The sequence below is a fragment of the Litoribrevibacter albus genome, assembly GCF_030159995.1.
Taxonomy (GTDB): Bacteria; Pseudomonadota; Gammaproteobacteria; order Pseudomonadales; family Litoribrevibacteraceae; genus Litoribrevibacter; species Litoribrevibacter albus.
Genome location: NZ_BSNM01000026.1, coordinates 1 through 57671 on the forward strand (window position 1 = coordinate 1; position 57671 = coordinate 57671).

The window sequence follows — 57671 nt, forward strand, 5'->3', positions numbered from 1 at the left end:
AACCGGTCCGCGCCGATGGTAGTGTGGGGTCTCCCCATGTGAGAGTAGGTCATCGTCAAGCGCCTTATACTAAAAGCCCTGATGCTAACGCATCGGGGCTTTTTTATTGCGCGGAAAAAATGCGCTAAGAAACAGTTCCTTGCTGACTGGATGCTGAAAAGCCCAGCCTCTAATCCCTAATCCCCGATAAGTTCCAAAACCTATAAGGCAAACTCATTGGGCCAAAGGTAAACAGGGTATTCCTAACAAGACGCGACCTTAAAATCAAAAATCAGGATCAGTAGCTTAGGCAATCTGTCTTTGATGTGTGAGCTTTAAAAGAAAAGGGAGGAGGTCGCTAGAAATTAAGTATGGGTTAATTAAATCGACGAGTGCGTAAGGTAGCAGGTTGAGAACCTGAACAGCATTCATGTTATTGGTATAACTGCGCATTAATAAACTTAGGATCAAAGCCATAGCTCATCTGCTTATTTATTATGAGCAAAGGTACTCCTCTTCCTTTGATTCGTTCAAAAGCTGATAAAGCTTCAGGGCTTGTTTCGATATCTAGCTCTACATATTCTATTTTGTGTTCAGACATATATTGTTTCGCGTGTATGCAAGCAGGGCAGTATGTTTGAGTGAAAATGAATACTTTATTTTGCTGCTGAGTATGGTTGTCTGGAATTTCTTGATTGTTTTGGGCAAAGATTGGGCCTGCTGAACTAATCATGGTTAATAGAAAGGCTAACCGAAGCATGACTCTGTACCGATTTAAGAGATATTAGTTCTTTAGTTGGCGTCATCGGGATTTTGTTCCACAAAGCAGTCTTACTGCTTTATAATCGCTTGTTACACTTTAGTCGAGATGACTATCAGAAGTTTTCTATCGTCAACCAATATAACAACAGTGAGTTTGTGATGAGTAATGATCGAGTAATTATTTTCGATACCACTTTGCGTGATGGAGAGCAAAGTCCGGGCGCTTCAATGACGAAGTCAGAAAAGCTGAGTATCGCGAAATCACTGGAGAAAATGAAGGTTGATGTGATCGAGGCGGGGTTTGCGATTGCTAGCCCTGGCGACTTTGAGTCGGTGAAAGCTATTGCTGATTCAGTGAAGGACAGTACGATTTGTAGCTTGTCCAGAGCCCTTGATAAAGATATCGATAGAGCAGCTGAGGCGTTAAAAGGCGCTAATTCAGGTCGTATTCATACGTTTATTGCGACGTCGCCTATTCATATGGAGCATAAACTTCGTATGCAACCGGATCAGGTGGTTGAGCAAGCTGTACATGCCGTGAAGCGTGCTCGTAATCATGTTGCCGATGTTGAGTTTTCGTGTGAAGACGCAGGTCGTTCTGAAATTGACTTCTTATGTCGAATTATTGAAGCGGCGATTGATGCTGGTGCGTCGACAATTAATATCCCAGACACTGTGGGCTATGCCATTCCAGAACAGTTTGGTCAGACCATTAAAACTCTGATCGAGCGTATTCCGAATTCCGATAAAGCCATTTTTTCTGTGCATTGTCATAATGATTTGGGCTTGGCTGTTGCTAACTCCTTGTCTGCTGTACAGAACGGTGCGCGCCAAGTCGAGTGTACGATCAATGGCTTGGGTGAGCGTGCTGGTAATGCGTCTCTTGAAGAAATCGTAATGGCGATCCGCACTCGTAAAGATCTGTTTAATATCGAGACGGCGGTTGATCCTCAGTTTATTGTTCCTACGTCGAAGTTAGTTTCTTCTGTCACTGGTTTTGCGGTACAGCCTAACAAGGCGATTGTTGGTGCGAATGCCTTCGCTCATGAGTCTGGTATTCACCAGGATGGTGTTTTGAAGCACCGTGAAACCTATGAAATTATGTCCGCTCAGGATGTGGGCTGGAACACTAACCGTATGGTGCTCGGTAAGCATTCTGGTCGTAATGCGTTTAAGACTCGTCTTGAAGAGCTTGGTCATACCTTTGAAACAGAAACTGAATTGAACCATGCCTTCGCTAATTTCAAGGATCTAGCGGATAAGAAGCATGAGATCTACGATGAAGATCTTCATCTTTTGGTGAGTGATAATGCCGCCAAGCACTTTGAAGATAAGTATGAGTTAGTAAGCCTTAAAGTTACTTCGTGCACGGGTGAAATCCCTGAAGCTGAAGTTGTTATTTCTATTGATGGTAAAGAGGCTAAAGGCGTGGCTCAGGGCAGTGGTCCTGTTGATGCAAGCTTTAAAGCCATCGAATCTATTGTTGCCTCTGGTTCTGAATTGCAGTTATATTCTGTTAATGCCATTACTTCTGGTACGGACTCTCAAGGTGAGGTAACGGTTCGTTTGGATCACAGTGGTAAAATTGTGAATGGTCTTGGTGCTGATACCGACATTGTCATTGCATCTGCAAAAGCGTATTTACATGCTTTGAATCTGCTTGGTGCCAAGGTCGTAAGAGAGCATCCTCAAACGGCTGAAGGCGTTTAATCGCTTATGGATCAGCAGGTTCAGGAAGCCTATTTAAGTGCTATGGGGGTATCTTTATGGTATCCCCGCTTTACGTTGCCTAATGCTCCTGAGCTTGATTGGCCTGTCGATGCGATCGAACAGACTCCCGCCTCTGAACCATCTGCTGTTCTACAGCAGGCAGCATCGTTAGATACGGTTCAATCACAATCATCGAGTAGTTCTCTTTCTCAAATTAAGTCTTTGATCGGTGATGAAGAGGAAACCGGCACTGCGCCTTTGCCTTCCGATAAGTCGTCAAAAGTTGAGCCCTCTCCGTCGAATAGTAAACCTGCTACTGCAACTGAGGTTGTCCCTCCTTTTGGTTTCCTATTTTTTAGATATGCTTTGGGCGTCTCGGTAGTGGTGTCTGTGCGTGATAATGAGCCTCTCTCGTCAGTAGAACTTAGGTTTTTAGAGGCGGTGATTGGATACCTAGGGGTGCCTACCACTCCAGAATTTAATCACAGAGTTTCCTGGCCTTTGGTAAAACAGTCGCCACAATTCAGCACTCGTGAGTTTTTTGAAGACAGTATGAAAGCCTTGTTTAATAAACAGGCAGTAGGATTTGGTGTTAATACGTATCTGTTATTTGGACAACGTCTTTCTCAAGAACTTTCCGGGTTATTAAAAACGCTATCTTCTGACGATCAATCTGTTCAGGTGGTCTCATCGCCTGAATTGCCAGAATTATTAACCTCTGCTGATGCTAAGCGTGCGTTATGGAAACAACTTCTTCCGATAAAGGCCTAAATGGCTCCATTCTTGTTCGTGATGCTTCTGTAGAAGACATATCAGACGTTCTGGTGGTCGAAGCCAGTGGCTATGATTTCCCTTGGTCTGAAGCCATCTTCAGGGATTGTTTTAAAGATTCTTATACCTTCTTGGTGTTGCTCTGTGATGATCGGATCGTCGCTTATGCCATTATTTCGGATATTGTGGGCGAAGCGCATCTTTTAAATATCTGTGTTCATCGAGACTTCAATCGCAGAGGTTTAGGTGCACATCTTCTGCATGAAGTGATTAAGCGTGCCCGAACTCAAAAGTGTTACTCGATTTTGTTGGAGGTACGAGAGAGTAATCTCGCTGCTAAGCTGATGTATGAAAAGTTTGGTTTTTCGATGATTGGCGTGCGGAAAAATTATTATCCTGCGGCAGATGGTCGAGAGGACGCGTTGATGTACCAACTGGATGTGCCTGACCTGTCTGTGGATGAGCAGGTTTAATTGTTTGTCAGTATAAGAGTTTCTCTCTATGTACCTCTCTGTTTCTGATTTTCCATTTCTTCTTAATCTACTCCTACTTGGCTTAATTTTATTACAGCTCGTTATCGCATTGAGAAGCATCGATTGGGCGGCATTATTTGTCTATCGCCATAGGCAGCATCTGGTGCTTGGGGCTTGGGTTATTTCCTTTTCTTTATGGCAGTTGAGAGGGTGGTTTGACGACAGTGCTGCAATTCATATTTTAGGGATTAATCTCATGACGCTGGTATTGGGTTGGGCTTTTTCAACCTTGATTGTCATCGTTAATACGTTATTGCTTGTTGCTGTCGGTGTGAATGAATGGGATTTCTGGGTGTTGAATACCTTTTATTGGGGATGCCTACCTATACTTGTTTCGCTATTGTGTTACCGACTGGTGGTGTATTGGTTAGAAAATCCCTTTGCCTATATCTTCCTTTGTGGGTTCTTCGGAGCTGTGGCGACATTAATTATTCCGGCCGGTTTATTATGGCTGAGTCTGTTTTTGGTTGGCTCACCGGTCAGAGAGATAGTACTTACTTACCTGGAGTACTCCCCTGTTATTTGTATTCCTGAAGGTGTTCTTAATGGCATGTTATTGGTGAGCTTTGTTATCTTTTTACCTGATTGGGTGAAAACCTACGATGAGTTGCGATACGAGAGAAATTCAAAAACGCGTTACAAATAGTGCTTCTAGGCGTCAATAGATATTAAGGTGTCGTATTTTATTAATGTTTCAAAATGTAACCAACCTATAATTGTCCCTGAGCATTGGCGCTAGAGTGTGAAGCACTCAAGTGTCTGTCACATAGAACCTTAGTTTCCATCCTCGCTTAGGTTCCTTAAGCCGACGTAGTTTACGTCGGCTTTTTTTATGGGCATGCTGTCTAAGTTCGAGCTGTAATCTATAAGAACAATAATCGCTTCGGATTTGAAATTAGCTTAGGAGAAAGCTATATGAAACTCGCTTATAAAGTTCATGGACTGGTTGTTGTCTCATTGTTAACTGCGTGCAGTAACAGTGACGATAGTCGTAGTGTTTCGTCGTTGGATGATCGGTTATCATCCGTTATTCAATCTAATGCCTTAACGGGCGATCCTTCTGCAGGGCGCGATCTGGTTTCTATTAATGAGCCGATTGCACAGTTAGGGATGAAGTTGTTTTATTCCAAATCACTTGGTGGTGATCAGGATGCAGCATGTGTCAGTTGTCACCATCCTGCGTTAGGCGGTGGCGATGATTTGTCTTTGCCGATAGGTGTTGGCGCAGATGTGCATGACCTTTTGGGGCCAGGGCGTACACATGGCGGTGGTGATGTTGAGCCTACCGTTCCTCGTAATGCTCCTACGACCTTTAATATCGCGTTATGGGATGAAGTTTTGTTTCATGACGGTCGTGTCGAAAGTTTGGGTAAAACAGCAGGAAAGAATGGCGCTGATGGCATTGGGATTCGTACGCCCGATAGTGCTTTTGGCAGTTCCGATCCAGAAGCAGGCCCTAGTTTAACGGCTGCTCAGGCTCGTTTTCCTGTGACGTCTGCTGCGGAAATGCGCTCTGATTATGAGTTGGGTGGTACGAATGCTCAATTACGTGCTCGGTTACAGGCGCGTTTAAGAGATGAGGCGCCCAGTGCTGGTGAGATTGATGTTGATGGAGCAGATGAGGATGGCTTAAACAACTGGGTGTCGGCGTTTGAAGAGGTATATGCCGCCACGGTGCCTTCCGCTGATATCATTACGTTTGATCGTGTTACGGAAGCAATCGCTGCCTACGAGATATCTCAGGTCTTTGTTGATACGCCATGGAAGTCTTATGTAGAAGGTAATAAGTCGGCTTTATCTGATTCTCAGAAGCGTGGTGCATTGGTTTTCTTTACCTCAATTGCTGATGGTGGAGCAGGTTGTTCTTCATGTCATTCTGGTGACTTCTTTACTGATGAAGCCTTCCATAATTTAGCGATGCCTCAGATAGGAGAAGGCAAGGGCAATGGTGTGAGTGGTCGTGATGATTTTGGCCGTATGCGAGAAACCTCTTTGGTTTCTGATCAATACGCGTTCCGCACGCCTACCTTATTGAATATCGAGCATACCGGGCCTTATGGGCATTCAGGGGCGTATGAGACGCTTGAGGATGTAATTCGACATCATTTAAATCCTTCAGATGCTATTGATGATTACTTTGCCGCTGGCGGTCAGTGCAGTAATTTGTCTCAGTTGGAAGGGGCCAGTTGCGAAGATATCAGTGGCGATGTTGCAGAGTCGAATACGCGGTTGGCGCTTGATAAGCTAGAGACCGATATGACCGCTGGATTGTCCTCACTTATTGAAACAGAACTATCGGATCAGACGGTAATGGATTTGGTCAGCTTCATGACAGCGTTGACCGACCCTTGCTTGGAAGATGCGATGTGTCTGAGTCAATGGATTCCTGAATCTTCCGACAATACCATTGATGGTAACCAGATAAACGGTGAGGATGAAAACGCTTCGCCATTGGTTGTTAACTAACGTCCGTTTTGTATATGCACACCACTTGGTCTAAGTGGTGTGTTCTTCGTCATTCTATTCTTTCGTTCAGTTATCCCAAGACATGGCAAGATGCTATATAATTGCCCGAATTTTAAATTGTTGTGGATAGTTTAGATGTCTAAATTTGCTGCTGAAGTGGATTCTCGCAGAACATTTGCGATTATTTCTCACCCGGATGCGGGTAAAACCACCATTACCGAAAAGCTGTTGTTATTCGGAAACGCCATTCAGGTTGCGGGAACTGTAAAAGGTAAGAAAGGCACCCGTATGGCAACCTCTGACTGGATGGCAATGGAGCAGCAGCGTGGTATTTCCATTACAACTTCCGTGATGCAGTTTCCATACAACGGTCGTACCGTAAACCTACTGGATACACCGGGGCACGAAGACTTCTCTGAAGATACCTATCGAGTTCTTACTGCCGTTGACTCTGCCTTGATGGTCATTGATGGTGCGAAAGGGGTTGAGGACCGAACCATTAAATTGATGGAAGTGTGTCGTCTGAGAGACACGCCGATCTTTACCTTCGTAAATAAGATGGATCGTGAAGTTCGTGATCAGATTGAAGTCATGGACGAGATCGAAGACATCCTGAAGATTCAGTGTGCTCCGATTACCTGGCCGATCGGCATGGGGAAAGCATTCAAAGGTATCTATAATTTATACACGGATACCATTCATGTGTTTGAGCCTGGAAAAGGGTTAACCATTCCGGATGATGTTCGTGTAGAAGGTTTGGAATCGGACGAAGCGAAAACTTTGTTGGGCGATCTATACGATGATTTCGTTGAAGAAATCGAGTTAGTGCGTGGTGCCAGTCATGAGTTTGATTTGGACGCGTATCAACAAGGATTGATGACGCCGGTATTCTTTGGTACCGCACTGTCGAACTTTGGCGTTCGAGAAATGTTGAATGACTTTGTTGAGTGGGCCCCGAAACCTTTGTCGCGAAACACCGAGACACGTGAGGTTGATCCTCATGAAGAGGGGCTGTCTGGATTTATCTTTAAAATTCAGGCAAATATGGATCCAAAGCATCGCGACCGTATTGCCTTCATGCGAATCTGCTCTGGGCGTTATACCCGAGGCATGAAGATGAAACATGTGCGTATCGGGAAGGATGTAAAAATTGCGGATGCGGTTACTTTCTTGGCCGGAGATCGCTCCAATGTGGAAGAAGCTGTATCGGGTGACATCATTGGTTTGCATAATCATGGCACTATTCAGATTGGTGATACTTTTACTGAAGGTGAAGATCTGAAGTTTTCTGGTATTCCGCACTTTGCTCCAGAGCTGTTCCGTCGTGTTCGTTTGGCAGATCCGTTGAAGATGAAACAACTTCAAAAAGGTCTTCAGCAGTTGTGTGAAGAAGGGGCGACTCAGCTGTTTATGCCAACCAAAAACAACGATCTGATTGTTGGTGCGGTTGGTGTGCTTCAGTTTGATGTGGTAGCGCAGCGTTTGAAGGACGAGTATAAGGTCGAGTGTATTTACGAGCCGGTGAATGTGTTCACTGCGCGTTGGATTGATTGCGATGATGATCGCAAGCTTGAAGAGTTTAAGCGTAAAGCCGGCGATAACTTGTCGGTTGATGGCGGTGGGCATTTGACTTATCTGGCGTCTACTCGTGTGAACTTGGCGATGATGGAAGAGCGTTGGCCTGATATCAGCTTTAGGTCTACTCGGGAGCATTAATCGAGTCGAGGTAACCATGAGGTATTTCGATACGCATTGCCATTTGGACTTTGAGGTGTTTGATTCCTCTTTGGAATCGCTTTTGGTGGCGTGTCGGAGCTCCGGGATTGATAGGTTTGTGATTCCGGGAACCCGAGTATCCTCGATACCCAAGATTCGATCTATCCAGAAACAAAATGAAGGGGTGTATGTGGCGTTTGGCATACACCCTTTTTTTGTGGATGACGATTCCCTTTCGGACTTGCCTGAACTTGAACGCAATTTAATTTCCGCTGAATGTGACCCTTCGTTAGTTGCAGTGGGCGAAATTGGTCTCGATCGATTCTGTGATGCGGACTACGAACTTCAGTGTCGGGTATTCGAGGCTCAATTAGCTCTGGCCTTAAAGTTGGGCTTGCCTGTTATTCTTCACAACCGAAAAAGCGATCAACGTATTCTTGATGCTTTAACGAGATACCCAGTGAAGGGTGGTGTTGTACACGGGTTTTCAGGCAGTTATGAGACGGCAATGCGCTTTATTGATCGCGGCTTTAAAATCGGTATTGGCGGAGTGGTGACTTGGGAGAATGCTCGAAAAGTGCGAGATATGGTGGTTCGATTACCATTAGACGCGATAGTTTTGGAAACAGATGCGCCGGATATGTCACCCCAGTGGGCAAAGGGGCAGGTGAACTCGCCAAGCGAGCTTCCAGCAATTGCTCGGTATCTATCAGAGCTAAAGAAGATAGATTTAGCGATGCTTTGCGAGCAGCTGTATCGGAATAGTTGTGAGCTATTTTTTGACTGAAAGAACCTGACACGCCGTGCGTGGCAGGTGTTTTCTTATATTTGATCGGCTGCTTCAGACAGTTTTTCAACAATGGTGTCGCAGTACTTGGTTACCAGGAATGGAACAGTATTGGTGTTGTAGTTCTTGAAGGATGGCTCAATGAACCGCCATTTGCGATCAATGCTTCGAATGAGGTTTGAAATTTCTGGGTTGCCTTTGTGCATCTGACTGATACTTGCTAATTGTTCGGAGAATTTTCCAGCAAGCACGTCTGGTGTATCCATTTTCTCCTCGCCTTCAACATATAAACCAGCACCGCCAGTGGCAACAGAACGACGAACATAATCAGAGGTCATTTGTTGTAATAAAGTGGCTGCTTTTAATAGATCGTATTTCTTTGAATTGCCAGAAACTTCTATTTCTTTATCAATGATCTTATTCAGGGTTTTAAGAAGATTGAAACGTGCTTCATGAAGATCTGTAATGGCGTACTGGGATGTAAAACCTTCGGAAGCGATTTCATTCTTGCCTGCAAAAACGATGTAGTCTTTTGAAATGGCTAGTGACTCTTTGATTGCTTCGGCACTTTCTGGTGCATTGCTTTCTGACAGTTCTTTGCGTAAGCCGTTTAAATGAGAAATGTCTTGCTCTAATTTTTCTTGAATCAATGAATCGCCTTCATGCAGGGTTAATTGGTGAAAGCGTGTAGAAACCTGATAAGCGGCAAGTTGCATTTCTGTTGATGTTATCAAAGCCTGCTCATCGGCGATGGCAAAGGAGGCATTTGAAACAACAAAGCTAAGGAATAGGCTTAGTTTTGCAAAAAGGGAGATGTGTGAAGGGCGTGTTGTTGTTTTTCTCATCTCTTAACCTTTGGGTCTTTTATTATTAGAGTTTGGATTCGTACCTTTATATAGAAAGCTGAGAAGGGTTACAACCTTTGGGGCTTACATTAATTGTTTTTTGTTGTATACTCGCCGGCTCAGTTTCCCACACTGAAAGAGTCCGCTTTAAAGTTTGCAGATGCATGCCTATTTATGTAGAATGCCCTGCTTTTTAGAAACTGCCCAATCTAGGCTGGTAAGAATGAAAACTTTTAGCGCAAAACCAGAAACAGTTAAACGCGACTGGTATGTCGTAGATGCTCAAGGCAAAACCTTGGGTCGTTTGGCCACTGAAGTAGCAAGTCGTCTTCGTGGTAAACATAAGCCTGAATATACACCTCACGTTGATACCGGTGACTATATTGTTATCGTAAACGCTGAGAAAGTTGCTGTAACAGGTAACAAGGCTGCAGATAAAATGTACTACCGTCATACTGGTTATCCAGGTGGTATGCGTTCTGCTAACTTCAACGAAATGATCGAACGCAAGCCAGAAATGGTAATCGAGAAAGCGGTTAAGGGTATGCTTCCTAAAAACCCGCTTGGTCGTGCGATGTTTTCTAAGTTGAAAGTATACGCTGGTGCTGAACACCCACATGCTGCACAGCAGCCTCAAGAACTGGATATTTAACGGAAGTCTACTATGTCTGTAACACAATACTACGGCACAGGTCGTCGCAAAAGCTCTACTGCACGTGTCTTCCTAAGACCAGGTAGTGGTTCTATTACTGTAAATAGCCGCTCTCTAGATGAGTATTTCGGTCGTGAAACAGCTCGTATGGTTGTTCGTCAGCCTCTTGAGTTGACTGAAAGCCTAGAGAAGTTTGACGTGATTGTTACCGTTAAAGGCGGTGGTGGTTCTGGCCAAGCTGGTGCTATCCGTCACGGTATTACTCGTGCTCTTATGGCATATGACGAAACGCTTCGTCCATCACTACGTGCAGCGGGTTATGTTACTCGTGATGCTCGTATTGTTGAGCGTAAGAAAGTTGGTCTACGTAAAGCACGTAAGCGTCCACAGTTCTCGAAGCGTTAATTCGTTTCTTGGTGGAAAAAGGCACTTCTTTGGAAGTGCCTTTTTTTTGCCTGTTAATTCCTCTTTAATTGTTTTATATCAAGTCCTATTCGTCTTTAGTCGCTTGTATTGTAGGGTTATTTTCTATAGTATTCCGCGACTAAAATGAGATAACCATTGCGTGTTGAGTAGTTTGCTGTTTTCGGTGGATTATTTGGTATGTGGATTCAGAATACGGTTGGCTGATGGGAGATAACCTAGCATGAATCAAGACGGCGTAAATAAAGGGCGCCGACGCCTCCTTATAGGTGCAACATCTGCAGTTGGTGCAGTTGGTGCAGTAGGCGTTGCAACCCCGTTTGTGGCTTCTTGGAACCCGAGTGCAAAAGCAAAAGCTGCTGGCGCACCTGTGAAAGCGGATATTAGTAAACTGGAGCCAGGTCAGCAGATGATTGTTGAATGGCGTGGTAAGCCAGTTTGGATTGTTCGCCGCACCGAAGAAACCTTGAAAAACATTGAGAAATTGAACGACTCTGTTCGTGATCCTAATTCTGAGGAGCCACAACAGCCAGCTTATGTAACTGGTATTAATCGTTCTATCAAACCAGAAATTCTTGTTTTGGTTGGTATTTGTACTCACCTAGGGTGTTCACCGAAGTATCGTCCTGAAATCTCTCCTGCTGATTTGGGTGAAGATTGGTTGGGTGGTTTCTTCTGCCCATGTCACGGCTCTCGTTTTGACCTGTCTGGTCGTGTACTGAAAGGCGTACCTGCTCCAATTAACTTGGAAGTGCCGCCACACTCATATCTGAGTGACAACGTGATAATTGTCGGTGTTGATCAGGAGAGCGCATAATGAGTGACAAAAAAGGTTTGATGGCTTGGGTAGATGATCGTCTGCCGGTAACGGAAGCCTATGAAAAACACATGAGCAAATACTATGCGCCGAAGAATTTCAACGTATGGTATGTGTTTGGTGTGTTATCCATGCTTGTTTTGGTAAACCAGTTGCTTACCGGTATTTGGTTGACCATGAGTTTTGTACCATCCCAAGCGGGAGCGTTTGCTTCTGTTGAATACATCATGCGTGATGTTGAGTGGGGTTGGTTATTGCGTTATATGCATTCAACGGGTGCATCTGCATTCTTTATCGTTGTTTATCTGCATATGTTCCGTGGCATTATCTATGGTTCTTATCAGAAGCCTCGTGAGCTGATCTGGATCTTCGGTATGTGTATCTATCTTGCGCTGTGTGCGGAAGCATTTATGGGATACGTACTACCTTGGGGGCAGATGTCATACTGGGGTGCTCAGGTAATTATTTCATTGTTTGGTGCGATTCCTTACGTTGGTGAAGATTTAACTACCTGGATTCGTGGTGACTACCTGATTTCTGAAATTACTTTGAACCGTTTCTTCGCGCTTCACGTAATTGCTCTTCCTTTGGTAATCGTTGCATTGGTTGTTATGCACCTTCTTGCTCTTCATGAAGTTGGTTCTAATAACCCAGATGGCGTTGATATCAAGAAAAACCTAGATGAAAACGGTGTGCCTAAAGATGGTATTCCTTTCCATCCGTTCTACACAGTGCATGACTTGGTAGGTATTGTTGTTTTCCTATTTGTATTCTGTGGAATCATTTTCTTCATGCCTGAGATGGGTGGTTACTTCCTTGAGCATGCAAACTTTGAAGAAGCAAACCCTCTGAAAACACCTGAGCACATTGCTCCAGTATGGTATTTCACGCCTTTCTATGCAGTACTTCGTGCAGTACCGGATAAGCTGTTGGGTGTAATTGCTATGGGTGCAGCGATCGCTATCCTATTCGTTCTTCCTTGGCTAGATCGTAGTCCTGTGCGTTCAATTCGTTACAAGGGTATGTTGAGTAAGATTGCAATTGCACTGTTCGTAGTATCTTTCGTGGTACTAGGTGTGTGTGGTGCGCTTCCAGCATACGCTCAGCCACCATGGTTGGCGCCTGTGATGACAGTTGTGTATTTTGCTTTCTTCATTTTGATGCCTTGGTACACAAAGGCAGAGAAAACTAAACCAGTTCCAGAGAGGGTGACAGGCTAATGAAAAAACTAATCTCTGTATTTTTGTTAAGCATTGTTGCTCCGTTAACTGCGGTTGCATCTGGAAGTGGTTACCATTTAGATGATATGAAGCCTAACGTTTCAAATAAGGCTTCACTTCAGCGTGGTGCTCAGACATTCGTGAACTACTGTATGGGCTGTCACGAGATGCAATACTCTCGTTATGAGCGTGTTGCTGATGATCTTGAAATTCCGCATGAGTTGATGGTTGAGAATCTGATTTTTAATGATTCAAAAATTGGTCAGCTAATGACGAATGCTATGACTGTTGATGCTGCTAAGCGTTGGTTTGGTGCTGCGCCACCGGATTTGACGTTGGTTGCTCGTGTTCGTGGAGAAGATTGGTTGTACACTTATCTTCGTACTTTCTATGAAGACTCTACACGTCCATTGGGTGTGAATAACGAAGTTTTCCCGAACGTTGGTATGCCACACGTATTGATGGAGCTTCAAGGTCTGCAGAAGAAAGGTTGTGCTCAGGTTGCTGTTGATATTGATGTATTGACAGGTCAGGACATTACAGAAGAGCGTTGTGATGTGCTTTACCTTGCTGAAGAAGGTAGCCAGTCACCAGCAGAATACGAAGAGACAGTTTACGATCTTGTGAACTTCCTTGTGTACACTGCTGAGCCTATGCAACAAGAACGTGTGCGCATCGGTATTATCGTGATGTTGTTCTTGGTTGTGCTGTTTATCTGTGCTTATCTACTAAACCGTGAGTATTGGAAAGATATTCACTAATCATTAGTGGTATAGTTAGACTTAGTGATGGGTGTGCGGGCTTTTCCTGCACACCCTGTTTTTGGTTTTAATTAGGGGTGTTTTATGGGCGTAGTTGCCAAACGATCTTCTATGACGTTTTATTCTGACGGCGAAAGCCATTACAGCCATCGTGTACGCATTGTATTGGCTGAAAAGGGAGTTGCTGTAGATGTATTGGATGTAAATCCAAATAATAAGCCAGAAGATTTAGCCTCTCTTAATCCATACAATGAGTTGCCTACGTTGGTTGATCGTGAGTTGGTGTTGTATCAGCCAGAGATCATGATGGAATATTTGGATGAGCGCTTTCCGCATCCGCCTTTACTACCGGTCTATCCTGTTGCTCGTGCACAGAGTCGCCTATGGATGTATCGCATTGAGCGTGACTGGAGTCCTTTGGTAGATCAGATTTTGGCTGGTGAAGGTGATATTGACGCGGCTCGTAAGAGCTTGCAAGACAGCATTCTTGCTGTTGCTCCGATCTTTGAAGAAAAGCCTTACTTTATGAGCGATGACTTCACGGTTGTTGATTGTTTGGTTGGTCCTATCTTATGGCGTGTTAAGCAGCTTGGTATTGAGATCCCAGATTCGTTCAAAGGTGTTCATAACTATATGATCCGTATCTTTGATCGTGAGTCATTCCAGGCAAGCCTTTCAGAGGCAGAAAGAGAAATGCGTCTATAAGCGCTTGGAGCTATAGAATGACACCAAGTAGACCGTATCTGGTTCGAGCATTACAAGAGTGGATGGTGGATAATAATTTCACGCCATATATTGTTGTGGACGCTGGAGTTCAGGGCGTTCAGGTGCCTCAGGATTTTGTATCCGATGGTCAGATTATTCTTAATATCTCTCCTTCTGCAGTACGTGGTTTGATTATCAGTAACGATGCCATTGATTTTAATGCGCGCTTCGGTGGTGTGCCGATGCGAGTATATGTTCCGATTGTTGCTGTACTTGCCATTTATGCGCGCGAGAATGGTCAGGGGATGGTGTTTGGTGCAGAACCTGGTGCGCCTCAGCCCGACGATGATCCGCCATTGAAGCCTGTAGGAGTTTCGGATGAAAAAGCTCCTGATGCTCAGCCAAAAGCTAAACCTAGCTTGAAAGTAGTAAAATAAAAAAGGGCCTGATAAGGCCCTTTTTTATTTGTCATTGTTTGGTTAAATATACTCAAACAGCTTAACTATTTTCTCTACACCGTAAACGTTCTTGGTGATTTCTACTGCGTAGTCGCCTTCGTTCTTGCTTACCAATCCCATCAGATAAACCACCCCTTGTTCAGTGATTACCTTGACTCGGCTACTTGGGAAGTTTTCAGAAAATGTCATTTGAGTGGAGACTTTGGTTGTGATCCAGGCATCGTTATAGCGTGAAATCCAGGTGCTAACGCCTGCAATGTTAAGTTCGTTGTAAACTTTACGTACCGAGCGGGTTTTGGAGGCGACTTGTTCTGCGAGTGATTTGCTTTGTTGATCAGGAACTTCTCCTACGAGTAAGACAACTCCGTTGAAGCTAACGACGTCGATATTAGAATTACTGAGGGTTTCAGACGCTTTTCTTAGGTTAACTGAAATTTTGGTTTCTATATTTTCATCTTCGACAACAGTGCCTAATGTCCGGGTGCCTGAATATTCTTCAATTGGCCCCTCGGATGTTGCATCAAGTAGGCTAACGCAGCCGGTTAAACCAAATACCAGTATTAAAAAGGTAAGGTGTTTTCGGATTGTCATTGCGCTTCCTCAAACAGTTGATAGTCAATCAGATCGCATAGGCAGTGGATAATGCTGATATGCGCCTCGTGAATGATGGCTTTGATGTCTGATGGTACCCGAAGTTCAATGTCGTGTTCTGTTAGTAAGGTAGCAACACCGCCACCGTCGTTGCCTGTTAGAGCAATGACCGTTACTTCTCGATCATGTGCAGCTTGAATGGCCTGAATGATGTTGGGGGAATTTCCGCCGGTTGTAATGATGAACAGAATGTCGCCTGGTTGGCCAATCGCCTTAATCTGACGAGCAAACACTTCGGCAAAGTTAAAGGTATTTGAGATACCGCTCGCGACACAATTATCTGCACCTATGGTGATAGCTGGCAGCCCAGGACGCTCTTGATCATAACGATTCATAAGTTTGGATGATAATAGCTGGGCAATAGCAGAAGATGCGCCATTACCACAACATAAAATCTTATTATCGTTAATTAGACAATTGATCAACCACTGGCTTACTAAACAAATATCGTCGGTTAGTAGCTCTGCGGTATGCATTTTGGTTTCGATAACTTGTCCGAAATGCATTTGGATTCGATCTGTCAGGCTCATAGGTGTCTCTTTGGTGGTGCGTTAGAAGGCGTTTTTGATCCAGTTTATCGTCTGATCTTTATCTGTGTAGATGATACTGATTACATCAAATCTGCATAGGGTATTTTGATATTTTGAATTTGTCTGTAAAAATTTACTTGCTGTTCGACGAATGCGCATTTGCTTCTTAGGTGTGACTGTTTCTTCGGGTCTTCCGTGCTTGATGTTTGAGCGTGCCCTAACTTCAAAAAAGATCAGTATATCGCCGTCTTTACCAATTAGGTCTATTTCTCCTGATTTGGCATAAAAATTCGAGGAAAGTAGCTTTATTCCTTGTTTGATAAGGAAGTTCTTCGCATACGCCTCGAACTGATCCCCAATGGCTTTAGTTGACTTCAATGTTCGGGGGTGTTGTTTCATAGGGTTTTCCGTAGCGAACATAGCTGACAGGGAATTCGCGAATGAAACGAGAGGTACCGTCGAAATATATATTCGAGCCAAAAGCTTTCATTGGGTGGTTGTGCATAGTAATTAGATCGGAGAATTGGATGGCCATTTGGAATGCGTCTGCGCCCCAGCTGTACAATTTTGCTGAGTTTTCTGCCTTGGTTGGAAGGCTCTGGATGCCTAAGTCCTGAGGGGACCATCGGAAGTCAGAAAAAATAACACCTTCTAAATCCTTATCTCGTTTGCCTTTGTATAGCTGAGCACTGATGTCTGAGTTACTTAGTACGTCTATGTCATCGGCAAAGAAAAATGCCATCAGTGGGTTGGTTTGTCTGAGATCTTTATATTTTAGTGGTGAATAAATAAATTGAATGTCGTTGCGGCGTCTGGCGGTGTATTCAATAGGCGAGCGCAATAGTCGGCTAAGGTTCCGGGCACGGTTGTCACTCTTATCAATTTCCAGTGCTCTTTGGAGACTGGTGGCCCAATTAGTTTCATAACCTTGTATTTGTGCAATCGAACCTTGTTCTTGTTCAAAAGCAGTCTTAAAGGTTTGAGCTAATTTTTGCCCTTTTTTGGAATTGTAGGTGAGGATCGCACCTTTCTTGTAGTTGTTCTTCGCTGCATAGCGAGCCATGGTTGTGGCTTCGTCTTCGGCCTGTAGATTCATATAGAAGAAGTTTACAGGCAGTTGTTCGGATTCAGTCGAATTAAGTGCAATGGTGGGTATAGGTAAGTTCGGAAGCTGCTCTAGTGTCTCGATGTGTTTTGGGCTTAAGGGGCCAATAATCAAGTCAGCTTCGATATTGTTATAGGTAGCAAGGAAATCCCCCTCAAGGCTATCGATAATCTGAATTTCCGGGCGTATATCTAGATCCAGTTGGTAAGCGGCCATAATGAAGCCCTGGCTAATGGCTTTACCAACATTGGCAAACTTACCTTGTAGTGGAAGCAGTAAGGCTATTTTTTCAATGCGAGTGGCTGTCTCTACCGGTAAAGACGTTGCCTGGATTGGCAATTGAAGGTTGGCTGGGTGGTTTGGGTACTGCTGGTTCCAGCGATTAAATGCCAGTCCTTTGAATTTTTCAGCGGTCTCGCTGTTGAGGATTAATGCCAATTGCAGCCAGCCGGTATTAACTGGTTGATCTGAAGTTAGCAAGCTCTCTGAAAGTTGTTCAGGGGAGATGGCTTCTAGCATTTGCCAGATGAAGTGAGACAGTTCTCTAGACTCTATTTCATTAAGTACTGGTCGTTGGAATTCGAGCAGGCTGAGGGCTTCATTAGTTCGCTGCTGTCTGTTCAGTTCTGTGGCGTAATGCAATTGCCATAGCCATTGATCATCTTCACTGAGTAGGGCTAGGTAGTCAGATGACATCTGCTCAAGCCAGCCCATTGCGGTATCGATTTCCAGCTGAACCAGATCAATTGATTTAATTAACAAGTATTGAGCTTTGACTGTATCAGTTGTTAGTTGTTCAGGTGTTATTTGATTTAAAAGGCGCAGGCTTTCAGCGTACTGTTTTTGATTTAGAAATTCTCGAGAGGCTTTTAAACGCAACTCGGTGGCTTCCAGAGCGGGGGCTGTCGAGGCTTGTTTTAGAAGTTGTTCAATGTAATTTTCTTGGGCCTGATAGGGCTCTGTTGATTGCTGAGGTGTTGATGAGCAGGCAGACAGAAGAATCAGTAAGCAATATACTGGTAACTTTGAAACTTGATGGCTCCATGAGCCGAAAAAGGAATGTATCTTGGTGATGTCCACACAAACCTCAGCAGTACTTTATATTGTTCCAACACCGATAGGTAATTTAGATGATATTACAACTCGAAGCCTACAGGTGTTGAGTGATGTCGATTTAATTGCGTGTGAGGATACCAGACATAGTCATAGATTGCTTGACCATTATTCTATAAAGACGGCTTTAACTGCATTACATGAGCATAACGAACGAGGAAAGGCTGATTGGTTGGTTCAGCAATTAAGTGAGGGTAAGAATATCGCCTTAATTAGTGATGCAGGGACGCCATTGATTTCAGATCCTGGATATCATTTGGTCAATCGTGTGCGGGAAGCTGGCTTTCGTGTGGTTCCTTTGCCTGGAGCGTGTGCTGCGATTACGGCATTGTCGGCCAGTGGCTTACCTACGGATGATTTTCGGTTTATTGGGTTCCTACCAGCAAAATCTGGACAGCGAAAGAAGGTGTTGCAAAACCTGTCGTCGGAAACGTCAACGCTGATTTTTTACGAGTCGCCACACAGAATATTAGATTCGTTGACGGATGTATTGGATGTGTTGTCTGACCGGGAGGCCGTTTTAGCTCGAGAACTCACTAAGACCTTTGAGACTTTTGTCACGGGCGCGGTTTCCGAATTGATTGGCGCGCTTGAAGAGGATACTAATCAGCAGCGTGGAGAAATGGTGTTGATGGTTAAGGGAATAGATAAGCAAGCTGTAACGACTGAATTGGCGGATCTCGATACGATGATTATGGCGAGTCTGAAGTATTTGGGAGTTAAACAGACCTCTGCTTTGTTATCTGAGTTGACGGGTGTCAGAAAGAAAGAGATATATCAGCGCGCTTTGGAGATTGCAGAGTAGTTGCTTGAAAAGACTGAATGACGTTTATTTGATCAATTGTAATGGGTTCTCGTAAAACCGATGCCTTTGGGTAAACTATTTCATACTATCTGTTGAGTGAAGGCGCTATGGGCAGTATGATGCCATCTGCCAAGTCAGCTGGATAATCGCTGCTCGTTTTATACGAGGGGAGGAAAGTCCGGGCTCCATAGGGCAGGGTGCCAGGTAACGCCTGGGCGGTGCAAACCGACGGCCAGTGCAGCAGAGAGTATACCGCCTAAGTTCTTATTGAGTTCGCTCGTAAGAACCGGTAAGGGTGAAAGGGTGCGGTAAGAGCGCACCGCGTAGCTGGTAACAGTCTACGGCATGGTAAACCCCACTCGGAGCAAGACCAAATAGGAATCCTTTAGCTGTGGCCCGCAGTGGATTCGGGTAGGTTGCTTGAGCTTTTTGGCGACGAAAAGCCTAGACGAATGATTATCCTCGACAGAACCCGGCTTACAGGCTGGCTTGGCCTTTTATTTATTGCTCAATCGAATTTTTGCTGATAAAAACTGAATGGATTTTTAGTTGTGTCTGTTGTTATGTGTTTTTATACAGTATATTATTGAATCTGTTCATCTTCCTTTCTTTGTGTATATTCTTTTTACACCTACCTCGTTGTTTTCTAATGAAGCCTTATTCTTAAACTTAAAGTAATTTCTTAAGTTCTTGTGCTATTTGTTTGAATTATCTGTGTTTAATTGTAAGTTTTTGTGTTTCTAAATTGTCTAACCTGTTGATTTTTAATGTCTTTCTCTTTGTCTTCTTTTTAATCGCTTTGCTTGCAAAAAGTCAAGACTCTTCTTATAGTGTCGAAATGTGGAATAAAGTGGCAAAAAGTGGTTCTTTTTGGAAAAAAGAGCCTCAAGGTGGGGAAAAGTGTTCAGAGGTGTCAGCTCAATCAATATGGATGGCAAGGGACGTATGGCGTTCCCTACGCGCTATCGTGAGCGATTGATGGAGCAATGTGACGGCAATTTGGTTGTCACTATCGATACTGAAGAGCGTTGTTTGTTGATTTACCCACTGCCCGAATGGGAAGTAATCGAGAAAAAAATCGAGGCACTTCCTAGTTTTAATCGGGCTGCCCGTCGAATTCAGCGATTATTGATCGGTCATGCTACAGATTTGGAGCTGGATGGTAGTGGGCGTGTGCTGCTGCCTGGGCCACTGAGAGAATATGCGGGCCTTGATAAAAAGCTGATGTTGATTGGTCAAGGCAAGAAATTTGAACTCTGGAGTGAGGAACATTGGGATCGTTGTCGGGATGAATATCTTGATGAGGGATCGGATGCTGATGCGCTGCCGGAAGAAATGATGAATTTGTCACTTTAAATGAATGAAACAGGTTTTAAGCATAAGACTGTCTTGTTGGATGAAGCCGTTGAGTTGCTGATCCAGCGACCGGATGGTGTTTATGTAGATGGGACTTTTGGTCGGGGTGGTCACAGTCGCTTGATTTTGTCGCAATTGACAGGGTCGGGGACGCTGATTGGCTTTGATAAAGACCCGGAAGCGATTGCCGCGGCAAATAGTTTGTGCGCAGAAGATGATCGTTTCGAAATTGAACATGCAAGTTTTGCCTCGCTGTTAGAGGTAATGAAACGTCGCGATTTGGTTGGAAAGGTGTCGGGAGTCCTGGTTGATTTGGGCGTCTCTTCACCTCAGTTGGATGATGCTGATCGCGGGTTTAGCTTTTTAAAAAGTGGGCCATTGGATATGCGTATGAACCCGTCGGCCGGCCAATCGGCGGCCGACTGGGTGAATACCGCAGATGAAGCAGATATTGCACGCGTTTTGTGGGAGTACGGCGAAGAGCGTTTCTCACGACGAATTGCGCGGGCAATTGTCGCTCGTCGTCAAGAAAAAGAGATTCTGGATACGCTTGATCTGGCGAATCTCATTAGTGCTTCTGTACCGAAAAAAGACAAGTTTAAGCACCCTGCAACACGCTCGTTCCAGGCGATTCGAATTCATGTGAATAATGAGCTTGGTGATCTTGAAGAACTTTTGTCTCAGTCTTTAGAGGTGCTTGAGCCGGGTGGTAGTTTGGTTGTTATTAGTTTCCACTCGCTAGAAGATCGAATAGTTAAACGGTTCATGAAAGAACAGGCAAAAGGTAAACCGTTGCCGAAAGGTCTGCCTGTAACCGATGATCAAATTTCTCGCACAATGAAGTTGGCTTGTAAGGCTTCTAAGCCAGGGGATCAAGAAGTAAAAGAAAACCCCAGAGCTCGAAGTGCTGTTCTTAGAGCAGCAATCAAACTGTAAATGAGCGACTGCGATGAAGGTTGAAGAAGATGTTCCAGCTGAAACGAAACAAGGTTGGATAACTCGTTTACAGAATAAAATTAAGCTTGTATGGCAGATAGAGTTAGATTTCCCTACGTCGATTTTTAATTTTCAGTCGGCGTTGGTGATGGTGCTATTGAGCGTATTAGTGATGTCTGCACTGGGTGTAATTTATTCGTCGCATTACAGTCGACAGCTTTTTCACGAATTAAAATTAGAAAAACAGTATCGGGATGATTTGGAAACAGAGTGGGGGCAGTTGCTTTTGGAGCAGAGTGCTTTGTCTGCTCATACTCGTGTAGAGCAAGCGGCAGAAGACTATCTGGATATGTCGCTTCCCGATTCTAAAGACATTAAATTGGTGTTTTCAAATGGGCGCTAGTTTAAGAAAAGAAGAAACCAAGATTGAGTCACCAGACAATTCGTCTGATGTCTCTATGCCGCAGTGGCGTGTGCGATTGGTGCTGGCTGTAGTGTTGTTGTTCTTGTTCGGATTGGTCTACCGCTTGGTGTTTCTACAGGTGTCTGAACAAGAGTTTCTCAAAAATCAGGGTGACCTGAGGATGGTTCGTACCGAAATTGATCCTGCCCATCGCGGATTAATTACTGATCGTAATGGTGAACCTCTGGCTGTTAGTACCCCGGTTGAGTCCATCTGGCTTAATCCTAAGTATTTTCCTTCTCTTGAGAACGTCAATCTTGCCTTATTGGCGAGCTTGCTTGACCTTCGCGAAGTGGCTTTAAGAAAAAAAATTGAGGCCTCAGCTGGTCGGCAGTTTCTCTATTTAAAACGCCATATGCCTCCCGAACAGGCTGCAAAGGTTTTGGAGTTAGGTATCAAGGGGCTTTACAGCCAAAGAGAATATAAACGTTTTTATCCTGCTGGCGAGGTAACGTCTCATCTTATTGGGTTTACCAATCTGGATGATGAAGGGCAGGAAGGCATTGAGTTAGCTTTTAATGATTGGTTAGTGGGCGAACCTGGCTCTCGTACTGTGATCAAAGATCTACAAGGGCGGGTGATTCGACATGTTAGGCAAGACTCGGAAGCGCGGGATGGCAAAGATTTAGCCTTATCTATCGATTTACGTCTCCAGTATTTGGCATATAAAGCGCTGAAAGAAGCGGTGATTAAACACAGAGCCGAATCGGGCAGTGCTGTTGTAATGGATGTTGCTACGGGTGAAGTGTTGGCTATGGTGAATCAGCCCTCGTATAACCCCAATGATCGTTCTCGGTTGAAGGTAAACAGTCTTAGAAATCGGGCTGTGACCGATTCTTTTGAACCTGGATCAACGATTAAAGCGTTTACCGTTGCTACCGCACTGGCTTCGGGACGATATGCCGCCAGTACCAAGATAAATACCTCCCCAGGCTATATTCGGGTGGGTCGCAAAACGATTCGGGATCATGCCAATTACGGGCAGCTGGATCTCACTGGAATCATTAAAAAGTCGAGCAACGTGGGTACCACTAAATTGGCTCAAAACTTAGGCAGCGACTTGATTTGGAGTACGTTGTTTCGCGCTGGTTTTGGACAAGCTCCGGGAACAGGGTTTCCTGGCGAAGGTAATGGCATATTGCCCATGCAGCGAGAGTTTCGCCCCATTGAATTGGCGACCTTGTCTTATGGTTATGGCTTAGCGGCTACTCCGCTTCAGTTGGCAAATGCTTATACCAGTTTCGGAAATAACGGTTTTCGACCAGAAGTAACTTTGTTGGCTCGAAGTGCTCAGGATTTAGTTTCAATTCGTCAAGAAAAGGTCATGCCTGAGCGTGTTGCGGCTCAGGTATTACAAATGCTTGAGACTGTTACCCATAAAGGTGGGACAGCAAAACGGGCTGCCGTTCCCTTCTATCGTGTTGGAGGAAAGACAGGGACCGTTCATAAGGTTGGTCGAGATGGTTATCAGGACGATAAGTATGTCGCTTACTTTGCAGGATTGGCTCCGATTTCTGATCCAAGATATTCGGTGGTGGTGACCATTAATGGGCCATCCGGAGATCGATATTATGGTGGTGAAGTGGCTGCGCCTGTTTTCTCTGAAGTAGTGAGTGCAGCGATGCGGCTAAACAATATTGCGCCGGATGCCTTTGATACAACGGCGATGGTCAGATAATACGAGGAACATGAAAACGGTGGATAAGATGGCAGTGCGATTGGGTAACTGTTTGGCATGGCTGGAGGATTCTGAAGTCTCAGATGTTTGTGTGTCTGGAATTACTTTGGACAGTCGTGCGGTCACACCAGGAGATTTGTTTATTGCGGTGAAAGGTTTCGTTGTTGATGGGCGGGATTTTATTGACCAGGCAATAGATAAAGGTGCCACCGTTGTATTTAAACAGGCCGATCAGCGAGGGATTTATTCGCTTGCGAAATGTTGGGTCATAGAAGTTCCTGAGTTGGATCGAGTGCTTAGCTCAATTGCATCCAACTTCTACGGTAATCCTAGCGAGAGCTTACTGACTGTGGGTGTGACTGGGACAAACGGAAAAACAACTGTCAGTCAATTGGTGGCGCAAGCCTTTTACTATCTTGGGAAATCGTCTGCGGTTTTGGGTACTGCTGGTAATGGCGTATGGCCAACATTGGATACAGCAACGCACACAACACCTGATGCCGTTAACTTACAAGGATTTATGGCTGACTATCTGAATCAGGGCGCACAGGTCTTGGCGATGGAAGTTTCGTCTCATGGTTTAGACCAGGGTCGAGCGCAAAGTGTTTCGTTTGATGTGGCAGTGTTCACTAACTTAACCCGTGATCATCTGGATTACCATGGGACGATGGATGCTTATGGTCGGGCTAAGGCTCGATTGTTTGGTTTGGATACGTTAAATGCTTCGGTAATTAACTTAGACGATGAATATGCTCAGCAGCTGATTGGCATAGCAAAAGGCGCTTTATGGAGCTATAGCCAAACGAATCAAGACGCCGATGTGTATTGTGAAAACCTTGAACTGACCTCTAGAGGAATGCGACTGAATTTGGTCACACCTCAAGGAAAAGCTCTCTTGGTGACGGACCTGGTAGGACACTTTAATGTGTCGAATCTATTGGCGGTTGTCTGTGTATTAATGTCACAAGGTGTTTCCTTAGAACAGATTGTTGAATTAGCTAAGAAGTTTCAGCCTGTCTCTGGTCGAATGGAGACCTTTGGTGGAGAAGGTAAGCCAACGGTTGTTGTTGATTATGCTCACACCGGGGATGCATTGGAGAAAGCCTTATCTGCAGTGAAGCATCATTGCCGAGGGAAATTGTACTGTGTATTTGGTTGTGGCGGTGATCGGGATCGAGGCAAGCGGCCAGAGATGGCATCCGTTGCTGAACAGTATTCTGACTTTGTTGTATTGACCAATGACAACCCAAGAACGGAAGACCCTGAACGAATCATAGAAGACGTGATGTCAGGTTTTGCGTCACCGTATTTGGTGTTGGTGGAGAAAGATCGAGAGAAAGCCATTCGTTTGGCTATTGGTCAGGCCAAACCAGGGGACTGGGTGCTGGTGGCCGGAAAAGGACATGAAGATTATCAGGACATTCAAGGGGTGAAATACCCTTTTTCTGATGTTGAAAAAGTGACAAAGGCTTTGGTGGAGTATCAGCCGTGATTAAGCTGAGTGATTTGGCTGAAAACATTGATGGGACTTTGATCGGGAAGGATGCTTCCTATGAGTCGATCAACACTGATTCGCGTTCGATTTCGCAAGGTCAGCTATTTATTGCGTTAGTTGGTGAACACTTTGACGCGCACGAATATTTAGCGCAAGTAAAAGAGAAAGGCGCCTGTGCAGTTGTGGTTTCTAAACCGGTTGATTGTGACTTGCCACAGATTGTTGTTCGCGACACCTTGGATGCTTTAGGGCAGATCGGTTCCTACATGGCATCGCTGACACGGGCTCGGTTTGTTGCGCTTACAGGCAGTTGTGGAAAGACCACAACCAAGGAAATGATTAGGTTAGCTTTGTCGAGTGCAGGTCAAGTCTATGCGACTCGAGGGAACTTAAATAATCATATAGGTGTCCCTTTAACGCTTTCTGAAGTAGCTCTTGAAGATGACTTTGCTGTCATTGAAATGGGTGCAAGTGGTGTTGGTGAAATTCAATACACGGTGCAGATGACTCATCCAGAGGTTGTGTTGATTACCAATGCGTCAGATGCTCATTTGGAAGGGTTTGGGTCTTTACGGAGAATCGTTGAGGCCAAAGGTGAAATTGTAAGGTTCGCGCCAGAAAATTCTGTGGTGGTGTTGAATCAAGACGATCCGAACTTCTCTCAATGGATTGGCATGGCGAATGATCGCAAGGTTGTCAGTTTTTCATCTCAAGCTGACTCTAGTGCAGATGTCTGTTTGCTTGAAAAACAATTGTTGGAAGGCAGTGGATACCGTTTAGACGTCCAGGTTGGATCGGTTAATTGTCAGTTTGAGCTCCATGTTTCTGGCGCTCATATGATTCAGAACGCATTGGCGACGTTAGCAGTTGTCTACGCGCTGGGCCTGGATTTGACGTCGGCGGCTGAAGCATTGAGTGGATTTCAGCCAGTGAAGGGACGTTTCTCGCCCATTCGATGCCAGTCGTATACGGTTTGGGATGATACCTATAATGCCAACCCTCAATCCGTAAAAGCTGCGATCTCGACCATTGCCGAGTATAAGAAACCGGCGTGGTTGGTGTTGGGGGCCATGGCAGAACTGGGTGATCATGCCGAGGAAGCGCATAAAGACATCGGGCGATTTACTTCAGAGAATGGTTTTGAACGAGTTTACGCTATAGGCCCGTTTTCTGAGTCTGTGATTAATCATCCAGGCTTTTCTGGCACTGCCTATAACAAAACTGACATGGATGTCCTTCTTTCTGATTTGGAAAGGGACATTAACGCATCAGGTCATCAGGATCTTCAGATCTTGGTTAAAGGTTCTCGGAGTGCCGGAATGGAACGGGTTGTTCGTGCACTGGTCGAGTTGGACACTAAAGAATAATTGAAAATTAACATATAGGGACTAACTGTCATGTTGTTGTGGTTAACACAGTGGTTGTCGGAATACGCGAGTGGTTTTGGTGTGTTCCAATATTTAACCCTCAGGGCAATTTTAGGCGTGCTAACCGCGTTGGCGATTTCGCTGTTGTTTGGTCCTGCTTTTATTAAAAAGCTTAGATACCACCAGATTGGGCAGGCCATTCGAACAGATGGTCCTCAATCTCATTTGAGTAAGGCTGGTACACCTACCATGGGGGGCGCACTGATTTTGGTTGCGATCCTAATCAGTACCTTACTATGGGCTGACCTGTCGAATTTCTACGTGTGGGTTGTGATTCTGGTGACGGGTGTCTTTGGTGCTGTAGGCTGGGTTGATGACTACCGTAAAGTGGTAGAAAAAGACTCTCGTGGATTACCGGCACGTTGGAAGTATTTTTGGCAGTCAGCAGGTGGTTTGGTCTCTGCGATTGCTTTATATGCGTATTCAGATACGCCAGCCGAAACTCAGCTGATCATTCCCTTCTTTAAAGACTTTGCTCTGGAGCTGGGGGTTGGTTTTATCGTTCTAACGTATTTCGTCATCGTGGGTAGCAGTAATGCTGTGAACTTGACGGATGGACTGGACGGTTTGGCAATTATGCCAACGGTATTGGTGGCTGGTGCGTTGGCTATCTTCGCTTACGTGGCCGGGCATGCACACTTCGCAGACTATCTTCACTTCCCTTATGTTGCTGGTAGTGGGGAGTTAGTGGTGATCTGCGGTGCAATGGTTGGTGCCGGATTAGGGTTTCTTTGGTTTAACACCTATCCCGCTCAGGTCTTTATGGGCGATGTAGGTGCGCTAGCGCTCGGTGCAGCACTGGGTGTGATGGCTGTGATTGTCCGTCAGGAGATCGTCCTATTTATTATGGGGGGCGTCTTTGTAATGGAAACGCTGTCTGTGATCTTACAGGTAGCCTCCTTTAAATTGACCGGAAAGCGCATTTTTAGAATGGCTCCGATTCACCATCACTTTGAATTGAAAGGGTGGCCAGAGCCTAAAGTGATTGTTCGTTTTTGGATTATCACGGTGATTTTAGTATTAGTTGGATTGGCAACGTTAAAAGTTCGATAGCGAAGCCAGCCAGGTTGAATGTATAGGTGTTGTAGCGTGAGTTTAATAACTTCTGAAAAGTATACCGTTATTGTGGGACTGGGGTTGTCTGGTCTTTCTTGCGCTCGGCATTTGGCAAAACTCCAGTCTCAGGGGCGAGCTGGACGTTTTGTGGTTATGGACACTCGTGCCAATCCACCCTTGGTTACCCAGCTAAGAGAATCTTGTCCTGACGTACCCTTGCTGTGTGGTGAACTTGATTTTGGAGTGTTGGAAGGGGCAGCAGAAATTATTGTCAGTCCTGGGTTAGACACCAATCAATCGCCTTATAAAGAGTTAAAGCAGCAAGGCATCAACGTTATCGGCGATATCGAAATGTTTGCTCGTGAAGCTAAGGCGCCGGTTATTGCGATTACCGGTTCCAACGGCAAAAGCACAGTGACAACCTTGGTTGGTGATATGGCCAAGGATGCCGGTCTCACTGTTAAGGTGGGTGGAAATATCGGTGTACCTGCATTGGATCTTCTTGGGCCATCTGAACCTGATTTGTACGTTTTGGAGTTATCGAGCTTTCAGTTAGAGACTACAGAATCTTTGATGCCAGCCGTGGCTACCGTGTTGAACTTGCAGGCCGACCATTTAGACCGATACGGCAATATGGTGGCTTATCATTCAGCAAAACAACGAATCTATCGTAACTGTCAGCAGTCGGTGTGGAATAAGCAGGATATGCTGACTCAGCCGCTGCTTGGAAAAGAATCCAAGACAGTTGCATTTACAACGGGTGAGCCTGATTTAAAAGAGTTCGGTTTACGCGAGTTTGATGACGAGCTTTGGTTATGCAAGGGCATGACTAACTTGATCCGAGCCTCTGAACTTCGGCTTAAAGGTCGTCATAATTTGGCCAATGCTTTGGCCGCATTGGCGTTGGGTGAAGCTGTAAATATCCCTATGGAATCAATGCTGAAGACATTAACCCAATTTGGTGGGTTAGTGCACCGATGTGAGTGGGTTTCTCAGCTCAATGGAGTTGATTACATCAATGACTCTAAAGGCACCAATGTGGGGGCAACTAAAGCTGCGATTGAAGGATTGGCCGGGAAAGAACCAAACCTTGTGCTTATTGCTGGTGGTGTTGGAAAAGGGGCTGATTTTTCAGAACTGCAGAATCCTCTACGAGAGCATTGTAAAGCTTTGATCGTGTTCGGCGAGGATAAGCAAAAGCTGCAGGATATTGCGCCTACTGAGTTGACTGTTTGTGTTTCTGAGTCGCTGGAAGATGCTGTTAAGCAAGCCACTGAGCAAGCGGGTTCAGGCGATATTGTTTTATTCTCACCGGCTTGTGCCAGTTTTGATATGTTTCGAAACTTTGAGCATCGGGGAGAGGAGTTTCGTCGCATAGTAAATACCATGGGTGAAACAGCGTGATGTCATCAAGCAATTCTGTCGTTGCACCTGGTGTTGCGCTTAAGAAGCTCGCGTTACCGTTCGACGGCGTCTTGGTTACCTGCGTTTTGATGTTGTTAACTATTGGTACGATTTGCATGACATCAGCGTCCACTGAAATTGCAGAGGGTAATTACCGGAGTGAATTCTTTCATCTCAAACGTCACCTGGTTTATCTCTTTATAGGTATGTTGGCCGCTTTGTTTACCCTATCGATTCCGACTCGGCTGTATCGCGAAATGAGTTGGTTGGCTCTGGGGATTGGTTTTGTTCTTCTGATCATGGTGTTGGTTCCTGGTATCGGAAGAGATGTAAATGGTAGTACTCGTTGGATTGGCCTGGGTGGTTTTAATATTCAGGCATCCGAGATCGCCAAACTAAGTATGGTGATATACACCGCTTCTTATCTGGTGCGTCATTTGGATGAAGTAAGGGCCAGATATTCCGGCTTTTTAAGGCCGGTGTTGGTTTTGGGCGTGTTTGTATTTCTACTCCTGCTTGAACCGGATTTTGGGGCGGCAGTGGTAATGATGAGTGCGTTTATGGCGATGATGTTTCTCGCTGGAGTAAAGGCGTCGCACTTCTTCTTTTCCATCGTTGTGTGTTTATTGGGAGGGGCTGCGATTGCTGTTTCGCAGCCATATCGTTTGGCACGATTACAGGCGTTTTTGGATCCTTGGCAGGACCAGTTTGGCAGCGGTTATCAGTTGATTCAGGCGTTAATTGCAATTGGTCGGGGTGATTGGTTTGGTGTAGGGCTCGGCAATAGTATGCAGAAACTCTATTACTTGCCTGAAGCTCATACCGATTTTGTTTTTGCCATTTTGGCCGAGGAGCTGGGAACCATAGGGGCAATTGGTGTTCTTATACTGTTCGCAATTTTTGCCTGGCGAGCCTTAGCTATTGGGCGAAGAGCAGAACTGTGTGGTCATTTGTTCAGTGCTTACATGGCTTATGGTTTAGCCATTATTTTCTCAATGCAGGCAATTATTAATATCGGTGTGAATACAGGAACGCTTCCTACAAAAGGTCTGACCTTGCCATTTTTAAGCTATGGCGGAAGTAGTTTGGTAATCAGTTGTATGGCAGTAGCAATGCTTTTAAGAGTTGATTATGAAGCGCGAAAAGCTTCAACTTCGCCCATAAGTGAAAGAGGGCAGCAAGGTGAGTAACTCCTCTCTCAATCGGTGGTCGGGTAAAACAATGTTAGTGATGGCTGGTGGAACTGGCGGTCACATTTATCCTGCAATGGCGTGTGCAAATGAAGTCATAAAGCAGGGTGGCCAAGTCGTTTGGCTAGGAACAAAGAAGGGGCTTGAATCCGAGATCGTACCCAAGAGCGGCATACCCATTGAGTATATTGATATCGCTGGGCTTCGAGGTAATGGTTTGTTGGGGTGGTTGAAGGCGCCTTTCCGAATCATGAAAGCGATAGGTCAGGCATCTCAAGTGATAGCTCGTGTTAAGCCCGATGTGGTATTAGGCATGGGCGGATTTGTCACGGGGCCTGGTGGGGTTGCTGCGAAAGCAAAGGGTGTTCCTTTGGTGATTCATGAGCAGAATGCTATTCCTGGAATGACCAACAAGCTGTTGGCTCGAATTTCAGATCGGGTATTAGAGGCTTTTCCAAACACTTTTGCTCATGCGAATGATACCACTGGCAATCCGGTACGATCTGATCTCAATGAACTGCCTGCGCCAGAACAGCGAAAGGTTGGGCAAAGAGAAGTCGTCCATGTGCTGGTGGTTGGTGGCAGTTTAGGGGCTGTGGCGATCAATAACATGGTGCCCGTTGCACTCGAACGTTTACGTAAACAGGGTGTTCAGTTCACTGTGGTTCATCAGTGTGGCAGAAAAAATGTTGAGCAGACAGAAGCGGCCTATAAGGAAACCTCCGTTGATGTGTCTGTTCAGCCATTCATTGAGGATATGGCCAGAGCTTATCGGGATGCGGACTTGGTGATCTGTCGTTCCGGGGCGTTAACAGTATCAGAGCTCATGAATGTCGGCGTGCCATCTGTGTTAGTGCCTTTCCCGTTTGCCGTAGATGATCATCAAACGGCGAATGCAAAGTATTTGGAAGAGGTACAGGCGGGCATTATTTGTCAGCAAGAGGAAATGGACCCGGAACAGTTGAGTCAGCTATTGGCTGATCTAATTCAAAATAACAAATTGCCGGTAATGGCGAACAATGCATGGCAAAGCAGAAAAATAGATGCAACAGAGCGGGTGCTCAGCCATTGCCAGGAGTTAGTAAATGTCTAGTGACAAACAAACGATTAGCCCTCAATCAATAAAAACGGCCAGCTGGGATGTTCCAGAGATGCGTAGAATTCGCACTATCCACTTCGTTGGTATTGGTGGTGTGGGCATGTGCGGTATAGCGGAAGTATTGATCAATCAGGGGTATCGAATTACTGGTTCGGATCTTAAATCGTCGCCAAATACTCAGCGTCTTGAATCTCTGGGAGCGAAGATCTTCATTGGTCATGCGGCTGAGCAGGTAATAGGTAGTGATGTAGTCGTCGTATCAAGTGCGGTTGACACAACAAACCCTGAAGTGGCTGAGGCCCTGGATAAACGTATCCCTGTTGTACCTCGCGCTGAAATGTTGGCTGAACTGATGCGTTATCGACACGGTATCGCGGTAGCAGGGACACATGGGAAAACAACAACGACCAGTTTGGTGTCGTCTGTTCTGGCCGAAGGTGGTTTAGATCCTACCTTTGTGATTGGCGGTAAGTTGAACAGTGCTGGTACAAACGCCAAATTGGGTGGAAGCCGCTACCTAGTGGCTGAGGCGGACGAAAGTGATGCTTCATTTCTTCATTTACAGCCGATGACTGCAATCGTAACCAATATTGATGCGGATCATATGGACACCTATGGCGGTGATTTTTCGAAGTTGGAACAAACGTTTATCGACTTCTTACATAATTTGCCTTTCTACGGGTTAGCCGTGGTGTGTGTGGATGATCCTGTTGTTGAAAGTTTGATTCCTAGAATCAGCCGACAAACCGTGACTTATGCGATTGAGAATGAAAACGCCGATTATCGTGCGACCAATATCAGTCAAGACCAACGTACGGTGAAATTTACGGCCATTCGACCAGAAGGGCATATGCCTCTGGATATCGAATTGAATATGCCTGGTAAACATAATGTATTGAATGCTTTGGCAACCATTGCGGTAGCAACGGATGAAGGTATTGAAGACCAGGCGATCGTTCAAGGGTTGGCGAAGTTTAACGGGGTAGGCCGTCGCTTCCAGGTATATGGTGAATTCGATACGGGTCGTGGCGAAGTGATGTTGGTGGATGATTATGGTCATCATCCACGTGAAGTTGCAGCAACGATTGCGGCAATTCGTGATGGCTGGCCCGAGCGACGCTTGGTGACGTTATATCAGCCTCATCGATACACCAGAACGCGGGATCTTTATGAGGACTTCGTGCAGGTGTTATCCGAAACAGACGCTCTGGTGTTAATGGAAGTTTATCCTGCGGGTGAAAAACCTATTCCAGGAGCGGACGGACGTAGTTTGTGTCGAAGTATTCGTCAGCGTGGACAGGTAGAACCTGTGTTTATGGAGCGTGATGAAGATCCTTTGAAAGTGCTTTCAGGGGTGTTGGAAGATGGCGATATTTTGTTGACCCAAGGCGCGGGCGATATTGGTGCTCTGGCGTCGGGTTTAGCGGAACTGAAATTGGTATTAGTGGATTAGGTATAGGTTGATGAGCTCAACAACTTCTTTTGGCAAAGTGGCTGTGCTGTATGGTGGTACCTCAGCGGAGCGAGATGTTTCCATCAAAAGTGGTGGGGCTGTTTGTGAGGCACTTAAAAGTGCAGGCGTAGAGTTTGATGCGATTGACGCCGTAGATGGTTGGATGGAGCGCTTGATCCAGGGTAATTATGACCGGGTGTTCAATGCAGTACATGGTCGAGGCGGAGAAGACGGAAAGGTTCAGGGATTCCTTGAACTGTTAGGTCTGCCATATACCGGTAGTGGAGTCACGGCTTCTGCTATCGCGATGGATAAAGAACTGACCAAGCATATTTGGGTTGGAAATGGCATTTCAACGCCTGAGTATCAAGTGGTAACTGATGATGTCAGTGCGTCTCAGATTATTGAAAAGCTTGGATTGCCATTAATTGTGAAGCCTGCGCATGAAGGTTCCAGTATTGGGATGTCGAAAGCAAATTCTGAGTCGGAATTGGTTGAGGCCATTACCAAGGCTAAAGCACTGGATAGCAGTGTGCTGGTTGAGAAATGGGTGACGGGAAGTGAATTTACTATCGCTATTTTGAATGGTGAAGCGCTACCAGTTATTCGATTGGAAACCGATCATAGTTTTTATGATTACGATGCCAAGTATTTAGCGAATGATACCCGTTACCTATTGCCGTGTGGTTTGGACTCGGCTCAGGAAAGTGCGCTTCAATCGATGGCTCTGACTGCGTTTAAAGCGGTTGGATGTGAAGGTTGGGGTAGGGTTGATGCTATGCAGGACGGTGAGACGGGTAAATTTTATTTGCTAGAGGTGAACACTGTGCCTGGTATGACTGATCATAGTTTAGTACCGATGGCGGCGAAGGCGCGAGGCATGGATTTCCCAGCGTTGGTGTTGGAGGTTCTGTCCGAGGCGTCACTAAAAGGGTAAGAAGGCTATGCGGGATCATGCACAGCCGAGGACGCCCCGTCGAGGTGCCAGTCGCTTGGCAGCTGAGGACGTGGTGCCAAAGCAGAAACGAAAACCAAAGTTACTTTGGTTAAAGCATATCCCTTGGCCTTTGTTGTGTTTGGTAATGATGTTGTCCGGATTTATTTATGGTTCGGCCAGCCTTGCCAAACTATTGGTTGAATACTTGGATCAGCCAATCCAACAGGTTGTTATCTCAGGTGATAGCAGTCGTTTGGATGTGGATAAGTTGAAAAAGACCATGCTCGCATTGGGGCAGCAAGGTTTTATTTCGGCCGATATGACGGTGTTGCGTAATGCGGCAGAAGAGTTTGGCTGGGTAGATACAGTCAAAATACAGCGGTTTTGGCCTTACGGGGTTGAGTTAGTCGTCCAGGAACATGTACCTGTGGCACGTTGGGGCAATAATGCGCTCCTCAGTAGTGAGGGCGAGGTATTTGAGGTTCTGGATACAGAACCCTTTCAGGTACTGCCCAATTTGCAGAGTGTGGAAGGGCGTGAGTTAGAGATGATGGCGACGTATCGAGATTTGAGTCGCTTATTGTCGCCCGTTGGTTTGACGATTGAGTCACTGACGCGTTCCTCCAGAGGTGCGTGGCAATTGGTGTGTCGTAACCAATTGGTACTGAATCTCGGGCGTGACCAGGTGAGTCAGAAAGTAAGTAAGTTTGTAACGGTCTACCGTTTGGCGTTGCATGACAAGATTGAAAAAATAGAACGCGTTGATCTGCGATATACCAATGGCTTGGCAGTGGCTTGGAAAGCACAAGAACAACAAATATAGGGTATATCGACATGACATTGGGATTTGAAATTAGGGACTGCCGACATAGTGTTCGGTGAGAAAGAGGAAATGCCTAGCTATGGTTGCATCAGGAACCATGATTGTTGGATTGGATATTGGCACGTCAAAAGTAGTTGCGATTGTTGGTGCAACCACGGATGACGGCCGGATTGAAATTGTAGGGATAGGATCACATCCGTCTCGTGGAATGAAGAAAGGCGTGGTGGTGAATATTGAGTCCACGGTTCAGTCCATTCAGCGAGCCGTAGAGGAAGCTGAATTGATGGCAGGGTGTGAGATTCATTCGGTATTTGCCGGTATTGCTGGAAATCATATTAGAAGTATGAATTCCCATGGCATTGTGGCGATTAAAGATCGTGAAGTAATGCAGGCCGATCTTGAGCGAGTAATTGAAGCGGCTAAGGCTGTAGCTATCCCGGCGGATCAGAAAATTTTGCATATCCTTCCTCAGGAATATGTGATCGACAATCAAGAAGGTATTAAAGAACCGCTTGGTATGTCGGGAGTACGTCTGGAAGCGAAGGTGCATCTGGTGACCTGTGCAGAGAATGCTGCACAGAATATTGAGAAGTGTGTTCGAAGATGCTCTCTGGAAGTCGATGATGTGATTTTAGAGCAATTGGCTTCCAGCTATGCGGTGTTGACCGAGGATGAGAAAGAACTCGGCGTTTGTATGGTCGATATTGGTGGGGGAACCACGGATATTGCGGTGTTTACAGAAGGTGCAATTCGCCACACGGCTGTGATCCCTATTGCGGGTGATCAGGTGACGAATGACATTGCGATGGCGTTGAGAACACCGACTCAGCATGCTGAAGAGATCAAAATGAAGTATGCCTGTGCATTAACCACAATTGCAGGGGCGGATGAAACCATCAAGGTGCCGAGTGTTGGCGATCGTCCACCAAGAGATCTGTCCAGACAGGCGTTGGCGGAAGTGGTTGAACCTCGTTACGAGGAATTGTTCACCTTGATTCAGGCCGAGTTGCGTCGAAGTGGTTTCGAAGATTTAGTGCCTGCCGGCATTGTATTGACCGGTGGCACGGCGAAGATGGAAGGCGTAGTTGAGTTGGCAGAAGAGATTTTCCATATGCCGGTACGCCTAGCAGTACCTCATTCAGTGACGGGGCTAACTGATGTGGTGCGTAATCCGATTTATTCGACGGCTGTAGGCTTGCTGCTTTATGGCCAGAAGACCCTTGAAGAGGGTCCGACAAGTTCAGCGGAAATCAATCATGTTGTCGAACAGGAAAACGTGATGAGCAAACTGAAGAAATGGTTCCAAGGAAATTTTTAAGAAAAAACTATAAGAATTGCGTTCGTTAAAGGAGAAATTAGAAATGTCTAATATGTTTGAGCTGGTTGATAATGTACCAAACCAGGCCACCATTAAGGTTGTAGGTGTTGGCGGCGGTGGCGGTAATGCCGTGTGCTACATGGTGGATAATCATATTGAAGGCGTAGACTTCATTTGTGCAAACACTGATGCACAAGCGCTTAAAAAGAATGTTGCTAAGTCTATCTTGCAACTGGGTAATGAATTAACAAAAGGTCTTGGTGCGGGTGCTAACCCTGATGTTGGTCGCCAAGCTGCTATTGAAGATCGTGAGCGCATTATGGAAGTGCTGCACGGTGCGGATATGGTCTTCATTACTGCTGGTATGGGTGGCGGTACAGGTACCGGTGCAGCTCCAATCGTGGCTGAAGTAGCCCGCGAAATGGGGATTTTGACGGTAGCGGTTGTGACTAAGCCGTTCCCGTTTGAAGGCCGCAAACGTATGAAAATTGCGGATGAAGGAATTAAAGAGCTGTCTCAGCACGTTGATTCATTGATTACGATTCCTAACGAAAAACTCTTGTCTGTGTTGGGTAAAACAACCAGCTTGATGGATGCATTTAAAGCAGCAAATGATGTGTTGCTAGGTGCCGTACAAGGTATTGCTGACCTAATTACTCACCCTGGCGTTATTAACGTTGACTTTGCCGACGTTAAAACGGTTATGTCTGAAATGGGCATGGCCATGATGGGAACTGGTGTTGCTACCGGTGAGGATCGTGCAACTGAGGCGGCTGAGAAAGCGATTCGTAGCCCGTTGTTGGATGACATCGATTTAACAGGTGCTCGCGGCATTCTGGTTAACATTACTGGTGGTCCAGAGCTTGGCCTTGGTGAGTTTGCTCAAGTGGGTGAAATTGTTGAGGAAATCGCTTCTGATACGGCAACTGTGGTTGTGGGTACCTCTATTGACCCTGAAATGACCGATGAAATTAAAGTAACGGTTGTTGCTACAGGCATTGGTCGATCGTTTGAAGTTGAGAAGCCAGTTAAAGTAATTGATAACACTGCGAAGCAGGCTGATGGTCAGGTCGATTATCGCCAGCTTGATCGTCCTACGGTTATGCGTAACAAGCCAGTTGAAGATACCTCTGATGTTGCTGGTGTTGCGAAGAAGGCCGTGGGTGGTGAAGACAGCATCGAATATCTTGATATTCCTGCGTTTTTACGTCGCCAAGCAGATTAGGTTGTTGATTCTACCTAGGGTAGATACGGTGAATGAAGTAGGTTGTCTAAATAAGTTGTCTAAGGGTCAACTAGTAAGTGATTACTTAAACACTTTTTGGTACAATCGCGCGCCTTTGCGTAGTAACTTGCATATAGATGGTGGTTGCCATGATTAAACAACGCACCTTGAAAAACAGTATTCGTGCCACTGGTGTGGGCCTGCATTCGGGTGAAAAAGTGTATTTGTCACTAAAGCCTGCGCCTGTGAATACCGGGATTATCTTCCGTCGTACTGACCTGGAAGGTGCCAATGAAGTAGAAGCTAACTTTGATCAGGTTGGGGACACCACTATGTCTACCACGTTAATCAAAGGTGGTGTTCGTGTGGATACTGTAGAGCACTTGTTGTCAGCAATGGCTGGCTTAGGTATTGATAATGCCTATGTCGAGCTTTCTGCGCCGGAAGTGCCAATTATGGATGGCAGTGCCGGACCGTTTGTATTTTTGTTGCAATCAGCTGGTATCGCAGAGCAGGATGCGCCGAAAGAATTCATTCGTATTAAAAAGCCTGTGGAAGTTCGTCAAGACGACAAATATGCCCGTTTTGAGCCGTTTGATGGTTTTAAAGTAACTTTCACAATCGACTTTAATCACCCTGTGGTGGATGAAGGCAATCAGCAAACATCGCTTGATTTCTCGAGTACTTCTTTTGTGAAAGAAGTGAGTCGAGCTAGAACCTTTGGGTTCATGAAGGATATTGAGTTCCTTCGTTCTCAAAATCTTGCATTAGGTGGCAGCTTAAACAATGCGATTGTGGTTGATGAATTCTCTATCCTTAATGAGGATGGACTTCGTTACGAAGATGAATTTGTAAAACATAAAGTATTGGATGCTGTGGGAGATTTATATCTTCTGCGTAAAAGCTTGATTGGTGAATACATTGGGTTTAAGTCCGGTCATGGACTGAATAACTTATTGTTACGTGAGTTGATGGCTCAAAAGGATGCCTGGGAATTGGTAACCTACGAGAGCGCTGAAACCTTACCAATTAATTATATGAAGCCTGTAACTGCTTGATTTAGAGAATGGTATTGTCAGAAAGGAAGTGTGCAAGATAACTGGTTGCGCTTTCGAAACTGCAGTGCCAAAGTAACGAACGTATATTTACTGCCAGCTTTGCTGGCAGTTTTTTTATATATCTACGTTACAATTCTGAGATAGATGGGTTATATTTTTCACTTAATATATACTGTAACAGTCGAAGTTTTATTTGTAAGCGCCTAATGAATATCGTTTTTATTAGTAAATCGCATGGTCAGTCCTCTACCTATTCAATGAACGGTAAACGTTTGTTGATGGCGCTTATTCTATTTTTGGCTTTATTGGCCGCCGTTGGGTACAGCGGTTATCAGTATGCTGTCAGTCGACAGTCTAATGTTTTGACCCCGGAAATGATTACTCGCTGGTCGGATGACCTAAGTAATCAAAAGCAGCAGGTCGAAGCTCAAAAAGAATTATCCACACGAAAAATCGATGCACTTTCCGTGAAAATGGGTGAGTTGCAAGCACGCCTATTGCGTATTGAAGGCTTGGGTGAGCGTTTGACCCAAATGGCGGATATTGATCAGAGCGAATTCGATTTTTCTACCGGCCCTGGTATGGGCGGACCTTCTGATATGCTTGATGAAAGTTATCAAGCGCCTACTTTAAGCGATGCGCTGGATCAGTTAACCAATAGAATCGTTGATCGTCAGCAGCAGATTGAAGTATTGCACTCTTTGTTAAGTAATCGTGAATTCAAGAAAGATATTTTCTTGGCTGGCCGTCCAATTACCAAAGGCTGGATGTCATCTCGCTATGGTAAACGTCGTGATCCTTTTCACGGGCGTATTGCTTGGCATGCCGGGGTAGATTTTGCAGGAAAAGACGGTAGCGACATTATTTCTGTGGCCGCAGGTGTTGTTACCTGGGCCGATAAGCGTTATGGCTATGGACAGTTAGTAGAAATAAATCATGGGAATGGCTATTCGACTCGTTATGCCCATTGTAAGGAAATTAAGGTGAAAGTCGGGGATGTTGTGGATAAGAACCAGGTCGTTGCCTTGATGGGCAGTACTGGCAGATCAACAGGTCCTCATGTGCACTTTGAGGTGCTTAAAAATAACCGTCAAGTGGATCCTGCTCGTTTTATCCACCGTGCAAGCCGATAGTTGATAATCAGCTATTGGTATTCTCTTTAAAATCCTTTTATTATCTGTTCCCTATTGTAACAAGATTCACGTATAAAGCGCTTATAGTTATCGGTTTAGCTGGCCTCAGCTACGCATGAATGTTGAAACGAAAGCACTTGATATAGCGATATAATAACCAAGTGTTAAGCACTTAATGGAAATACACAGAAGGCTTCTATGTTTGCACCACTGGTAAGAAAACTCTTCGGCAGCAAGAATGATCGAGAAATAAAATCACTAAGAAAGATCGTTAATGACATAAATGAGATGGAAGCCGATCTGGTTGCATTATCAGATGACCAACTAGTAGCCAAAACTGACGAATTCAAACAGCGTGTATCAAGCGGCGAATCTTTGGATGCTTTGTTGCCTGAAGCCTTTGCGGTAGTTCGTGAGGCAGGTAAGCGCATCATGGGCATGCGTCACTTTGACGTACAGCTCATTGGTGGTATGACGCTTCATAACGGCAAAATTGCCGAGATGAGAACAGGTGAAGGTAAGACGCTGGTAGCAACCTTACCTGTATACCTAAATGCCCTTTCCGGAAAAGGTGTTCACGTTGTTACCGTGAACGACTACCTTGCTAAGCGTGACTCCGAGTGGATGGGGCGCTTGTATCGTTTCCTAGGCTTAACCGTTGGCGTAGTTTATTCAGGTCAAAGCCCGGAAGAGAAAGCGGCAGCATACCAAGCCGATATTACTTACGGTACAAACAACGAGTTTGGATTTGATTACTTGCGCGACAATATGGCGTTCCGTAAGGAAGATCAGGTCATGCGCGGTCTTAACTTTGCGGTTGTGGATGAGGTGGACTCTATCCTCATTGATGAAGCCCGTACCCCGCTTGTGATTTCTGGCCCAGTGGCAGACAGTTCAGAGCTGTATAAAAAAATTAATACTTTGATTCCTAAGCTTGTTCTTCATGAAGAGGCGGTTGAGGGGCATTACACCTACGACGAAAAACAACGAAATCTTGAACTGACGGAAGACGGTCATACGTTTGTCGAAGAGCTTTTGGTTGAGATTGGTTTGTTATCTGAAGGCGACAGTCTTTATTCGCCACAGAATCTAAATCTTTTGCATCATGTCTATGCTGGCTTAAAAGCGCATGTGATGTTCCATAAGAACGTTGAATATATCGTTCAAAATAAACAAATTGTCATTATTGATGAACACACCGGTCGTACTATGCCTGGCCGTCGTTGGGGTGAAGGTATTCACCAAGCAATCGAAGCGAAAGAGGGTGTACAGATTCAGGCAGAAAGCCAGACTTTGGCTTCTACTACCTTCCAGAACTTCTTCCGAATCTATGACAAACTGTCGGGTATGACGGGGACGGCAGACACTGAGGCATTCGAATTCCGCCAGATTTATGGATTGGACGTAGTGGTTATTCCTGCGAATAAAGTACCGCAGCGTAAAGACTTTAATGATTTGGTGTATTTGACGCGCGAAGAAAAATATCAGGCGATTATTGACGATGTTCGTGACTGCATTGCAGCGGGTCGTCCTGTATTGGTTGGTACGGCTTCGATTGAGACGTCTGAATATCTGTCTGGATTATTGAAGAAAGACAAGGTTCCGCACAATGTATTGAACGCAAAACACCACGCTCAAGAAGCGGAGATTATTGCTCAGGCGGGTGTGCCTGGTGCGGTGACCATTGCGACAAACATGGCTGGTCGTGGTACCGATATCGTATTAGGTGGTAACTGGGAAGCCGAAGTCGCTAAGCTAGATGAGCCGACCGAAGAACAGATCAACAAGATTCGTACTGAGTGGCAAGCGCGTCATGAGGCGGTATTGAATGCTGGTGGTCTTCACGTTGTGGGGTCTGAGCGTCACGAATCTCGTCGTATTGATAACCAGTTGCGTGGCCGTTCAGGTCGTCAAGGGGACGCAGGTTCGACGCGTTTCTATTTATCCCTTGAAGATGACTTAATGCGTATCTTTGCGTCTGATCGTGTGAAGAACTTCATGCAAGCGCTTGGCATGCAAAAAGGTGAAGCCATTGAGCACCGAATGGTTACCAATGCGATCGAAAAAGCTCAGCGTAAAGTAGAAGGACGTAACTTCGATATTCGTAAGCAGTTGCTTGAATACGATGATGTGGCTAACGATCAGCGTACCGTAATCTATCAACAACGTCAGGAGTTGATGGCAGGAGAGGATATTGCTGAAACCATTGAAGCTATCCGTTCAGATGTACTGAATGATGCAATCAGTATGTTTATTCCACCGCAGAGTCTTCCTGAGCAATGGGATGTAGCCGGTCTTGAAGCGCATTTGAAGTCTGAGTTTGCCATTGCGTTGCCTGTACAACAGTGGTTGGATGAAGACCAAAAACTGTATGAAGAAACGCTTCGTCAGAAAATTTCAGATGAAATCATTTCTGTCTATAAAGCAAAAGAAGATGCTGCGGGCGCTGAAACGCTACGCGGTTTTGAGAAGCAAGTTATGCTTCAGGTGTTGGATACTTTATGGAAAGAGCACTTGGCAACGATGGATCACCTTCGCCAGGGCATCCACTTGAGAGGCTATGCTCAGAAGAATCCAAAGCAAGAATACAAACGTGAAGCCTTTGAACTGTTCCAGCAATTGCTAACGAACATTAAACAAGATGTGATTCGAATCATCAGTCATGTTCAGGTTCAGCGTCCTGAAGAAGTTGAGGAAATGGAGCGTCAGCGCCAAGCTCAGCTGGATAATGAGCAAGTACAGTATCGTCATGACGATGCGTCTGCATTAGGTAATGAGCAGAACTCTGAGGGTGATGAGGCTGCTGAAACTGCTGAACAGCCATTTGTAAGAGATGCTGCGAAAGTCGGGCGTAATGATCCATGTCCTTGCGGCTCTGGCAAAAAATACAAGCAATGCCACGGCAAACTGTAAACTTAGTGTCTGTGAATAGACACTAACCCTAACAAGAAAAGCCTGTAAGGGCTTTTTTTGTTTGTATCTACATTAACTTTATTTAAGAGAACGTTATGGCTACAGGAAATCCTACTCTCCCTAACTTGCTACCGATAGACGGCGTGAAGATCGCTATAGTATCTGCAGGTATTAAAAAGCCTGGGCGACGAGATTTGGTGGTGTTTGAGTTGGCTGAAGGCAGCTGTGTAGCAGGCGTTTTCACAAAGAACCGATTTTGTGCAGCGCCCGTTTTAGTTTCAAAAGAGCATCTGTCAAAGGGTTCCCCAAGATATTTGATTGTTAACACCGGGAACGCCAATGCGGGTACAGGCGAGCAGGGCTTACGTGATGCTAAAGCAACGTGTGACGCTGTTGCACAATGTTATGGCGTGTCGGCCAGTGAAGTACTGCCTTTTTCTACTGGCGTGATTGGCGAGAACCTTCCAATGGATCGTCTATTATCTGCCATTCCAACAACTAAAGATGCGCTTGTGGCGGATGCATGGGTAGATGCTGCGTCTGGCATTATGACGACTGATACTCGTCCCAAAGGCGCCTCGGTTAGTTTCGAATATCAGGGGCATTCGATTACGCTTACCGGTATTTCTAAAGGCGCAGGCATGATCAAGCCAAACATGGCGACCATGCTGGGTTACGTTGCTACCGATCTCGCTATGGATCAAGAGATTCTTCAAGCCTTGTTGACTGAGACTGCAACCAAATCATTTAACCGAATTACGGTTGACAGTGACACTTCTACAAACGATTCCTGTGTCCTTGTGGCGACGGGTAAATCTTCGGCACCTGCAATTACTTCTGAGCAAGATGAGCTGTACGGTCTTTTCAAAGAAAAGCTACAGACGCTGATGATTACTCTGGCTCAAGCGATCATTCGGGATGGGGAAGGCGCCACCAAATTTGTGACTATTCAGGTTGAGAATGCATTGTCGCAAGACGAAGCACTGGAAGTGGCATTCACTGTGGCTCATTCACCGCTGGTTAAGACGGCGTTATTTGCTTCAGATCCTAATTGGGGGCGTATTTTAGCGGCCGTGGGACGTGCGAACATTTCCGAGTTTGATTTGAATAAACTTGAGATTTACCTTGATGACGTTTGTATCGTTCGGGATGGTGGTCGTGCTACGGACTATACCGAGGAAGCTGGGCAGGCAGTGATGAATCAAGAAGACATTCTGATTCGTATTAATATGGCGTCAGGTGACGCGTCTGAGACCGTATGGACCAGTGACTTGTCTCATGACTATGTCACCATTAACGCAGAATACCGTACTTAAAACCAATAATTATTATACAGAGGCAGATGACTTCTGCCTCAAGCTATTCTTTCATCTAAAAAGGAGTTTGAGATGGACGTGACTGCTACCGAAGATATCTCGTCTGATGTTGTAGAGCGCAAAAGAGTTGGTATAGAGTTTTCAGGAACCGGCAAAGAGTTCTTCAAAATCTGGATCGTTAATATCTTTTTGTCGATCATTACCTTTGGCGTCTACTCTGCGTGGGCGAAGGTTCGAACCAATCAATATTTTTACTCCAACACTTCGTTATTAGGAAGCTCATTTCAGTACCTTGCCGAACCAATGAATATCCTCAAGGGGCGAATGGTTGCGGTTGCGCTGTTAGTGGCGTACTCCTCTGTCCAGAAGCTGTTTCCACAGTACGGTTACATAGCCTTTGTTCTGTTGATGTTGGCTATTCCAGGCTTAATCGTGTTGTCGTTATCTTTCCGCTTGAGAAACACGGCCTACCGTAATATTACGTTCCATTTCCAACGAGATTTTAAAAAGGCTTATGTGATTTTTGCTTTGCCCGTGTTGTTGGTGTCTTTGTTTATGGTTCCCCTCATGCTACATGAAAACTCGCCTGAGGTTCAGAATGCTTACCAGTACAATGACATGCTGGAGGAGTTTCTCGAGGACGATGAAATTTCGTTTGATGAAGAGGTTGAATTGACGGAATTCATTGATATGAACTCTTTAACGATTGATGACTCCGGCTATGCTGTGACTCCGCCGCCTCCTGTGTGGGCGTTTATTCCATATCTGTTTCTAATCCTTTTGTTTCCTCTTTGGGATCAGATGTTCAGTGCATTTAAACTTCGTCAGAGCCAATTCGGTACCTCTAACTTTACATTTGGTGCGGGTGTTTGGGACTTCTATAAAATGTACCTTCTGGCTACCGGGGTGATCATTGGGCTGGGTATCTTTCTGGCGACTGTGGTGGTGTTCATCAAGCAGACGATTGACTCGTTGGGGATGAATTTTGTGTTGATCGCAGTGACTACTCTGCTGACTTTTGTTATCTACATGTTGGTTTATGCGTATTTTTCCGTTTATAAGCAGAACTTGATTGTGAACAACAGCTCAATTGATGAGGTCACCTTGGTATCAAGCCTTGAGGTTGCTGGCTTGTGGTGGATATACATGTCGAATACGGTCTTGATCGCTTGCACACTTGGCTTGGCGACCCCTTGGGCCAAGATTCGTGCGGCCAAATACCGATTGGAAAATACTGCAATTATTACCGATTCATTAAACAACTTTGTTGCCAAGCAGGAAAAAGAGCGTCGTGCTTTGGGTGAGGAAGTGGGTGAAGCCTTTGATGTGGACATTGGTTTTTAATGGAGTTTGAAGCGGTTTATCATGATGGAGAAACCAGTCGATCCGAACTGGTTTCTGTCTCAGTGTCGGAAGAGGGGGTGGTCACCCTCACATCATCTTCACCAACCTCTCTCATAGCTTCTCACGTTAAGGAATGCCGGTGGCAGGAGTTAGTGGTCCAGCCCCGAATTGCCAATACCCCTCGATGGATACGCTTACCTAACGGTGCCCAGTTGGAAACCGCCGATAATGATCTTGTGGATCAAGTGCAGGAACACTTTCAGACTGGCGCGTTTAATCGACTCATCCATTCATTAGAACACTCCTGGTGGATGATTTTGATCGGTGTGGTCTTTACCGTTGTTTTCTTGTGGGGAGGCGTTCACTATGGATTGCCTGTTGCTGCAAAATATGGTGCAGAGGTGATTCCTCAGGACGTGTTATACCCTCTTGGGGATGATGTACAAGTTTGGATGGATGAGAATCTGTTTGAGTCCAGTCAGCTGGAACCAGACCGACAAGAAGAATTAAAACATCGATTTCAGCGTATTCTAAAGCCTCATCAAAACTACACACTAGTATTCCTGGCGAGTCCGAAACTTGGCGCTAATGCATTGGCTTTGCCTAATGATCACATCATTCTCACAGACGAGTTGGTTGAGCTGGCAACCAGCGATCATCAGATCATTGCTGTATTGGCGCATGAGATTGGGCACCTTGAACATCGGCATGCATTGCGACGGTTATTACAACAGGCGGGGTTAGCTTCTATCCTGATGGTGTTCGCGGGCGATGTATCGAGTGTGAGCTCCGCCGTTGTCTATTTGCCAGCACTGCTGATTGAATTGGGCTACTCTAGAGAATTTGAGTATGAAGCAGATCAATACGCCATAGAATTTCTGGATCAGCAAGGCATGGACGTTGATTATTTCGCTCAGATTTTGTCTCGATTGGCAGAACAGCCTATGGATGAGAGTGAAGAAAGTAGTAAACAAAATCATCAGGATGACGATCAAAGTAACAAGTACTTTGAATATTTGTCGACGCATCCCGGTGTAGATGCTCGTATTCAGAGGATTAATGCGTGGCGTCGAGAGCCGAACTGATCAAGGCGGTAGTGAGAATTAAATGAAATTGGTGCATGTAGCGGTAGCAGTGATTGAACGAAGCAATGGTGATGTGTGCATCGCCAAGCGTGCTGATCATCAACATCAAGGTGGTTTATGGGAGTTTCCAGGAGGTAAGGTTGAGTCGGGAGAAACACTCACTCGGGCTTTACAAAGGGAGCTTCATGAAGAGTTAGGCATTGATGTGTTACAGCACGAACCCTTGATTTCGGTGAAATACCGTTACCCGGATAAGCATGTGCTGCTGGATGTACATCGAGTGACTGAATTCACTGGCGAACCCCACGGAAAAGAGGGGCAGCCAGTGGTTTGGTGCGCTAAAGATCAGCTTCCGAAGTATTCCTTCCCTGCCGCCAATAAAGGCATCTTAAACGCCTTACTTTTGCCTCAACGTGTAGCCATTCTGGACCCGTTGTCGAATGAACAGCTTGAGGCGATCAAAGCATCGTTTACGCCGGAAAGTTTAGCGATATACGTCAGAGATTCGAATAAATCAGAATTTGTTGCCCGGCTGAGTGAACTGAAAGATCTGGGGTTTCGGGTTCTTCAGAAAAACGACCCGCTCATGTGTCATCTGACGGCGGATCAATTAACTTCGTTAAGCTCCCGTCCCGATGTGCTTTGGTTGTCGGCATCATGTCATAACGAGGAAGAAATTGAGAAAGCCAATGCGTTGGAGGTGGACTTTATTTTCATTTCTCCGGTGAAGGAGACGCCTTCTCATCCTCAAGCCTGTGTGCTTGGGTGGGATGAGTTTGCCCGTTTAGCTGAGCTGGCTCATATGCCTGCCTATGCATTGGGTGGCGTGAATAATGAAGATCTGGCGATTGCCTTGGCTCATGGCGCTCAAGGCATTGCAGGTATCCGGGCGTTTCAGAAGTAGGTGGGATGGCTAGAAGGTGTCTTCTTCGGAGAAGAGATCGTCGAAGCCTTCCTGATCTCCTTCAATCTTATGTTCTTCCTTGGCCCATGCGCCTAAATCAATCATCTTGCAGCGTTCACAGCAGAAAGGAAAGTGTGGGAATTTTTCGGTATCGTATTGTGTCGGTGCACTGCAGGTCGGGCATTTAAATAATTTAATCGGTTCTGACATGGTTGACGTCCTCAAGTAATTAGTTGGCGGCTTGGGCAAGTGTTAGAAATGTCTGGTGAAGTTCTTGCGCATGTTCCCGAACAAGCGGTAAATCCCGGCTGTTATCCAGAATGTATTCTGCTTTTTCCTGTTTTTGCTCACGGGGCATCTGTGCCTCGATGATTTTTTCTACTTGTTCTCTCTCGTTGTTGTCCCGCTCGCAGGTGCGACTTATTTGAAGCTGAACAGGGACATCCACAAGTAACGTTGTGTTCGTCAGTAGGTGTTGATCGGTTTCGAAGAGCAGAGGACTTTCTAGTATCGCGTAGTCTGACGAAGAGTTATTCAGATCCTCAATGATTGCGTCTCTGATCAGGGGGTGCAGCAGTGCTTCCAGCCAACGGCGTTTTTCTTCGGAATTAAAGATAATGCTTCTTAACTGTGCTCGATCGAGAGCGCCATCTTCCAACAGAACCTCAGGACCAAAGTAGTTGGCAATTTCTTTTAATGCGGGCGTACCCGGTTCAACAACGTCTCGGGCTTTTTGATCCGCGTCGACCACATTTATGCCTTGCTGTTTGAAAAATTGAGCCACTGTACTCTTACCACTGCCAATGCCTCCGGTCAGGCCAACGATGAACATCCCGTATTTCCTCGACTGTTTTCTAAAATTAGGAGTGAAGCATTATAAAAGAGTGGTGCGCAGGTTTGAATTGAGATGTTTTGAAAAGAAACTCTGGATTAGCTTGACTGTTCAAAAAATAAACTATACTACAAAGTTATTTGAATCATGAAGTTAAGCATCTTTCTTTAGGAATTACCTAAGAAAAGGGAGTTAATGTGAAGATTGGGCGCATGTTAAGCCTTAGCTGGTATGGCGGGGTCGACACCAAGGATATCGTTGCAAAACAAGTAGCGAGTATCCATCAGCAGGTGGAAAATGGGGTGTGGTTGTGTGTTGCCCGGGAAGGTGGCTCCCCAAATAAATCAACCCAATTAATTGGTCTGAACATAGATCAGTGTGATGAATTGGGGTTAAGTCTTCGCTTTTACGAAGAATGCTTGATACCGCTGTTTCATCACTTGCGACGGGGCTTTAGTTTCAATTATCACCATTATTCGGCCTATCGTAAGTGGAACAAAGGGTTGGCTGAAGGCTTGGCTTCGTTGTATCGCGATGGTGATGTGTTGTGGTTGCACGATGCACATTGGATTCCATTGGCTCGATATTTAAAAGAACTGCAACCCAACCTCCCGATTGGTTTGTCTTTATCCTCTTCATTTTGCGGGACTGAGGTGCTCAAAACCTTACCGGTTGCGGAAGAGTTATTAGACGACCTGTTTTACTTCGATTTGGTGACTTTTTCTCGGGAAGCCGACATTCAGAACATTTCGAATGCGATGATGGATCTGAAGGGTGCGGTTACTCTCGCTGATAAGCGTCTCAAGAAGGATAATCAAATTCTCAAGGTGGCGGCGTATCCGCCAGTTTCGTTTGTTGATCGTGATAGCTTAGAGGGGCAGACCCCGGAAGATTGTTTTGGGATGTCTTCGGGGGATAAGTTAGTGCTTACTGTTGATGTGCCCTCCTGGTTCTCTAATCGAACTAATCGAAATCAGGCGTATGAGCTGTTTTTGAGGGACAATCCTGCGTTAGCAAAAGATATGGTGTTCGGTTCGTTAGTGACGCCTTTTGCGATCAATGAAGAGCGAGTAAAGAGTATTGTTCATCAATGGAAGGGGGATTTGGACGATCTTAATGACCATTGGCGCTCTTATTCCCGTAAACCGTTCAGGTTAGCGATTAGTCAGAAGTGGAGTACGTCACCCGAACTGCTTTTTCGATCTGCCAGAGTGTTTGTTGATTTAAGTCTGGGCTGTTATACCTCGTGTCATCATAGTGACTTCTGGTGGGCGCAAGATCCTGAGGACCCTGCCGTGTTGGTTGTGTCGTCGTTGGCGCTGGATGGTAATGATTTACCTGGGGCGTTGGTTGTTCATCCGCTGGATGTGGTGGGAGTGGCGAATGCGGTTAAGCAGGCGTTGTTGATGCCGTTATCAGAACGTAAGTTCAGGTTTGAGCAATTGGGAAATACCTTCAAAATGCTTAGTCCGGAACGTCGCCGTGCGAAGTTTACCTTCGATGTGGTAGAGCAGGCGAAGAAAAATCGTTTACAGAATTCTTCCAGAGCCATGCGAGAGCAAGCCAAAACCGTAAGTCACTAAGGTTTTGGCTGATTGTTCGATTACAGGAGCTTCAGAGGAGGCTCTTGCAGTGCTGCTAATTGTTCTTTTAAGGACAGAATGTGCTCAGACCAGTATCTTTCCTGACCAAACCAGGGAAAGTTATGCGGGAAGGCCGGATCGTCCCAACGACTGGTGAGCCATGCGGCGTAATGCAGTTGTCGTAAGGTTCGCATGGTTTCAATAAGTCCCATCTGTTCGGTAGGAAATTCACAGAACATTTCATAGCCTTCACGGATTTCGCACAGTTGCGTTTCTTGCTGGTGGCGATCGCCGGATAACAGCATCCAGATGTCCTGAATGGCCGGCCCGTTTCTGCAATCATCAAAATCCACAAACAAGGATTCCTCATCGCGGATTAAAATATTGCCCGGGTGAAAGTCGCCTTGCAGACGAATCTGGTTGGGAGCGTGAGCGGACCAGCACTGGCGCATGATGTCCAGTAACTGACCGGTCAGTACCTGATAGGGTTCTATCAGATAGTTCGGTAATAATCCCGATTGTTGAACGATCTCGATACTCTGTTGGCCAAATGTTTCGACGTTAAGTTCAGGTCGGGAGTTGAATTGCTTGGCCTTGGCTATGCTATGAATCCTGCCGAGCTGTGTCCCTACTTCATAGAGTTGGTCTAACTGATCCAGCTCTAGTGGCCGGCCTGATCGACGCTCGTAAAGACAAAATAAGAAGTCATCTTTCTCATGAAGCGTCTTTCCATCAATGAGTAACGGTGGGACAACGTTAATATCGGCGTTTGCCAATTCCCATTGGAAATCGTGCTCTTCCTGGATTTGAGTGCGAGTCCATCGGTTCGGGCGATAGACCTTGATAATCACCGGAGTGCTTTCTTCAATTCCTACTTGATAAACGCGATTTTCATAGCTGTTGAGCGGAAAAGTCCGTCCGTCAGAATAAAATCCAAGTGATTCGACGAGATCGATAATTTTGTCTTGTGTAAGTGATTGGTATGGATGAGACAGATCGGACACGATATACACTCGGGTGTTATGGCTGGAAGATCAGTCTAGTGGTTCATGGGCGTTCGGGCAATGGTCAGTAGATCTACCTGGTGAACTCCGGCGGCTTTTAGATGTTTGGCTGCTTCGTTGGCACTTCCTCCGGTCGTCATGACATCGTCAATCAGCAGGATTCGGTGATCCTGATTGGAGTTTCTCTGTCTATGGGGGAGTTGGTTCTCAGCGTGCAGCCTTTCAATGTGGAATTTGAATTGATGGGCAGTCTGTCGGGATCGCTTAGTTTGCTGTTTTTGGTTCGGTACTAGCCAACGCTTGGACAGTACGTTTGGCAGAACGGGAATATGGGTTCTTTGACTGAGTAACTGAGCCAGGGTTTGAGCTGGTGCATGGCCTCGCCGGATCATGCTTCGCCTACTGCTGGGAATGGCAATTAAGCCCGTTATCTTTCGATGTCGAAAGTGGTGGTAATACGCAGAGAACAGCCAAGCCTGGAGTGGTTTTAAGTTAGCAAGCTGATTGGCTTTAAATTGATGGATTAATGCCTGAATCGGAGGCTTATATTCGAATGGACTGAATGCGTGATCAAACGCAAAGGGCTGCTTTTGACAGTGACCGCACATGTCTAGCTGGGTGTTGGTAGGAAGCCCACAGCTTTCACAATGGGTAGTAATGTAGGGCAGTCTTGTTAGGCAGTCATAGCAGAAGTAGCTATCAAGTGATGAGAGAGGATAAAAGCAAAGCTTGCATTTGATCATTATTTGCTCAGATGTTAAGTTCTTTTCGTGTGGCTTATTGACAGTGTCGGTTTGCACATTAAGATGAACAACCATTACATTCGTCTCAGGTTATCACCTGACGTTTTTATCTAACATCGGAAGAGAGCGGTATATGAATCTCCAGCAACTAGGTCAAGTTCGACACGATTGGGAAACAGCAGAAGTTCAGGCGTTATTTGATATGCCTTTTAACGATTTGTTGTTCCATGCTCAAACCGTTCATCGTCAAAACTTCGATCCTAATGAGGTTCAGGTCAGCACTTTGTTGTCCATTAAGACCGGTGCATGCCCAGAGGATTGCAAATACTGCCCTCAGAGTGGTCACTACACCACCGATCTAGATAAAGAAAAATTGATGAAAGTAGAGAAGGTGTTAGAACAAGCGCGTAAAGCGAAAGAGATTGGTTCTACCCGTTTCTGCATGGGCGCTGCGTGGCGCTCACCAACCAAGAAAGACATGCCGTATGTGATCCAGATGATTCAAGGGGTCAAAGAAATGGGCATGGAAACCTGCATGACCTTGGGAATGTTGGATGAAGATCAATCCCAGGAGTTGGCCGAAGCAGGTCTGGATTACTACAACCATAATTTGGACACCTCTCCTGAATTCTACGGCAACATCATTACCACTCGTACCTATGCTGATCGTTTGAATACCATTGATAACGTTCGTAAAGCCGGTATGAAAGTGTGTTCTGGTGGTATTTTGGGGATGGGTGAAACCGAACTGGATCGTGCTGGCATGTTGATTCAATTGGCGAATATGCCTCAGCAGCCTGAAAGTGTGCCGATTAATATGTTGGTTCGGGTGGAAGGTACGCCATTCGCTGAGAACGAAGAATTGGACCCAATCGATTTCATTCGTACCATCGCGGTAGCTCGCATTATGATGCCGGAATCTCATGTGCGTTTGTCGGCCGGTCGCGAAGAAATGACCGATGAAATGCAAGCGCTTGCGTTCTTTGCTGGCGCAAACTCAATCTTCTATGGTGAAAAACTATTAACCACGGCGAATCCTCGTGCGGAGAACGATCAGAAGTTGTTCGAACGTTTAGGTATCAATCCGGAACGTCGTTGCGAGAAGCACTCTGAAGAGGCGCAGGAAGCCGCGTTAATGAACGCCGTGGAATCGCAACAACAAGACAAAATGTTCTACGACGCTTCTGTATAGAAGCGTCTTTCCTAAAACGCTTTATGTTTTTCAACCTCTAAGTGTTCCTGTATTTGGAGCCTCTATGGCAGACTTTGATGGTTTAAGTGACGCTCTTAACCTTCGTAAAGCCCAATCGCTCTATCGTTCCCGTCGGCTACTTACCAGTGCTCAACAACCTCAGCAGCAGATTGATGGTAAAGACGTAATTTCATTTTGCAGCAATGATTATTTAGGTCTGGCGAATCATCCAAAGGTCAAAGAGGCGTTTACCAAGGCGGTTGAACTGTATGGTGTCGGCAGTGGAGCTTCCCATTTAGTGAATGGACACAGCGCCTTACATCATGAACTTGAGCTGACTTTGGCAGAGTTTACCGGGCGAGATCGTGCGGTTCTTTTTTCCACAGGATTTATGGCTAATATGGGATCGATCACGGCATTGGTTGGTCGTGGTGATGCTGTACTGCAAGATAAGTGGAATCACGCGTCATTGATTGATGCAGGGCTTGCCAGTGCGGCTAAATTCAAGCGTTATCAACACTGTGATCTTGCCAGCTTGGAACGACAGCTGTTGAGTTGTTCCGATGCAGGACGAACGCTGATAGTCACTGACTCTGTGTTCAGTATGGATGGTGATATTGCGCCATTGGCCGAACTTGCGGATCTTGCTGACGCGCATAATGCGTGTTTGATGATTGATGATGCTCATGGTTTTGGAGTGTTGGGCACAACAGGCGCCGGAGCGTCAGAACAGTTTCAACTCTCTCAGGATCGTTTACCCGTGCTGATGGGGACGTTAGGAAAGGCGTGCGGTACCTTTGGTGCTTTTGTTGCCGGTTCCGAAGAGTTGGTTGAGACCTTAATTCAGCACGCCAGAAGCTACATCTACACCACTGCATTACCGCCGGCGGTGGCCGCTGCCAGCCTGGCCAGTATAGAACTGATTCAAACAGAAGGATGGCGAAGAGATCGATTACAACAGTTGATCAGTCAACTTCGCGCGGGTATCGAGCGGATTGGTTTTCCGTTGATGGAATCAGGAACTCCCATACAGCCGGTTCTGATCGGTGATGCTGAATTGGCTCTAAAGATCAGTGGCAAGCTCGAAGAGAATGGATTACTGGTGACTGCGATTCGGCCCCCTACGGTTCCGGATGGAACGTCGAGATTACGTATTACTCTGTCCGCAGAACATACCGAAGCTCAGGTTGGTCGGTTGCTCTCTGTTTTGGGCGATGTTTATGATCAGTTGAGTACTCAAGAACGAGAGCAGTTATCACAAGCGCGAACAAAGCTTTTGGTTTGAGGTGTGAAGTGACCGATCAGTCTTGGTGTCCTGATGGAGTTTTTATTGTAGGTGGCTGGGGTTGTCCAACCCATTGGATGGATGCGTTGGCACTTCATTTATCGAAGACGTTTGATTGTCCGGGTGAGGTGATTGCTCTACCGGGCTATGAGCTGACGGACACGCTGGCTGGCGAGGATGCTTACGCTCACTGGCATGAGCATGTTGAAGTAAAACTAAGTTCATATAAACGGCCTTTGTTACTGGGGTGGTCTTACGGTGGCATGTTGGCGGTTCGTTTAGGTGACGAACTGGTGTCTACCAAATCCATTGATCTTAAGGTTGTGGTGTTTGGAACCAGGCCCATGTTTTTAGATGACCCTTGGACCGTTTTTGATCATCAGGTGGCTAAATCATTTCGTGCGCGGGTGGCTGCGTCGCCTCATAAAGGTCTGGCCTATTTTGTCGCTTTGAATAGTCAGGAAATGGATAAGTCCCTGGTTGTGTCTCTGAAACAGGACATGCAGGCATCGAAGGTCGAGAAAGAGGTTTTATTGGAGTCTTTGGATCATCTTTATGAGCTTGATGTATCCAAGTCTTGGTCGTCATTGATGGAGAATCAGCGTCTGATGGCCTTGTATTTTAAAGCAGACGCTTTGGTTAGGGTGCCTGATGAAATAGAGCTGATATATCAACTCAAAGGTGGGCACTTGAGTCCTGTTTTCAACAGCTCAGAGTTATCGGATCGAATAGAAAGGTTACTCATTGGATAAGAAACAAATCGCCAAGGCATTTGGTAAGAAAGCAACGCTTTATGATACACACGCCAGGGTGCAGAAGTACGTTGGTGATCGTTTGCTTTCACTGCTGAAAGAACAGCAAGTTTCTGTTCCAGGTCCTTTGTTGGATTTAGGAACGGGGTCGGGCTATTTCCTGCCTGCACTGAAACAATTTCAAGGTGGGGATGCGTTGTATGCCGCCGATTTGTCGGAAGGCATGATTCGTTTCGTCAATGAGCACTATCAGAATGTACTTTCCAGCAGCTTTGTGGCTGATGCGGAGCAATTGCCGTTAGCGGATAATTCGCTGTCATATATTTTTTCCAGTATGGCGATCCAATGGTGTGAAGACTATAAACGCCTCTTTAAAGAATTAGTTCGAGTGGTAAAGCCAGGTGGTTTTGTGGCTTTTTCTACCCTGTTACCCAATACGTTGTTTGAGTTGAAAGACGCATGGCATGAAGTGGATGAGCGAAATCATGTAAATCGATTTCTGGACTCCGATTCCATCATTCATGCTATGTCGGTTCACGCGGAGATTCAAAGTGCTCATGCTGAACGAGTGGTGGCGGGATACCCGGATTTGAAATCGTTACTGCACAGCATTAAAGGCATCGGTGCGAACACTGTGGTCGAGGGGTCGGGCGCAATGACCAAGGGACAGTATGTGAAATTAGTTCGAGCCTATGAGTCCTTCCGCGATAGCTCAGGTATGTTGCCTGCGAGTTATGATGTGTTTTACGGCGTTATGCAGGTTCCTCAAGAATAAGCAAGGTGGTATGAATGAAGCGTTTTACAGCATTTGTCACAGGTACAGATACCGAAGTCGGGAAAACAGTTATAACCGCAGGGTTACTAAAGGCGTTCGAACAGCAGGGCTTCTCTACTCTGGGGCTAAAGCCTGTTTCCGCCGGATGTGATGTCACCGATGATGGGCTTAGAAACGAAGATGCATTACTTCTTCAAAAGGCAGCTTCTGTCAAAGCCGCTTATGAAACGGTAAACCCGGTGGCTTATGAGCCGGCAATTGCTCCGCACATCGCGGCTATGGAAAACGGGAAGTTATTAACCGCCAGTGGATTAGAAGGGTTTATCAGAGGTGCAATGTTAAAACCCGCTCAAGTTAAGTTGATTGAGGGGGCTGGTGGCTGGTTTACGCCGTTAAGCTATCAGGAAACGTTGGCAGACTTGGTTAAGCGTTTGAATGTCCCTGTGATCCTGGTTGTCGGAATGAGGCTCGGTTGTTTGAATCATGCGTTGTTGACTGTTGCCGCATTGCAAACCAGTGGTTTGACTTTAGCTGGATGGGTAGCTAATCGTGTTGACCCTGAGATGGGGCGATTTGATGAAAACCTGGAAACCTTAAAACAGATGGTTGACGCTCCTTGTTTGGGGGTTGTGCCGCATTTAGAGCAGGCTTCATGTGATCAGGTTGCCCAGTATTTGGACGTGACCCCCATCATTTCGGGCCGTTAATCGGGAAAAAGATCACATTATTTGTCAGAAAATTGGTGCTTATGGCTATTTTCTGGTTAAATTATATACAGGTTGGCCGTAGTTTATGAGGTAAATATGGTGACATCTGTATTGGGATCTGGTGTAGAAGGTTTATCCAGAAGTCGTGAAGGGCTTAACCAAAGTGCAAAAACCATTGCTAATGGTGGGCAGTCACCTTCGGGTGAATCCTTGCTTGCTTCCAGTTCTTCTTCCGATGATAAGATGTTATCCGCAGTCGTTGATCTCACGCTGTATGAAGTTCAATTCAAGGCGTCTGCAAAAGTCATTGCTACGGCGGATGAAACCCTCGGTCATTTGATTGATGAAACCGTGTGATAAATTTCTGAATGGGGTGGGTGAACTAGAGTATGCAGATTAATTCAGTATCCTTCGTTAATTTAGCCGATAGCCGCGAAGCGGTGGCTATGACTGCGTCTGATGATACCGAATTAAAATCGAAAGAGTCTTCTTTGTCTGCAGTTAATGAAGCTTCTGAAACAGAAGATTCAGGTCGCCAGTCTGAACAAAAGCCCTCTCAGGAAAACTCCTCTGCATCAGATTTGACCGAGCAGGAACTTCAACAGATTCGTAAATTAGAAGCGCGTGATCGTGAAGTTCGGGCTCATGAGCAAGCCCACCAATCCGTAGGTGGTCAGTACACCGGATCTGCCAGTTTTACCTATCAACGTGGCCCTGATGGCGTGAGCTACGCTATCGGTGGGGAAGTACCGATTGATACCGGTAAGGTTGAGGGCGATCCTCAAGCCACCATAGAAAAAGCGGATGTAGTTCGCAGGGCTGCATTGGCACCTGCTGAGCCTTCTGCTCAGGATCGACTCGTTGCATCGAATGCCTCTCAGATCAAGTTGGAAGCTCAGGCTGATTTGGCTGAAATGCGAGCTGAGGCGGCGAAAGAAGACACGGAAGACTCCAGAGCTGCAACAGAGGAATCAGACGAAACGACACGTTCAGAGGATGAGCAAACTACCCCAGGCTCAACTCAAGCCGCTTCTTCACGAGATGAATCCTCTTCTGATTCTGAGGAGGAGAATGCGGATTCCGTAAATTCTTTTGATGATGGATCTTTGTCCCCTGAAGATTTTTCTCACTTATTGGCCTCTGAAATTGCCCGTCGCAATGCAATGGCTGTCTTTGAAAACATAAATCGTGACCCCCCTAAAGGTAATTTGGATGAACTGGTTTGACCGGTGATCCATTTCTTCTATATTTCGTACCACACATCTAAATATCCTGTTCTTTGTTGACCTAAAATTGGGTTAAGTTTGCGTACCTTATCTTTGTCTTTGATTTGGGAAGTTGCACAGAAACGGTGCTTTTTGTCGGAAAGTCACTAGGGAATGACCTGTTTTTCGTTGGATTTTTAAAACATTTGTTTGAATTATCTTGACAATGTCAGGTATTAAACGTAAGTTTCAAACAACCGTTTGATAAGTTGGTCAAACATTGTACAGTATTTGGTTTGGCTTAAAAGTGGAACAGACGTTAGTAATCAAGCGATTCATTCTGTTCATTTAACCTGAAATCATGCCGAGGAAGTTACTATGCCAGAATATAAGGCTCCTTTACGCGACATGAAGTTCGTCATGGACGAACTACTAGACATGCAAACTCACTATCAGTCACTAGGTGCTGATGAATGTACAGAAGATATGGTTGATGCCATCCTTTCTGAAGGTGCAAAGTTCTGTGAGAACGTTCTTGCGCCTCTTAACCGTGTAGGTGATGAAGAAGGCTGTACTTGGAGTGAAGATGGCGTAAAAACACCAACTGGCTTTAAAGAAGCATATCAGCAGTACGTTGAAGGTGGTTGGCCTTCAATGACATGTGACCCTGAGTACGGTGGTCAAGGTCTACCTGCATCTATCGGTATCGCAGTAAGCGAAATGGTAGGTTCTTCAAACTGGGCATGGGGTATGTACCCTGGTCTTTCTCACGGTGCAGTTGACACTGTTGAAATGCACGGTACTGAAGAGCAGAAGCAAACTTACCTAACTAAGCTTATCTCTGGTGAGTGGACAGGTACTATGTGTCTGACTGAACCACACTGTGGTTCTGACCTAGGTCTACTTAAAACCAAAGCTGAGCCAAATGCTGACGGTTCTTACAACATCACTGGTACTAAGATCTTTATCTCTGCTGGTGAACACGACATGGCAGAGAACATCATTCACATCTGTCTTGCTCGTCTTCCGGATGCGCCTAAAGGCACTAAAGGTATTTCTCTTTTCATCGTACCTAAGATGCTTCCAAACGAAGATGGTTCTGTAGGTGAGCGTAACGCGGTTGCTTGTGGTTCTATCGAACACAAAATGGGTATCCACGGTAACTCTACTT

General features: G+C 45.6%; 56 protein-coding genes and 1 other RNA gene (1 of these 57 running past the window's edge). 47 read left to right on the plus strand and 10 right to left on the minus strand.

Annotated features, from left to right (window positions below; genetic code table 11):
* Positions 1 to 412 precede the first annotated feature (412 nt).
* Positions 413 to 739 (minus strand): glutaredoxin family protein, encoded by a 327-nt coding sequence (locus QQL66_RS18720; RefSeq protein ID WP_284383550.1) that lies wholly within the window; start codon positions 737 to 739, stop codon positions 413 to 415.
* 161 nt (positions 740 to 900) lie between these two features.
* Here QQL66_RS18720 and QQL66_RS18725 point away from each other — a divergent pair, with 161 nt between their 5' ends.
* The 7 genes from QQL66_RS18725 to QQL66_RS18755 all read left to right on the plus strand — a co-directional run bounded on the left by QQL66_RS18725 (position 901) and on the right by QQL66_RS18755 (position 8724).
* Complete coding sequence (locus QQL66_RS18725) at positions 901 to 2451, plus strand: 2-isopropylmalate synthase (protein ID WP_284383552.1); 1551 nt, start codon at positions 901 to 903, stop codon at positions 2449 to 2451.
* Between the two features lie 6 nt (positions 2452 to 2457).
* Positions 2458 to 3222, plus strand: a complete 765-nt coding sequence (locus QQL66_RS18730; RefSeq protein WP_284383555.1) for a hypothetical protein — start codon at positions 2458 to 2460, stop codon at positions 3220 to 3222.
* A complete protein-coding gene (gene rimI, locus QQL66_RS18735; RefSeq protein ID WP_284383558.1) occupies positions 3192 to 3695 on the plus strand; it encodes a ribosomal protein S18-alanine N-acetyltransferase in 504 nt (167 codons plus the stop codon). The genes QQL66_RS18730 and rimI overlap by 31 nt, the downstream gene beginning before the upstream one ends.
* 28 nt (positions 3696 to 3723) lie before the next feature.
* Positions 3724 to 4401 carry an energy-coupling factor ABC transporter permease gene (locus QQL66_RS18740; protein ID WP_284383560.1) on the plus strand — a complete coding sequence of 226 codons (678 nt, stop codon included), beginning with the start codon at positions 3724 to 3726 and terminating at the stop codon, positions 4399 to 4401.
* A gap of 269 nt (positions 4402 to 4670) precedes the next feature.
* Complete coding sequence (locus QQL66_RS18745; protein ID WP_284383561.1) at positions 4671 to 6221, plus strand: cytochrome-c peroxidase; 1551 nt, start codon at positions 4671 to 4673, stop codon at positions 6219 to 6221.
* 135 nt (positions 6222 to 6356) lie between these two features.
* Positions 6357 to 7937, plus strand: coding sequence for a peptide chain release factor 3 (locus QQL66_RS18750; RefSeq protein ID WP_284383562.1), 1581 nt, complete (start codon positions 6357 to 6359; stop codon positions 7935 to 7937).
* A 16-nt stretch (positions 7938 to 7953) separates the two neighbouring features.
* A complete protein-coding gene (locus QQL66_RS18755; RefSeq protein ID WP_284383563.1) occupies positions 7954 to 8724 on the plus strand; it encodes a TatD family hydrolase in 771 nt (256 codons plus the stop codon).
* Between the two features lie 35 nt (positions 8725 to 8759).
* On the opposite strand, the gene QQL66_RS18760 is transcribed toward QQL66_RS18755, so the two are convergent.
* Positions 8760 to 9569, minus strand: a complete 810-nt coding sequence (locus QQL66_RS18760; protein WP_284383564.1) for a hypothetical protein — start codon at positions 9567 to 9569, stop codon at positions 8760 to 8762.
* 223 nt (positions 9570 to 9792) lie between these two features.
* Here QQL66_RS18760 and rplM point away from each other — a divergent pair, with 223 nt between their 5' ends.
* The 7 genes from rplM (at position 9793) to QQL66_RS18795 (ending at position 14584) form a co-directional block, all read left to right on the plus strand.
* The gene (gene rplM, locus QQL66_RS18765) at positions 9793 to 10221 is read left to right on the plus strand and encodes a 50S ribosomal protein L13 (protein ID WP_284383565.1); all 429 of its coding nucleotides are present in this window, start codon (positions 9793 to 9795) and stop codon (positions 10219 to 10221) included.
* Positions 10222 to 10233: 12 nt separating this feature from the next.
* The gene (gene rpsI / locus QQL66_RS18770) at positions 10234 to 10626 is read left to right on the plus strand and encodes a 30S ribosomal protein S9 (RefSeq protein ID WP_284383567.1); all 393 of its coding nucleotides are present in this window, start codon (positions 10234 to 10236) and stop codon (positions 10624 to 10626) included.
* Between the two features lie 241 nt (positions 10627 to 10867).
* Positions 10868 to 11461: a ubiquinol-cytochrome c reductase iron-sulfur subunit gene (petA, locus tag QQL66_RS18775; protein ID WP_284383569.1), complete on the plus strand. Its 594-nt coding sequence runs from the start codon at positions 10868 to 10870 to the stop codon at positions 11459 to 11461.
* A complete protein-coding gene (locus tag QQL66_RS18780) occupies positions 11461 to 12681 on the plus strand; it encodes a cytochrome b (RefSeq protein ID WP_284383571.1) in 1221 nt (406 codons plus the stop codon). Before petA ends, QQL66_RS18780 begins: the two co-directional genes overlap by 1 nt.
* The gene (locus tag QQL66_RS18785; protein ID WP_284383573.1) at positions 12681 to 13442 is read left to right on the plus strand and encodes a cytochrome c1; all 762 of its coding nucleotides are present in this window, start codon (positions 12681 to 12683) and stop codon (positions 13440 to 13442) included. Before QQL66_RS18780 ends, QQL66_RS18785 begins: the two co-directional genes overlap by 1 nt.
* Positions 13443 to 13526: 84 nt before the next feature.
* Entirely contained in the window at positions 13527 to 14147 is a 621-nt protein-coding gene (locus QQL66_RS18790) for a glutathione S-transferase N-terminal domain-containing protein (protein WP_284383575.1), read from the plus strand.
* 17 nt (positions 14148 to 14164) lie between these two features.
* Positions 14165 to 14584, plus strand: coding sequence for a ClpXP protease specificity-enhancing factor (locus tag QQL66_RS18795; RefSeq protein WP_284383577.1), 420 nt, complete (start codon positions 14165 to 14167; stop codon positions 14582 to 14584).
* 42 nt (positions 14585 to 14626) lie between these two features.
* Here the strand turns inward: QQL66_RS18795 and QQL66_RS18800 are convergent, their stop codons facing one another.
* Genes QQL66_RS18800 through QQL66_RS18815 form a run of 4 tightly spaced genes read right to left on the minus strand, consistent with a single transcriptional unit; the run spans position 14627 to position 17971 of the window.
* On the minus strand, positions 14627 to 15196 hold the full coding sequence (locus QQL66_RS18800; RefSeq protein WP_284383578.1) for a BON domain-containing protein: 570 nt from the start codon (positions 15194 to 15196) through the stop codon (positions 14627 to 14629).
* Complete coding sequence (locus QQL66_RS18805) at positions 15193 to 15786, minus strand: SIS domain-containing protein (protein WP_284383581.1); 594 nt, start codon at positions 15784 to 15786, stop codon at positions 15193 to 15195. The genes QQL66_RS18800 and QQL66_RS18805 overlap by 4 nt, the downstream gene beginning before the upstream one ends.
* A gap of 21 nt (positions 15787 to 15807) precedes the next feature.
* Positions 15808 to 16185 (minus strand): YraN family protein, encoded by a 378-nt coding sequence (locus QQL66_RS18810; RefSeq protein WP_284383583.1) that lies wholly within the window; start codon positions 16183 to 16185, stop codon positions 15808 to 15810.
* Positions 16151 to 17971, minus strand: coding sequence for a penicillin-binding protein activator (locus QQL66_RS18815; protein ID WP_284383585.1), 1821 nt, complete (start codon positions 17969 to 17971; stop codon positions 16151 to 16153). Before QQL66_RS18815 ends, QQL66_RS18810 begins: the two co-directional genes overlap by 35 nt.
* On the opposite strand from QQL66_RS18815, the gene rsmI reads away from it, so the two are divergent.
* The 24 genes from rsmI (at position 17964) to QQL66_RS18935 (ending at position 46422) form a co-directional block, all read left to right on the plus strand.
* Entirely contained in the window at positions 17964 to 18809 is an 846-nt protein-coding gene (gene rsmI / locus QQL66_RS18820; protein WP_284383587.1) for a 16S rRNA (cytidine(1402)-2'-O)-methyltransferase, read from the plus strand. The genes QQL66_RS18815 and rsmI overlap by 8 nt on opposite strands.
* A 130-nt stretch (positions 18810 to 18939) precedes the next feature.
* An RNA gene (gene rnpB / locus QQL66_RS18825) (RNase P RNA component class A) lies at positions 18940 to 19305 on the plus strand.
* Between the two features lie 404 nt (positions 19306 to 19709).
* Positions 19710 to 20165 carry a division/cell wall cluster transcriptional repressor MraZ gene (gene mraZ, locus QQL66_RS18830; protein WP_284383591.1) on the plus strand — a complete coding sequence of 152 codons (456 nt, stop codon included), beginning with the start codon at positions 19710 to 19712 and terminating at the stop codon, positions 20163 to 20165.
* On the plus strand, positions 20166 to 21101 hold the full coding sequence (gene rsmH, locus QQL66_RS18835; RefSeq protein ID WP_284383593.1) for a 16S rRNA (cytosine(1402)-N(4))-methyltransferase RsmH: 936 nt from the start codon (positions 20166 to 20168) through the stop codon (positions 21099 to 21101).
* A gap of 13 nt (positions 21102 to 21114) precedes the next feature.
* A complete protein-coding gene (ftsL, locus tag QQL66_RS18840; RefSeq protein ID WP_284383594.1) occupies positions 21115 to 21504 on the plus strand; it encodes a cell division protein FtsL in 390 nt (129 codons plus the stop codon).
* Complete coding sequence (locus QQL66_RS18845) at positions 21494 to 23242, plus strand: peptidoglycan D,D-transpeptidase FtsI family protein (protein WP_284383597.1); 1749 nt, start codon at positions 21494 to 21496, stop codon at positions 23240 to 23242. The genes ftsL and QQL66_RS18845 overlap by 11 nt, the downstream gene beginning before the upstream one ends.
* A gap of 10 nt (positions 23243 to 23252) precedes the next feature.
* Entirely contained in the window at positions 23253 to 24734 is a 1482-nt protein-coding gene (locus QQL66_RS18850; RefSeq protein WP_284383599.1) for a UDP-N-acetylmuramoyl-L-alanyl-D-glutamate--2,6-diaminopimelate ligase, read from the plus strand.
* Positions 24731 to 26104: a UDP-N-acetylmuramoyl-tripeptide--D-alanyl-D-alanine ligase gene (locus tag QQL66_RS18855; RefSeq protein ID WP_284383601.1), complete on the plus strand. Its 1374-nt coding sequence runs from the start codon at positions 24731 to 24733 to the stop codon at positions 26102 to 26104. Before QQL66_RS18850 ends, QQL66_RS18855 begins: the two co-directional genes overlap by 4 nt.
* 30 nt (positions 26105 to 26134) lie before the next feature.
* Complete coding sequence (mraY, locus tag QQL66_RS18860; protein WP_284383603.1) at positions 26135 to 27217, plus strand: phospho-N-acetylmuramoyl-pentapeptide-transferase; 1083 nt, start codon at positions 26135 to 26137, stop codon at positions 27215 to 27217.
* A 36-nt stretch (positions 27218 to 27253) separates the two neighbouring features.
* Entirely contained in the window at positions 27254 to 28624 is a 1371-nt protein-coding gene (murD, locus tag QQL66_RS18865) for a UDP-N-acetylmuramoyl-L-alanine--D-glutamate ligase (RefSeq protein WP_284383605.1), read from the plus strand.
* Positions 28624 to 29814, plus strand: coding sequence for a putative lipid II flippase FtsW (gene ftsW / locus QQL66_RS18870; protein ID WP_284383607.1), 1191 nt, complete (start codon positions 28624 to 28626; stop codon positions 29812 to 29814). The genes murD and ftsW overlap by 1 nt, the downstream gene beginning before the upstream one ends.
* Positions 29807 to 30907, plus strand: a complete 1101-nt coding sequence (murG, locus tag QQL66_RS18875; protein WP_284383609.1) for an undecaprenyldiphospho-muramoylpentapeptide beta-N-acetylglucosaminyltransferase — start codon at positions 29807 to 29809, stop codon at positions 30905 to 30907. The genes ftsW and murG overlap by 8 nt, the downstream gene beginning before the upstream one ends.
* A complete protein-coding gene (gene murC, locus QQL66_RS18880; RefSeq protein WP_284383611.1) occupies positions 30900 to 32366 on the plus strand; it encodes a UDP-N-acetylmuramate--L-alanine ligase in 1467 nt (488 codons plus the stop codon). Before murG ends, murC begins: the two co-directional genes overlap by 8 nt.
* 10 nt (positions 32367 to 32376) lie before the next feature.
* A complete protein-coding gene (locus tag QQL66_RS18885; protein ID WP_284383613.1) occupies positions 32377 to 33303 on the plus strand; it encodes a D-alanine--D-alanine ligase in 927 nt (308 codons plus the stop codon).
* A 7-nt stretch (positions 33304 to 33310) separates the two neighbouring features.
* A complete protein-coding gene (locus tag QQL66_RS18890) occupies positions 33311 to 34126 on the plus strand; it encodes a cell division protein FtsQ/DivIB (RefSeq protein WP_284383615.1) in 816 nt (271 codons plus the stop codon).
* 79 nt (positions 34127 to 34205) lie between these two features.
* A complete protein-coding gene (gene ftsA / locus QQL66_RS18895) occupies positions 34206 to 35444 on the plus strand; it encodes a cell division protein FtsA (protein WP_284383617.1) in 1239 nt (412 codons plus the stop codon).
* Positions 35445 to 35496: 52 nt separating this feature from the next.
* Positions 35497 to 36669, plus strand: a complete 1173-nt coding sequence (ftsZ, locus tag QQL66_RS18900) for a cell division protein FtsZ (RefSeq protein ID WP_284383854.1) — start codon at positions 35497 to 35499, stop codon at positions 36667 to 36669.
* A 149-nt stretch (positions 36670 to 36818) separates the two neighbouring features.
* Positions 36819 to 37727: a UDP-3-O-acyl-N-acetylglucosamine deacetylase gene (lpxC, locus tag QQL66_RS18905; protein ID WP_284383619.1), complete on the plus strand. Its 909-nt coding sequence runs from the start codon at positions 36819 to 36821 to the stop codon at positions 37725 to 37727.
* A gap of 206 nt (positions 37728 to 37933) precedes the next feature.
* The gene (locus QQL66_RS18910; RefSeq protein WP_284383621.1) at positions 37934 to 38860 is read left to right on the plus strand and encodes a M23 family metallopeptidase; all 927 of its coding nucleotides are present in this window, start codon (positions 37934 to 37936) and stop codon (positions 38858 to 38860) included.
* 198 nt (positions 38861 to 39058) lie between these two features.
* The gene (gene secA, locus QQL66_RS18915) at positions 39059 to 41773 is read left to right on the plus strand and encodes a preprotein translocase subunit SecA (RefSeq protein WP_284383622.1); all 2715 of its coding nucleotides are present in this window, start codon (positions 39059 to 39061) and stop codon (positions 41771 to 41773) included.
* 95 nt (positions 41774 to 41868) lie between these two features.
* Positions 41869 to 43089 carry a bifunctional glutamate N-acetyltransferase/amino-acid acetyltransferase ArgJ gene (gene argJ / locus QQL66_RS18920; protein WP_284383623.1) on the plus strand — a complete coding sequence of 407 codons (1221 nt, stop codon included), beginning with the start codon at positions 41869 to 41871 and terminating at the stop codon, positions 43087 to 43089.
* 72 nt (positions 43090 to 43161) lie between these two features.
* Positions 43162 to 44433, plus strand: a complete 1272-nt coding sequence (locus QQL66_RS18925; protein WP_284383624.1) for a YjgN family protein — start codon at positions 43162 to 43164, stop codon at positions 44431 to 44433.
* Positions 44433 to 45518 (plus strand): M48 family metallopeptidase, encoded by a 1086-nt coding sequence (locus tag QQL66_RS18930; protein ID WP_284383625.1) that lies wholly within the window; start codon positions 44433 to 44435, stop codon positions 45516 to 45518. Before QQL66_RS18925 ends, QQL66_RS18930 begins: the two co-directional genes overlap by 1 nt.
* Positions 45519 to 45540: 22 nt before the next feature.
* Entirely contained in the window at positions 45541 to 46422 is an 882-nt protein-coding gene (locus QQL66_RS18935; protein WP_284383627.1) for a Nudix family hydrolase, read from the plus strand.
* A 9-nt stretch (positions 46423 to 46431) separates the two neighbouring features.
* Here the strand turns inward: QQL66_RS18935 and yacG are convergent, their stop codons facing one another.
* A complete protein-coding gene (gene yacG, locus QQL66_RS18940) occupies positions 46432 to 46632 on the minus strand; it encodes a DNA gyrase inhibitor YacG (RefSeq protein ID WP_284383628.1) in 201 nt (66 codons plus the stop codon).
* Positions 46633 to 46651: 19 nt separating this feature from the next.
* A complete protein-coding gene (coaE, locus tag QQL66_RS18945; RefSeq protein WP_284383629.1) occupies positions 46652 to 47254 on the minus strand; it encodes a dephospho-CoA kinase in 603 nt (200 codons plus the stop codon).
* A gap of 212 nt (positions 47255 to 47466) precedes the next feature.
* Here coaE and QQL66_RS18950 point away from each other — a divergent pair, with 212 nt between their 5' ends.
* Positions 47467 to 48837: a trehalose-6-phosphate synthase gene (locus QQL66_RS18950; RefSeq protein ID WP_284383631.1), complete on the plus strand. Its 1371-nt coding sequence runs from the start codon at positions 47467 to 47469 to the stop codon at positions 48835 to 48837.
* Between the two features lie 20 nt (positions 48838 to 48857).
* Here QQL66_RS18950 and QQL66_RS18955 read toward each other — a convergent pair whose 3' ends face one another.
* Positions 48858 to 49841: a serine/threonine protein kinase gene (locus QQL66_RS18955; RefSeq protein ID WP_284383633.1), complete on the minus strand. Its 984-nt coding sequence runs from the start codon at positions 49839 to 49841 to the stop codon at positions 48858 to 48860.
* Between the two features lie 35 nt (positions 49842 to 49876).
* On the minus strand, positions 49877 to 50584 hold the full coding sequence (locus QQL66_RS18960; RefSeq protein ID WP_284383635.1) for a ComF family protein: 708 nt from the start codon (positions 50582 to 50584) through the stop codon (positions 49877 to 49879).
* A 133-nt stretch (positions 50585 to 50717) separates the two neighbouring features.
* On the opposite strand from QQL66_RS18960, the gene bioB reads away from it, so the two are divergent.
* From bioB to QQL66_RS19000, 8 genes are all read left to right on the plus strand, one after another.
* Positions 50718 to 51776, plus strand: a complete 1059-nt coding sequence (gene bioB, locus QQL66_RS18965) for a biotin synthase BioB (RefSeq protein WP_284383636.1) — start codon at positions 50718 to 50720, stop codon at positions 51774 to 51776.
* A 64-nt stretch (positions 51777 to 51840) separates the two neighbouring features.
* The gene (bioF, locus tag QQL66_RS18970; protein WP_284383638.1) at positions 51841 to 53061 is read left to right on the plus strand and encodes an 8-amino-7-oxononanoate synthase; all 1221 of its coding nucleotides are present in this window, start codon (positions 51841 to 51843) and stop codon (positions 53059 to 53061) included.
* Between the two features lie 8 nt (positions 53062 to 53069).
* On the plus strand, positions 53070 to 53813 hold the full coding sequence (locus QQL66_RS18975) for an alpha/beta fold hydrolase (protein WP_284383639.1): 744 nt from the start codon (positions 53070 to 53072) through the stop codon (positions 53811 to 53813).
* Positions 53806 to 54588, plus strand: a complete 783-nt coding sequence (gene bioC, locus QQL66_RS18980) for a malonyl-ACP O-methyltransferase BioC (RefSeq protein ID WP_284383642.1) — start codon at positions 53806 to 53808, stop codon at positions 54586 to 54588. The genes QQL66_RS18975 and bioC overlap by 8 nt, the downstream gene beginning before the upstream one ends.
* A 14-nt stretch (positions 54589 to 54602) precedes the next feature.
* On the plus strand, positions 54603 to 55295 hold the full coding sequence (gene bioD, locus QQL66_RS18985) for a dethiobiotin synthase (protein WP_284383643.1): 693 nt from the start codon (positions 54603 to 54605) through the stop codon (positions 55293 to 55295).
* Positions 55296 to 55391: 96 nt separating this feature from the next.
* Positions 55392 to 55652: a flagellar biosynthesis protein FlgE gene (locus QQL66_RS18990; RefSeq protein WP_284383645.1), complete on the plus strand. Its 261-nt coding sequence runs from the start codon at positions 55392 to 55394 to the stop codon at positions 55650 to 55652.
* A 32-nt stretch (positions 55653 to 55684) separates the two neighbouring features.
* Positions 55685 to 56521, plus strand: coding sequence for a putative metalloprotease CJM1_0395 family protein (locus QQL66_RS18995; protein WP_284383647.1), 837 nt, complete (start codon positions 55685 to 55687; stop codon positions 56519 to 56521).
* Positions 56522 to 56878: 357 nt separating this feature from the next.
* Positions 56879 to 57671, plus strand: the start of a protein-coding gene (locus QQL66_RS19000; RefSeq protein WP_284383648.1) for an acyl-CoA dehydrogenase C-terminal domain-containing protein. It continues 1010 nt past the right edge of the window; the window shows 793 of its 1803 coding nt (coding positions 1-793); it begins with the start codon at positions 56879 to 56881; its stop codon lies beyond the right edge, outside the window.

Excerpts from the sequence above, each read along its gene's own strand:
- QQL66_RS18720 (WP_284383550.1), bottom strand. The coding sequence starts at position 739 with ATGCTTCGGTTAGCCTTTCTATTAACCATGATTAGTTCAGCAGGCCCA.
- QQL66_RS18725 (WP_284383552.1), top strand. The coding sequence starts at position 901 with ATGAGTAATGATCGAGTAATTATTTTCGATACCACTTTGCGTGATGGA.
- QQL66_RS18730 (WP_284383555.1), top strand. The coding sequence starts at position 2,458 with ATGGATCAGCAGGTTCAGGAAGCCTATTTAAGTGCTATGGGGGTATCT.
- rimI (WP_284383558.1), top strand. The coding sequence starts at position 3,192 with ATGGAAACAACTTCTTCCGATAAAGGCCTAAATGGCTCCATTCTTGTT.
- QQL66_RS18740 (WP_284383560.1), top strand. The coding sequence starts at position 3,724 with ATGTACCTCTCTGTTTCTGATTTTCCATTTCTTCTTAATCTACTCCTA.
- QQL66_RS18745 (WP_284383561.1), top strand. The coding sequence starts at position 4,671 with ATGAAACTCGCTTATAAAGTTCATGGACTGGTTGTTGTCTCATTGTTA.
- QQL66_RS18750 (WP_284383562.1), top strand. The coding sequence starts at position 6,357 with ATGTCTAAATTTGCTGCTGAAGTGGATTCTCGCAGAACATTTGCGATT.
- QQL66_RS18755 (WP_284383563.1), top strand. The coding sequence starts at position 7,954 with ATGAGGTATTTCGATACGCATTGCCATTTGGACTTTGAGGTGTTTGAT.
- QQL66_RS18760 (WP_284383564.1), bottom strand. The coding sequence starts at position 9,569 with ATGAGAAAAACAACAACACGCCCTTCACACATCTCCCTTTTTGCAAAA.
- rplM (WP_284383565.1), top strand. The coding sequence starts at position 9,793 with ATGAAAACTTTTAGCGCAAAACCAGAAACAGTTAAACGCGACTGGTAT.
- rpsI (WP_284383567.1), top strand. The coding sequence starts at position 10,234 with ATGTCTGTAACACAATACTACGGCACAGGTCGTCGCAAAAGCTCTACT.
- petA (WP_284383569.1), top strand. The coding sequence starts at position 10,868 with ATGAATCAAGACGGCGTAAATAAAGGGCGCCGACGCCTCCTTATAGGT.
- QQL66_RS18780 (WP_284383571.1), top strand. The coding sequence starts at position 11,461 with ATGAGTGACAAAAAAGGTTTGATGGCTTGGGTAGATGATCGTCTGCCG.
- QQL66_RS18785 (WP_284383573.1), top strand. The coding sequence starts at position 12,681 with ATGAAAAAACTAATCTCTGTATTTTTGTTAAGCATTGTTGCTCCGTTA.
- QQL66_RS18790 (WP_284383575.1), top strand. The coding sequence starts at position 13,527 with ATGGGCGTAGTTGCCAAACGATCTTCTATGACGTTTTATTCTGACGGC.
- QQL66_RS18795 (WP_284383577.1), top strand. The coding sequence starts at position 14,165 with ATGACACCAAGTAGACCGTATCTGGTTCGAGCATTACAAGAGTGGATG.
- QQL66_RS18800 (WP_284383578.1), bottom strand. The coding sequence starts at position 15,196 with ATGACAATCCGAAAACACCTTACCTTTTTAATACTGGTATTTGGTTTA.
- QQL66_RS18805 (WP_284383581.1), bottom strand. The coding sequence starts at position 15,786 with ATGAGCCTGACAGATCGAATCCAAATGCATTTCGGACAAGTTATCGAA.
- QQL66_RS18810 (WP_284383583.1), bottom strand. The coding sequence starts at position 16,185 with ATGAAACAACACCCCCGAACATTGAAGTCAACTAAAGCCATTGGGGAT.
- rsmI (WP_284383587.1), top strand. The coding sequence starts at position 17,964 with ATGTCCACACAAACCTCAGCAGTACTTTATATTGTTCCAACACCGATA.
- rsmH (WP_284383593.1), top strand. The coding sequence starts at position 20,166 with ATGAATGAAACAGGTTTTAAGCATAAGACTGTCTTGTTGGATGAAGCC.
- ftsL (WP_284383594.1), top strand. The coding sequence starts at position 21,115 with ATGAAGGTTGAAGAAGATGTTCCAGCTGAAACGAAACAAGGTTGGATA.
- QQL66_RS18845 (WP_284383597.1), top strand. The coding sequence starts at position 21,494 with ATGGGCGCTAGTTTAAGAAAAGAAGAAACCAAGATTGAGTCACCAGAC.
- QQL66_RS18850 (WP_284383599.1), top strand. The coding sequence starts at position 23,253 with ATGAAAACGGTGGATAAGATGGCAGTGCGATTGGGTAACTGTTTGGCA.
- mraY (WP_284383603.1), top strand. The coding sequence starts at position 26,135 with ATGTTGTTGTGGTTAACACAGTGGTTGTCGGAATACGCGAGTGGTTTT.
- ftsW (WP_284383607.1), top strand. The coding sequence starts at position 28,624 with ATGTCATCAAGCAATTCTGTCGTTGCACCTGGTGTTGCGCTTAAGAAG.
- murC (WP_284383611.1), top strand. The coding sequence starts at position 30,900 with ATGTCTAGTGACAAACAAACGATTAGCCCTCAATCAATAAAAACGGCC.
- QQL66_RS18885 (WP_284383613.1), top strand. The coding sequence starts at position 32,377 with ATGAGCTCAACAACTTCTTTTGGCAAAGTGGCTGTGCTGTATGGTGGT.
- QQL66_RS18890 (WP_284383615.1), top strand. The coding sequence starts at position 33,311 with ATGCGGGATCATGCACAGCCGAGGACGCCCCGTCGAGGTGCCAGTCGC.
- ftsA (WP_284383617.1), top strand. The coding sequence starts at position 34,206 with ATGGTTGCATCAGGAACCATGATTGTTGGATTGGATATTGGCACGTCA.
- ftsZ (WP_284383854.1), top strand. The coding sequence starts at position 35,497 with ATGTTTGAGCTGGTTGATAATGTACCAAACCAGGCCACCATTAAGGTT.
- lpxC (WP_284383619.1), top strand. The coding sequence starts at position 36,819 with ATGATTAAACAACGCACCTTGAAAAACAGTATTCGTGCCACTGGTGTG.
- QQL66_RS18910 (WP_284383621.1), top strand. The coding sequence starts at position 37,934 with ATGAATATCGTTTTTATTAGTAAATCGCATGGTCAGTCCTCTACCTAT.
- secA (WP_284383622.1), top strand. The coding sequence starts at position 39,059 with ATGTTTGCACCACTGGTAAGAAAACTCTTCGGCAGCAAGAATGATCGA.
- argJ (WP_284383623.1), top strand. The coding sequence starts at position 41,869 with ATGGCTACAGGAAATCCTACTCTCCCTAACTTGCTACCGATAGACGGC.
- QQL66_RS18925 (WP_284383624.1), top strand. The coding sequence starts at position 43,162 with ATGGACGTGACTGCTACCGAAGATATCTCGTCTGATGTTGTAGAGCGC.
- QQL66_RS18930 (WP_284383625.1), top strand. The coding sequence starts at position 44,433 with ATGGAGTTTGAAGCGGTTTATCATGATGGAGAAACCAGTCGATCCGAA.
- QQL66_RS18935 (WP_284383627.1), top strand. The coding sequence starts at position 45,541 with ATGAAATTGGTGCATGTAGCGGTAGCAGTGATTGAACGAAGCAATGGT.
- yacG (WP_284383628.1), bottom strand. The coding sequence starts at position 46,632 with ATGTCAGAACCGATTAAATTATTTAAATGCCCGACCTGCAGTGCACCG.
- coaE (WP_284383629.1), bottom strand. The coding sequence starts at position 47,254 with ATGTTCATCGTTGGCCTGACCGGAGGCATTGGCAGTGGTAAGAGTACA.
- QQL66_RS18950 (WP_284383631.1), top strand. The coding sequence starts at position 47,467 with ATGTTAAGCCTTAGCTGGTATGGCGGGGTCGACACCAAGGATATCGTT.
- QQL66_RS18960 (WP_284383635.1), bottom strand. The coding sequence starts at position 50,584 with ATGATCAAATGCAAGCTTTGCTTTTATCCTCTCTCATCACTTGATAGC.
- bioB (WP_284383636.1), top strand. The coding sequence starts at position 50,718 with ATGAATCTCCAGCAACTAGGTCAAGTTCGACACGATTGGGAAACAGCA.
- bioF (WP_284383638.1), top strand. The coding sequence starts at position 51,841 with ATGGCAGACTTTGATGGTTTAAGTGACGCTCTTAACCTTCGTAAAGCC.
- bioD (WP_284383643.1), top strand. The coding sequence starts at position 54,603 with ATGAAGCGTTTTACAGCATTTGTCACAGGTACAGATACCGAAGTCGGG.
- QQL66_RS18990 (WP_284383645.1), top strand. The coding sequence starts at position 55,392 with ATGGTGACATCTGTATTGGGATCTGGTGTAGAAGGTTTATCCAGAAGT.
- QQL66_RS18995 (WP_284383647.1), top strand. The coding sequence starts at position 55,685 with ATGCAGATTAATTCAGTATCCTTCGTTAATTTAGCCGATAGCCGCGAA.